Annotated in this window: 51 protein-coding genes and 2 pseudogenes (2 of these 53 only partly in view); 30 read left to right on the forward strand and 23 right to left on the reverse strand. The window is 66.2% G+C overall.

Features of this window, described 5'->3' with window-relative positions; translation table 11 throughout:
• The 3 genes from HALKA_RS0112065 to aglG form a co-directional block, all read right to left on the reverse strand.
• Positions 1-1,042: the 5' portion of a sulfatase-like hydrolase/transferase gene (locus tag HALKA_RS0112065; RefSeq protein WP_018258235.1), read on the reverse strand. Its footprint begins 380 nt before the window's first position; 1,042 of the gene's 1,422 nt are visible here — the first part of the coding sequence; it begins with the start codon at positions 1,040-1,042; its stop codon lies off the left edge, out of view.
• Between the two features lie 80 nt (positions 1,043-1,122).
• Positions 1,123-2,289: a glycosyltransferase family 4 protein gene (locus HALKA_RS0112070; RefSeq protein WP_018258236.1), complete on the reverse strand. Its 1,167-nt coding sequence runs from the start codon at positions 2,287-2,289 to the stop codon at positions 1,123-1,125.
• A 2-nt stretch (positions 2,290-2,291) separates the two neighbouring features.
• Positions 2,292-3,224: a glucosyl-dolichyl phosphate glucuronosyltransferase gene (aglG, locus tag HALKA_RS0112075; protein WP_018258237.1), complete on the reverse strand. Its 933-nt coding sequence runs from the start codon at positions 3,222-3,224 to the stop codon at positions 2,292-2,294.
• 208 nt (positions 3,225-3,432) lie between these two features.
• Here aglG and HALKA_RS0112080 point away from each other — a divergent pair, with 208 nt between their 5' ends.
• Positions 3,433-6,504, forward strand: coding sequence for an oligosaccharyl transferase, archaeosortase A system-associated (locus HALKA_RS0112080; RefSeq protein ID WP_018258238.1), 3,072 nt, complete (start codon positions 3,433-3,435; stop codon positions 6,502-6,504).
• Between the two features lie 58 nt (positions 6,505-6,562).
• The gene (locus HALKA_RS0112085; protein ID WP_018258239.1) at positions 6,563-6,742 is read left to right on the forward strand and encodes an HEWD family protein; all 180 of its coding nucleotides are present in this window, start codon (positions 6,563-6,565) and stop codon (positions 6,740-6,742) included.
• Positions 6,743-6,754: 12 nt separating this feature from the next.
• On the opposite strand, the gene HALKA_RS0112090 is transcribed toward HALKA_RS0112085, so the two are convergent.
• Complete coding sequence (locus HALKA_RS0112090) at positions 6,755-7,219, reverse strand: DUF7992 family protein (RefSeq protein WP_018258240.1); 465 nt, start codon at positions 7,217-7,219, stop codon at positions 6,755-6,757.
• Between the two features lie 128 nt (positions 7,220-7,347).
• Complete coding sequence (locus HALKA_RS0112095; protein WP_018258241.1) at positions 7,348-7,623, reverse strand: PadR family transcriptional regulator; 276 nt, start codon at positions 7,621-7,623, stop codon at positions 7,348-7,350.
• A 258-nt stretch (positions 7,624-7,881) separates the two neighbouring features.
• Between HALKA_RS0112095 and HALKA_RS0112100 the strand changes: the two genes are divergently transcribed.
• Genes HALKA_RS0112100 through purM form a run of 3 tightly spaced genes read left to right on the forward strand, consistent with a single transcriptional unit; the run spans position 7,882 to position 11,134 of the window.
• Entirely contained in the window at positions 7,882-9,453 is a 1,572-nt protein-coding gene (locus HALKA_RS0112100) for a TraB/GumN family protein (protein WP_018258242.1), read from the forward strand.
• On the forward strand, positions 9,450-10,091 hold the full coding sequence (locus HALKA_RS0112105) for a zinc metalloprotease (RefSeq protein WP_018258243.1): 642 nt from the start codon (positions 9,450-9,452) through the stop codon (positions 10,089-10,091). Before HALKA_RS0112100 ends, HALKA_RS0112105 begins: the two co-directional genes overlap by 4 nt.
• Positions 10,092-10,144: 53 nt before the next feature.
• Positions 10,145-11,134, forward strand: coding sequence for a phosphoribosylformylglycinamidine cyclo-ligase (gene purM, locus HALKA_RS0112110; protein WP_018258244.1), 990 nt, complete (start codon positions 10,145-10,147; stop codon positions 11,132-11,134).
• Positions 11,135-11,144: 10 nt separating this feature from the next.
• Here the strand turns inward: purM and HALKA_RS21440 are convergent, their stop codons facing one another.
• The 3 genes from HALKA_RS21440 to HALKA_RS0112125 form a co-directional block, all read right to left on the reverse strand.
• Complete coding sequence (locus HALKA_RS21440; protein ID WP_018258245.1) at positions 11,145-11,297, reverse strand: hypothetical protein; 153 nt, start codon at positions 11,295-11,297, stop codon at positions 11,145-11,147.
• Positions 11,298-11,378: 81 nt separating this feature from the next.
• Positions 11,379-11,921: a type II toxin-antitoxin system RelB family anti-toxin gene (locus HALKA_RS0112120; protein ID WP_018258246.1), complete on the reverse strand. Its 543-nt coding sequence runs from the start codon at positions 11,919-11,921 to the stop codon at positions 11,379-11,381.
• Between the two features lie 224 nt (positions 11,922-12,145).
• Complete coding sequence (locus tag HALKA_RS0112125; RefSeq protein WP_015763690.1) at positions 12,146-12,517, reverse strand: DUF555 domain-containing protein; 372 nt, start codon at positions 12,515-12,517, stop codon at positions 12,146-12,148.
• Positions 12,518-12,769: 252 nt separating this feature from the next.
• Between HALKA_RS0112125 and HALKA_RS21445 the strand changes: the two genes are divergently transcribed.
• From HALKA_RS21445 to HALKA_RS0112150, 5 genes are all read left to right on the forward strand, one after another.
• Positions 12,770-12,943, forward strand: a complete 174-nt coding sequence (locus tag HALKA_RS21445; RefSeq protein WP_018258248.1) for a hypothetical protein — start codon at positions 12,770-12,772, stop codon at positions 12,941-12,943.
• An 88-nt stretch (positions 12,944-13,031) separates the two neighbouring features.
• Positions 13,032-14,369, forward strand: a complete 1,338-nt coding sequence (locus tag HALKA_RS0112135) for a phosphopentomutase/phosphoglucosamine mutase (RefSeq protein WP_018258249.1) — start codon at positions 13,032-13,034, stop codon at positions 14,367-14,369.
• Positions 14,370-14,428: 59 nt separating this feature from the next.
• Entirely contained in the window at positions 14,429-14,821 is a 393-nt protein-coding gene (cdd, locus tag HALKA_RS0112140) for a cytidine deaminase (protein WP_018258250.1), read from the forward strand.
• Positions 14,818-15,636: a nucleoside phosphorylase gene (locus HALKA_RS0112145; RefSeq protein ID WP_018258251.1), complete on the forward strand. Its 819-nt coding sequence runs from the start codon at positions 14,818-14,820 to the stop codon at positions 15,634-15,636. Before cdd ends, HALKA_RS0112145 begins: the two co-directional genes overlap by 4 nt.
• Before the next feature lie 405 nt (positions 15,637-16,041).
• Positions 16,042-16,419 (forward strand): hypothetical protein, encoded by a 378-nt coding sequence (locus tag HALKA_RS0112150; protein ID WP_018258252.1) that lies wholly within the window; start codon positions 16,042-16,044, stop codon positions 16,417-16,419.
• 35 nt (positions 16,420-16,454) lie between these two features.
• On the opposite strand, the gene HALKA_RS0112155 is transcribed toward HALKA_RS0112150, so the two are convergent.
• From HALKA_RS0112155 to HALKA_RS0112165, 3 genes are all read right to left on the reverse strand, one after another.
• A complete protein-coding gene (locus tag HALKA_RS0112155; RefSeq protein WP_018258253.1) occupies positions 16,455-17,630 on the reverse strand; it encodes an NAD(P)/FAD-dependent oxidoreductase in 1,176 nt (391 codons plus the stop codon).
• A 204-nt stretch (positions 17,631-17,834) separates the two neighbouring features.
• On the reverse strand, positions 17,835-19,880 hold the full coding sequence (locus tag HALKA_RS22155) for a S8 family peptidase (protein ID WP_026190294.1): 2,046 nt from the start codon (positions 19,878-19,880) through the stop codon (positions 17,835-17,837).
• 110 nt (positions 19,881-19,990) lie between these two features.
• Positions 19,991-20,524: an HTH domain-containing protein gene (locus tag HALKA_RS0112165; protein ID WP_018258255.1), complete on the reverse strand. Its 534-nt coding sequence runs from the start codon at positions 20,522-20,524 to the stop codon at positions 19,991-19,993.
• 331 nt (positions 20,525-20,855) lie between these two features.
• Between HALKA_RS0112165 and rocF the strand changes: the two genes are divergently transcribed.
• The gene (gene rocF / locus HALKA_RS0112170) at positions 20,856-21,764 is read left to right on the forward strand and encodes an arginase (RefSeq protein WP_018258256.1); all 909 of its coding nucleotides are present in this window, start codon (positions 20,856-20,858) and stop codon (positions 21,762-21,764) included.
• 100 nt (positions 21,765-21,864) lie between these two features.
• Entirely contained in the window at positions 21,865-23,076 is a 1,212-nt protein-coding gene (locus tag HALKA_RS0112175) for an AGE family epimerase/isomerase (RefSeq protein ID WP_018258257.1), read from the forward strand.
• 3 nt (positions 23,077-23,079) lie between these two features.
• On the opposite strand, the gene HALKA_RS0112180 is transcribed toward HALKA_RS0112175, so the two are convergent.
• The 4 genes from HALKA_RS0112180 to HALKA_RS0112195 all read right to left on the reverse strand — a co-directional run bounded on the left by HALKA_RS0112180 (position 23,080) and on the right by HALKA_RS0112195 (position 31,135).
• The gene (locus HALKA_RS0112180) at positions 23,080-24,126 is read right to left on the reverse strand and encodes an FAD-binding oxidoreductase (protein WP_018258258.1); all 1,047 of its coding nucleotides are present in this window, start codon (positions 24,124-24,126) and stop codon (positions 23,080-23,082) included.
• A 91-nt stretch (positions 24,127-24,217) separates the two neighbouring features.
• Positions 24,218-26,677, reverse strand: a complete 2,460-nt coding sequence (gene gyrA / locus HALKA_RS0112185; protein ID WP_018258259.1) for a DNA gyrase subunit A — start codon at positions 26,675-26,677, stop codon at positions 24,218-24,220.
• A gap of 1 nt (position 26,678) precedes the next feature.
• Positions 26,679-28,604, reverse strand: coding sequence for a DNA topoisomerase (ATP-hydrolyzing) subunit B (gyrB, locus tag HALKA_RS0112190; protein ID WP_018258260.1), 1,926 nt, complete (start codon positions 28,602-28,604; stop codon positions 26,679-26,681).
• 107 nt (positions 28,605-28,711) lie between these two features.
• Entirely contained in the window at positions 28,712-31,135 is a 2,424-nt protein-coding gene (locus HALKA_RS0112195; RefSeq protein WP_018258261.1) for a methyl-accepting chemotaxis protein, read from the reverse strand.
• A gap of 202 nt (positions 31,136-31,337) precedes the next feature.
• Between HALKA_RS0112195 and HALKA_RS0112200 the strand changes: the two genes are divergently transcribed.
• The 3 genes from HALKA_RS0112200 (at position 31,338) to HALKA_RS0112210 (ending at position 35,163) form a co-directional block, all read left to right on the forward strand.
• Positions 31,338-33,764 (forward strand): DNA topoisomerase VI subunit B, encoded by a 2,427-nt coding sequence (locus HALKA_RS0112200; protein ID WP_018258262.1) that lies wholly within the window; start codon positions 31,338-31,340, stop codon positions 33,762-33,764.
• Between the two features lie 3 nt (positions 33,765-33,767).
• The gene (locus tag HALKA_RS0112205; RefSeq protein WP_018258263.1) at positions 33,768-34,868 is read left to right on the forward strand and encodes a DNA topoisomerase IV subunit A; all 1,101 of its coding nucleotides are present in this window, start codon (positions 33,768-33,770) and stop codon (positions 34,866-34,868) included.
• Between the two features lie 76 nt (positions 34,869-34,944).
• The gene (locus HALKA_RS0112210; protein ID WP_018258264.1) at positions 34,945-35,163 is read left to right on the forward strand and encodes a hypothetical protein; all 219 of its coding nucleotides are present in this window, start codon (positions 34,945-34,947) and stop codon (positions 35,161-35,163) included.
• A 41-nt stretch (positions 35,164-35,204) separates the two neighbouring features.
• Here HALKA_RS0112210 and HALKA_RS0112215 read toward each other — a convergent pair whose 3' ends face one another.
• The 6 genes from HALKA_RS0112215 to HALKA_RS0112240 form a co-directional block, all read right to left on the reverse strand.
• The gene (locus HALKA_RS0112215) at positions 35,205-35,891 is read right to left on the reverse strand and encodes a type 1 glutamine amidotransferase domain-containing protein (RefSeq protein WP_018258265.1); all 687 of its coding nucleotides are present in this window, start codon (positions 35,889-35,891) and stop codon (positions 35,205-35,207) included.
• 72 nt (positions 35,892-35,963) lie between these two features.
• Positions 35,964-36,707, reverse strand: a complete 744-nt coding sequence (locus tag HALKA_RS0112220) for an MBL fold metallo-hydrolase (protein ID WP_018258266.1) — start codon at positions 36,705-36,707, stop codon at positions 35,964-35,966.
• A gap of 80 nt (positions 36,708-36,787) precedes the next feature.
• Positions 36,788-38,449 (reverse strand): ATP-dependent DNA ligase LigA, encoded by a 1,662-nt coding sequence (ligA, locus tag HALKA_RS0112225; RefSeq protein WP_018258267.1) that lies wholly within the window; start codon positions 38,447-38,449, stop codon positions 36,788-36,790.
• 50 nt (positions 38,450-38,499) lie between these two features.
• On the reverse strand, positions 38,500-40,923 hold the full coding sequence (locus HALKA_RS0112230; protein WP_018258268.1) for a type II secretion system F family protein: 2,424 nt from the start codon (positions 40,921-40,923) through the stop codon (positions 38,500-38,502).
• Position 40,924: 1 nt separating this feature from the next.
• Positions 40,925-42,553 (reverse strand): type II/IV secretion system ATPase subunit, encoded by a 1,629-nt coding sequence (locus HALKA_RS0112235; protein WP_018258269.1) that lies wholly within the window; start codon positions 42,551-42,553, stop codon positions 40,925-40,927.
• A gap of 98 nt (positions 42,554-42,651) precedes the next feature.
• The gene (locus tag HALKA_RS0112240; protein WP_018258270.1) at positions 42,652-43,182 is read right to left on the reverse strand and encodes a DUF7549 family protein; all 531 of its coding nucleotides are present in this window, start codon (positions 43,180-43,182) and stop codon (positions 42,652-42,654) included.
• Between the two features lie 115 nt (positions 43,183-43,297).
• Between HALKA_RS0112240 and HALKA_RS0112245 the strand changes: the two genes are divergently transcribed.
• The 9 genes and pseudogenes from HALKA_RS0112245 to HALKA_RS0112285 all read left to right on the forward strand — a co-directional run bounded on the left by HALKA_RS0112245 (position 43,298) and on the right by HALKA_RS0112285 (position 48,447).
• Entirely contained in the window at positions 43,298-43,732 is a 435-nt protein-coding gene (locus tag HALKA_RS0112245) for a DUF5793 family protein (protein WP_018258271.1), read from the forward strand.
• A gap of 104 nt (positions 43,733-43,836) precedes the next feature.
• Positions 43,837-44,115: a hypothetical protein gene (locus HALKA_RS0112250; RefSeq protein ID WP_018258272.1), complete on the forward strand. Its 279-nt coding sequence runs from the start codon at positions 43,837-43,839 to the stop codon at positions 44,113-44,115.
• Between the two features lie 189 nt (positions 44,116-44,304).
• Positions 44,305-44,571 carry an AbrB/MazE/SpoVT family DNA-binding domain-containing protein gene (locus HALKA_RS0112255; protein ID WP_015763664.1) on the forward strand — a complete coding sequence of 89 codons (267 nt, stop codon included), beginning with the start codon at positions 44,305-44,307 and terminating at the stop codon, positions 44,569-44,571.
• Between the two features lie 3 nt (positions 44,572-44,574).
• Complete coding sequence (locus HALKA_RS0112260; protein ID WP_015763663.1) at positions 44,575-44,934, forward strand: type II toxin-antitoxin system PemK/MazF family toxin; 360 nt, start codon at positions 44,575-44,577, stop codon at positions 44,932-44,934.
• A 101-nt stretch (positions 44,935-45,035) separates the two neighbouring features.
• Positions 45,036-45,245, forward strand: coding sequence for a hypothetical protein (locus HALKA_RS0112265; RefSeq protein ID WP_018258273.1), 210 nt, complete (start codon positions 45,036-45,038; stop codon positions 45,243-45,245).
• A 426-nt stretch (positions 45,246-45,671) separates the two neighbouring features.
• A complete protein-coding gene (gene sucC / locus HALKA_RS0112270) occupies positions 45,672-46,820 on the forward strand; it encodes an ADP-forming succinate--CoA ligase subunit beta (RefSeq protein WP_018258274.1) in 1,149 nt (382 codons plus the stop codon).
• Between the two features lie 82 nt (positions 46,821-46,902).
• Positions 46,903-47,772, forward strand: a complete 870-nt coding sequence (gene sucD, locus HALKA_RS0112275) for a succinate--CoA ligase subunit alpha (protein WP_018258275.1) — start codon at positions 46,903-46,905, stop codon at positions 47,770-47,772.
• A 150-nt stretch (positions 47,773-47,922) separates the two neighbouring features.
• A pseudogene (locus tag HALKA_RS22160) lies at positions 47,923-48,021 on the forward strand (succinate--CoA ligase subunit alpha); the annotation flags it as partial.
• A gap of 189 nt (positions 48,022-48,210) precedes the next feature.
• A complete protein-coding gene (locus HALKA_RS0112285) occupies positions 48,211-48,447 on the forward strand; it encodes a hypothetical protein (RefSeq protein WP_018258277.1) in 237 nt (78 codons plus the stop codon).
• 43 nt (positions 48,448-48,490) lie between these two features.
• Here the strand turns inward: HALKA_RS0112285 and HALKA_RS0112290 are convergent, their stop codons facing one another.
• Positions 48,491-48,892: an SRPBCC family protein gene (locus tag HALKA_RS0112290; RefSeq protein WP_018258278.1), complete on the reverse strand. Its 402-nt coding sequence runs from the start codon at positions 48,890-48,892 to the stop codon at positions 48,491-48,493.
• A 72-nt stretch (positions 48,893-48,964) separates the two neighbouring features.
• On the opposite strand from HALKA_RS0112290, the gene HALKA_RS0112295 reads away from it, so the two are divergent.
• The 4 genes and pseudogenes from HALKA_RS0112295 to HALKA_RS19530 all read left to right on the forward strand — a co-directional run bounded on the left by HALKA_RS0112295 (position 48,965) and on the right by HALKA_RS19530 (position 53,863).
• Positions 48,965-49,861, forward strand: a complete 897-nt coding sequence (locus tag HALKA_RS0112295) for an ABC transporter ATP-binding protein (protein WP_015763657.1) — start codon at positions 48,965-48,967, stop codon at positions 49,859-49,861.
• Positions 49,862-51,688: an ABC transporter permease gene (locus HALKA_RS0112300; protein WP_018258279.1), complete on the forward strand. Its 1,827-nt coding sequence runs from the start codon at positions 49,862-49,864 to the stop codon at positions 51,686-51,688.
• A complete protein-coding gene (locus tag HALKA_RS0112305; protein ID WP_018258280.1) occupies positions 51,678-52,760 on the forward strand; it encodes an ABC transporter permease in 1,083 nt (360 codons plus the stop codon). Before HALKA_RS0112300 ends, HALKA_RS0112305 begins: the two co-directional genes overlap by 11 nt.
• A gap of 49 nt (positions 52,761-52,809) precedes the next feature.
• Positions 52,810-53,863, forward strand: a pseudogene (locus tag HALKA_RS19530) (aldo/keto reductase).
• 166 nt (positions 53,864-54,029) lie between these two features.
• On the opposite strand, the gene HALKA_RS0112315 reads toward HALKA_RS19530, so the two are convergent.
• Positions 54,030-54,278, reverse strand: a complete 249-nt coding sequence (locus tag HALKA_RS0112315; protein ID WP_018258282.1) for a DUF8145 family protein — start codon at positions 54,276-54,278, stop codon at positions 54,030-54,032.
• Positions 54,279-54,396: 118 nt separating this feature from the next.
• On the opposite strand from HALKA_RS0112315, the gene HALKA_RS0112320 reads away from it, so the two are divergent.
• Complete coding sequence (locus HALKA_RS0112320; RefSeq protein ID WP_018258283.1) at positions 54,397-55,083, forward strand: YqjF family protein; 687 nt, start codon at positions 54,397-54,399, stop codon at positions 55,081-55,083.
• 439 nt (positions 55,084-55,522) lie between these two features.
• Positions 55,523-56,007, forward strand: the 5' portion of a protein-coding gene (locus tag HALKA_RS0112325) for a YqjF family protein (RefSeq protein WP_018258284.1). Its footprint extends 205 nt past the window's final position; 485 of the gene's 690 nt are visible here — the first part of the coding sequence; its start codon is at positions 55,523-55,525; the stop codon falls past the right edge of the window.

The raw sequence follows: 56,007 nt of genomic DNA on the forward strand, positions 1-56,007 counted from the left end.
CCGGGAAGCGGGTGAGACTGGCGAGCGAGTCGTTCGCTCCGCCGTGCCCTCCGCCCGGACGGCGCACGAGGAGCGGCACGTGGGTCAGCACCTCGTGGACGCTCCAGCTGTGGTAGGCGGCACGGACCCGCGGGTCGACGCGGCTCCACTCGCCGAAGCCGTCGCCGTGGTCGCTGGTGACGACCAGGAGCGTGTCGTCGAGAACACCGCGCTCTCGCAGCGCGTCGACCAGCGTCGCCACGGCGTCGTCGACCTGCCGGATACAGTCGTCGTAGAGGGCTTCGATCGCACGGAGCTTCCACCACTCCCCGGACGCGGCCACGTCTTTCGAGATCGGCGACGACAGCGAGTCGTGTACGTCCAGCAGTTCCTCCGTCCCCGCCGACCGGAATTCCCGAACGGGTTCGTACGGGAAGTGGGCGTCCATGAAGTTCAGGCAGGCAGCCCACGGGCCGTCTCGCTCGTCGGACCACTGCAGGAAGCGCTCGACGTATTCGGTGCCCGCCTCCCGCTCTGGGTCGTACGCGTCCTTGTTGCTGGAGAGGAAGTACAGGCCGTTGAACGCCGACCGAAGCGGCTTGCCGCTGGCGACACACCGCCGCAGGTACTCGACGTTCGTCTGGTGGCCCTCCACGTCCGTCGGCGAGAGGGCGTCCTCGAAGTAGCGGTGTTTCGGATCCCGCCGCGGGCCGTCGACGGTGTCGAACGGCTCGGCGAGGTTCGACGACTCCGTGACGACGACGTTGGGCGTGAACAGACCGGTCTCGTAGCCCCGTTCGGACAAGTCCGACCAGACGGTGGCGTCGGGATCCAGCCGCGACTCGTGTTTCGTGACGCCGTGCTGGTCCACGTGGAGCCCGGTAAAGAGGCTGGCGTGGCTGGCGACGCTGTGGATGCTCGGAGCCCGTACCTGCCGGTACCACTCGGCCTCTTCGGCGAACGAGTCGAGGAACGGCGTCGTCCGGTCCCCGTACCCGTGCAGACTGGTGTTTCTGGCTCTGACGCTGTCCAGTATCACCAGGAGGACGTTGGGGGCAGTCATTGTCGGACCCACTCCGACGCGTCCAAAGTACCTTTCGGATGGGTCGATCTGTCCCGGACTGACCCCGTCTCGACGGGCGCTTACGCCCGGTCTGCTCGATCGTCGACGACCGCTCTGAGGATCCCCCGGTACCGCTCGCAGGCCGCCGCGAAGCTGTACTCGTCCTCGATCAGCGTCCGTCCGCGGGCGCTGATCTCGTCGAGGTCGTCGCGACCGAGAATCGACTCGATCCCGTCACGCAGCGTCGCCGGGTCGCGATCCGCGATGTGGAAGCCGGTCTCGCCGTCCCGAACCACGTCCGGCACGCCGGAGACCGGCGTCGCGTACACCGGCGTTCCGCAGGCGAGCGCTTCGAGGATCGTCGTCGGGAGCCCCTCGGTCGGGTCCGACGGCAACACCAGCAGTTCGAGGTCGTTCAGCTGTCGGGGCACGTCGTCGTGGTCGACCCACCCGGTCACCTCGACGCGCCCGTCGGCGATCTCCTCGGCGAGCTCCCGTTCGAGCCAGGGGCGCAGTCCGCCGTCACCGACGAACCGGAACGTGTACTCTGGCGGCAGCGACCGTGCGACGCTCGCGAGCGTTCTGATCCCCTTCTCCTCGTCGAGGCGGCCGAGAAAGCCCACCACTCGCTCGCGCTCTGCGTGGGGCGTCTCCACGTCGAACCGGTCGGTGTGGACGAACCGTGCGCCGTTGGGATAGACGCGCCGGCGCTGTGGGTCGAGCCCGAGCTGGGCCGCCATCGCTGGCGTGTACGTGACGACGCCGTCTGCGGCCGCGAAGCCCGCCCGTTCCAGCGCCCGGACCAGTCCCGCGAGCGTCCGCGCGAGGACGGCCGGCAGCGACTGTTCCCAGTGTAATCGGAGCGTCAGGGGCACGTCGCCGCGTGGCTCGACGAGGACGCGCTTGCCCAGCAGTCGTGCGAACAGGATCGGCGCGAGGTACGCGGTCGCCCCGTAGAACAGCACCACCGCCTCGTCTCTGCCGACGAGCGCCCGGCACATCCGGAGCTGGTTCAGGAGGAATCGGGCGGCCGCGACGGCGACGTTCGACTGGCCGGCCCCTCGCTCCGTGAGCTCGATCAGCTCGTGGCGGTCTCGGATCTCGGAGTCGGCCGGCAGGTCAGCAGTGACGAGCGACACCGTCGTCACCGCGGCGAGGATCTCCAGCAGGCTCCGGGTGGCGTTCTCGCCGGCCGACGCGAGCGGGTGGGTGACGACACAGACGCCGGGGAGGCCGTCCTCGGACATGGTCACCACTTCACCGCCCCGTAGAGATAGCCCAGCCCCACGACGCCCGTGAACACGAACAGCATCGCGAGCTGGACGACGGCCGCGAGCGACGGCTCGGTGCGGAGACCGCGGAGCCGTCGCGGCGTCGCGACGAACAGCAACGTGGCGAGGTAGTCCGACTCCGTGCTGTCGGTCTCCGGCACGAGCACTTCGAGTCCGCGCTTGGAGTAGCCCTGCCAGAATGCCCGATCGAGGAGCCACCCGAGCTCCGTCCGGTAGTCGAAGATCTTGTGGGCGACGATCGCGTCAGGCGTGTAGTACATCCCGCGGCCGTACTCGGCCTGGAGTCGCGCACAGAGCTCGGTCTCTTCGCCCTGGAGGTTCTTGTCGCCGGTCCGACCGCCGATCTCGGGCTCGAAGCCGCCGAGGTCTTCGAGGACCGACCGCCGGAACGACATGTTCCCGCCGTAGGTGTTGCGTACCTCGCCGCCGGCCGAGGCGTCGTCGGCCGGCCCGAACGTCGGCGGCGTCACGCCGATCAGCCAGTAGAACTCGGCGGGCAGATAGTCGGGCTCGTCGGCGACCCACTCCGGGACGAGTCGCCCCCCGACCGCCGGCACGTCGCGCTCCTCGTACACCGAGACCAGCGCTTCGAGCCACCGCTCGTCGGCGATCACGTCGTCGTCGGTGAACGCGACTACGTCCCCGCTGGCGGCGTCGAGGCCGCGGTTTCGACTGACTGCGAGCCCGCGGTTCTCCTCGTTGCAGACGATCTGTACGTCCGCTCGGTCGCCGAAGCGGTCCTCGATGGCCCCACAGACCGCGTCGCTCCCGTCCGAGACCAACACGAGTTCCACGTCGTCGTACGTCCCAGCGAACACGCTCTCGACCGCCTCAACGAAGTGATCGAAGCGGTCCATCGCGTGCAGACAGATCACGACCGAGACGCGCATGCAGAGTTCTGTCCCGCCTCGTCGCATAGGCGTTTTCATTGCTCGATCCCGGGTCGTCGGCGACGAAGCTGCCGTCGAGCGAGTCACCGAGAACGGCCGCTGGCGGACGGCAGACGACGGTTTCTGGCAGCGGCGACGGCGCGACGACAACCGCCCTGCCGCACCCATATGACAAGGCTTATGCGCGCGATGGCAATTCGTTCGGCTAATGAGTCAATGGCGGGGCCGCCTCGAAGACAGCGATGAGCTCGAGCGGGCCGTCGACTTGGTGCAGCAGTACTACCACCTCGCTTTCGGCGCCCTCCTCCTCGGGTTCACACTGTGGAATCGTGTCCGACCGTGGAACAACTACATCGTCGACGGTGAAGTGCTGTTCAACGGGAACGACGCCTGGTATCACTACCGCTCGACGGCCTACACCGTCCGCAACTGGCCACAGACCATGCCGTTCGACCCCTGGACGTACTTCCCCCAGGGGACCGACGTGGGTCAGTTCGGCACCCTGTTCGACCAGTTGCTCGCGACCGTCGCACTGGTCGTCGGGCTCGGATCGCCAAGCGACAACACGATCCGACTCGTCGTGCTGTTCGCACCCGCGGTGTTCGCGGTGCTGACGGGGATCCCCACGTACGTCATCGGCCGTCGGCTCGGCGGTCGTGCCGGCGGTGTGGTCGCACTGGCCGTGTTCGCACTCTCTGCGGGCTCGATCCTCCAGCGGAGCATGGTCGGCTTCTCGGACCACCACATCGCGGAGGTGCTCTTCCAGACGCTGGGCGTCCTCGGCGTGATGGTCGCCGTGACGGTCGCCCGCCGGGACCGGCCGGTCTACGAGCAGTTCCTCGACAGGGACTTCGAGGGGCTCCGGAGCACGCTCGTCTGGAGCGCGCTCGCGGGCGTCGCGATCACGCTGTACCTGTGGGTCTGGCCCTTCGGCGTCCTCCTGCTGGGCATCGTCGGCGTCTACCTGCTCTTCCAGCTGACGATCGAGTTCGTCCGCGGCGAGAGCCCGGAACACACGGCGATCGCCGGTGCCGTCGCGCTGGGCGTGACCGGTGTCCTGATGTTCATCCCGATCACCGCCGCCGAGTTCAGGGTCGGCGTCTTCTCGCTGCTGCACCCGACGCTCGCGTTCGGCGTCGCCGCCGGCTGCGTGTTCATGGCCTGGCTGGCACGCTTCTGGGACGACCACGACATCGACACGGTGTTCTATCCGCTGACGATCCTGAGTATCCTCGTCGTCGGTGTCGTCTTCGCACAGCTCGCGACTCCGGGCATCTACGATCTGTTCGCCCGGAACCTGGTCCGGATCTTCGGCGGCGTTCTCGGTATCGGGCCGTCCGCGACGGCCGGGACGATCGGCGAGATCACGCCGATGCGCCGGCCAGCGATCGCACTGTTCCAGATGCACGGCTTCGCGACGTTCATCGCACTCGCTGCCGGGGCTCTCGTCGTCGTTCGGAACCTGATCGGCTCGAAGGTCGAGCCCCAGCAGCTCCTCGTCGTGGTCTGGGCGGCGTTCGTCACGGCCGCCGCGATCACGCAAGCGCGGTTCGCCTACTACCTCGCAGTGCCGATCGGCGGACTGACGGCCTACGCGGTCGGTGCCGTGCTCCGATACCTCGCTGACGGCGACCGTTCGATCGTCGACGGCGACGGCATCAACGTCGAGACGTACCAGGTCCTCACCGTCGCCGCGATCGCCGTCCTCGTCGTCGCACCGATGGTCGCGGTCGCGTCGCCCACTAACATCGACCGATACGACAGTCCCGGTCCGGGTATCGAGGGCTGGAGCGACGGACTCGACTGGATGGAGGGCAACACGCCCGAGGAGGGGACGTTCGGCGGTGCCTCGAACGAACTCGACCACTACGGAACCTTCCCGAACGTCGGCGACTTCGAGTACGAAGACGGTCAGTACGGCGTCCTCTCGTGGTGGGACTACGGCCACTGGATAACCGCCCAGGGCCAGCGGATTCCGACCGCCAACCCGTTCCAGCAGGGTGCCACCGAGGCCGCGAACTTCCTGCTGGCCCCCAACGAGACCCAGGCCAACGACGCGCTCGACACGGTGAGCGAGAACGACTCGGAGGCCGAGACCCGGTACGTCGCCGTCGACTGGAAGATGGCCGAGACCAACGGCAACGTCGGCGGGAAGTTCTTCGCGCCGCCGAACTTCTACGACGTGTCGGAGGTCAGCCAGCAGGACTACTACAGCCCGGTCTACTCCAGTCGCGCACAGTCGCTCCGGGGCGCGTCGTTTGTCCACCAGCGACAGGCCTACTACAACAGCACGGTGGTGCGTCTCTACCGCTACCACGGTAGCGCCGTCGAGCCACAGCCGATCGGCGTCGACTGGGAACCGAGCACGCTACAGAACCGACAGGTCGCACAGGTCGACGGCCAGCGGGCGATCTTCCAGACCCAGACGATGGAAGAAGCACGCGCGTACACGGCCAACGACTCCACGTCGAGCGTCGGCGGGATCGGTGCGCTCCCGTCCGAACGCGTCCCCGCGATGGAACACTACCGACTCGTCGGCACCAGCGAGCAGTCCGCGACGGCGAGCGGTCAGTACAACCGCGGTCTGCTACAGTCCGCCGCAGCCTCGGGACTGGGCTATCAGCGCGTCAACAGTACCGCGGAGTGTACGTCTGACGTGACACTTCGGGTCGCAGAGTCCGGCCCGGGACAGATCGCGTGTCTGCCGGAAGGCATCGAACAGCAGGTCTTCCACGACACGGCCCCGCAGTGGCTGAAGGTCTTCGAGCGCGTTCCCGGTGCGACCGTCGAGGGAACCGGCCCCGAGAACGCGACCGTGCAGGCGACCGTCGAGATGTACAACCCCGCCTCCGACGAGACGTTCACCTACACCCAACAGACGCGAACGAACGACGACGGGACGTTCACGATGACCGTCCCGTACTCGACGACCGGATACGACGAGTTCGGACCGGACAACGGCTACACGAACGTCTCGGTCAGAGCCAACAGCAGCTACCAGTTCCGTGCCGGTAGCGTCGACAACGGCACGCTCACCCAGTGGAGCGGAACGACCGACGTCTCGGAGGGACAGGTGCTTGGCGTCGACGAGGAGCCGGCCGAAGTCGAGATGAACAGCTCGGAGGTCGATCTCTCGCCGTCCGAGAACGAGACCGACGGAACGAACACGACCAGCGACACCGGAAACTCCGAGACGACCGACGGCTCAGAGACGACCGACGAGACGACGACGGCGACGCCCGAGCAGGAGACGGACACCGCGACCGAGAGCGGCAACTGACGCGGAGCCGCCGGACGGGACCGGCACGCTCATTATTCTCTGGCACCACCGTGACGGTATGACGAAACTCGTCCCGCCCTCGGAGCGGACGTGCGAACGCTGCGGTCGTCACGACGTCTGGGACGACGAGACCGACTCGTGGCAGATCGTGGTCGACGGCGAGCAAAAGGAGGCCGGCAACCCCTTCTGTCTCCACGAGTGGGACATCAACGGCAGTTACAGTCCGCTGGCCGAGTGAACGGCCGCGGCGTCACTCGTCGCCGAACTCCGGCAGGTCGTCCGGCAGGTCCGGGTCGGTCTGCCAGTCGACGTAATCGGCCTTGAGCGTCTCGCTGACCGTCCGTCCCAGCTCGGCCATGCCGGCGTTGATCCCCGAGACGGTGTCCCAGGAGTCCAGATCCGGGTGCAGCGATCGTTCTCGCCAGTCCTCGGGCAGTCCCGGGGCGTGGTACCCCACCCGCTGTGCGAAGTCGTCCCAGAAGAAGTCGAACTGCTCGACGAGATCCAGTTCGCTGACGATCTCGAACGCCGTCTCGTCGAGGTCGCTCGTCTCGGCCCACTCCGTGAACGCCTGCTCCCAGGCACCGTCCTGCAAGAACGTCTCCAGTTCTTCGCGCCGGTACTCGCTCGTGTCCACGTCGACGTCGTCGTAGTCGCTGGCGTCGACGGCGGTGTCGAGCTCGGGCGGTGCCGGCGGGTCTACGTCCAGTGGCATGACTGGGCGTTCGTCTGGTTGTCGTATAAGCGTGTGCCGTCGAGGACTGCGACGCTGGGACGGGCGGTGGCGAGTATTCGGACGGCTGTCGGTGACTTCGACACGCCGACGCGGGTCCGTGCGTCGAGCTACGCGGTGACGTACTGAGACTCCCAGTCCTGGCGGGCGTTGAGCTCGCGCTTGCCGCGACTGGTCAGGGCGTAGAAGTTCGTTCGCCGGTCGCGCTGTCCCTTTTCGACCATCCCCTTCTCGACGAGCGTGTCGAGGTTCGGATACAGGCGTCCGTGGTTCACATCGCTCTCGTAGTACTTTTCGAGCTCGTCTTTGATCGCGAGCCCGTGTGGTTCGTCCAGTCCTGCGATGACGTACAGCAAGTCACGCTGAAATCCAGTCAGATCGTACATCGAACTCGAACGTATATTGAAAACCCCGATATATCACGTTTTCTGGGATGTTCGAAAGTCACTAACCACAATGTAATCGCAAGCCGTCTGGTAATTTTGCGAACTACCGTGCGGAAAGCAATAGTGTTAGATGAGAACGAGGTTCTCCGTGATAGTTCGATCCAGTGAATAGTCCTCGTTCCGACAGGTGACCTGACGGCCGACCGACAGTCGTGACCGACAGAAACGCATAACAGTGGCCGCCGTGTAGCCGGCGTGATGACCGACCGCGCCGAGACCACGCGTAATCTGCCACAGGGGGGTGGTGGCGAGGGGCGTGTGACGGTAGTAGGGACGGCACACGTCTCACAGGATAGTGTCGAGGAAGTCGAACGGACGATCGAGGACGAACAGCCCGACGTGGTCGCCGTCGAGCTGGACGAGGGTCGCTACAGGCAGATGAAAGGCGAGACGCCGGAGGACCTCGACGCCGGTGATCTGCTTCGGGGGAACACGGTCTTTCAGTTTCTGGCCTACTGGATGCTGTCGTACGTCCAGACGCGACTGGGCGATCGCTTCGACGTGAGTCCCGGTGCAGACATGATGGCCGCAGTCGAGACGGCCGAACGCAACGGTCTGGGGGTCGCACTCGTCGACCGCGACATCCAGATGACGGTCCAGCGGTTCTGGGCGCGCCTCTCTTTCTGGGAGAAGCTCTCGCTCGTCGGCGCTCTCTTCGCTGGCATGGGCGACTCTCGCACCGTCGGCCTCTCGATCGGCCTCACGATCGGGGTGCTGGTGAGCGTCGTCGTCGAGTCGACGATCGGTCCGCTCGTGGTTCCGGCCGGGAACTGGCTCGGCAGTTCGCTCCCGCTCGTCGGTGGGCTCGGCGGCCTGGGCGTCGCCGTCGCAGACGGGCTCGTCGTCGCGCTCGGCGTCGCACTGGTGGTCGGGATCCCGGTGCTCGCACTGTTGACCCGTGCCAGCGGCGGCGAAGAGTACGAGGAGTTCGACCCCGCCGAACTCACCGACGTGGACGTCGTGACGGCGATGATGGAGGAGTTTCGCCAGTTCTCGCCGGGCGGTGCGGAGGCCCTGATCGACGAGCGCGACGCCTACATCGCACACAACCTCGTGGACCTCCGTGACGCCGGCTACCACGTCGTCGCTATTGTCGGTGCCGGCCACCGCGCGGGGATCGAACGCTACCTCGATCACCCCGAGGAACTGCCGCCGGAGTCCTCGCTGGTCGGTCGGGAAACCGGCGGCTGGTTCTCGCCGTACAAGCTCTTTGGTTACCTCTTTACGCTTGGCTTCCTGGTCTTTTTCCTCCTGCTGGCGATGGCAGTCTACACCGGCGTGCCGGGGGCCTCCAGCGAGTTCCTGTTCACGCTGTTCGGGACGTGGTTCCTCGTCAACGGAATCGTCGCCGCGGCCCTGGCCCGACTCGCCGGCGCTCACTGGTCGAGCTCCGCCGTCGGCGGCGCGGTCGCGTGGCTCACGAGCGTCAATCCGCTGCTCGCGCCCGGGTGGTTCGCGGGCTACATCGAGTTGCGATACGTCAACGTCAACGTCGGCGACATCAGCACGCTCAACGAGATCCTCGACGACGAGCAGGCCCCGCTGTCCGACATCTTCCAGCGGCTCCGGGCGGTGCCCCTGTTCAGACTCATCCTCATCGTCGCGATGACCAACGTCGGGAGCATGATCGCGAGCGCGCTGTTCGCGACGACGCTGCTGCCGATCATCGCGGCCGGCGCACCGAACATCAACGGCGTCGACGGCGTCGTTCGGCTCATGATCCAGGGCGCACGGAACAGCGCCGACCTGCTGTGGGGGCTGGTGCGATGAACGTCCGCTTCAGCGAGCGCGAACTCAAGGACCTCCTGATCGCGTGGCTCGCGCTGGGTCTCGCCTTCGCGATCTTCATCAACTACGACATGGTCCAGGGCTTGCTCGCCGGCCGGCCGCCGAACCCGGCTGCGATCGTCGGGGCGCTGGCGGTGAGTCTGTTCACCGCAGGGATCGGCTTCCTGTTGCACGAACTCGCACACAAGGTCGTCGCGGTCCGGTTCGGCCAGATCGCGGAGTTTCGCGCCGACTACAACATGCTGTTCCTGGCCGTCGTCAGCGCGCTGGCCGGCTTCCTCTTTGCTGCGCCGGGCGCGGTCCACCACCGCGGTCGGATCTCCGAGCGAGAGAACGGGCTGATCGCACTCGCCGGCCCCGTGACCAACGTCGCCCTCGCGCTGGTGTTCGTCGTCCCGCTGGTCGTCGCCTGGTTCGGGCTCTTCGGGGGCCTCCTGTTCGAGTTGGCGGCGCTCGGCGTCTCGATCAACCTGTTGCTCGCGGGCTTCAACATGATCCCGTTCGGTCCCCTCGACGGCAAGAAGGTCCTGGCCTGGAGCAAGCCGGTCTACGCCGTCGTCGCCGCGCCGATGCTCCTGCTGGGGGTCTTCGTGCTCCTCGCCGGCGTTCCCGGACTGTAGTCCGGTCCCACGGAAACGGTGGTCTTTTGCTCTCGGCCCGCCCGCTCTCGCATATGACCGACGACAGCGACGACGAGGAGGGGCTGACATACGCGGACAGCGGCGTCGACATCGACGCCAGCGAAGCCGCGACGGCGGCGCTCATCGGAGCGGCCGGCGAGTTCGAGGGCGACTACGCGGGCCTGGTCGACATCGGCGACCAGTACCTCGCGCTGGCGACCGACGGCGTCGGCACCAAGCTCCTCGTCGCCGAAGCGATCGACGACTACTCGACGATCGGTATCGACTGCATCGCGATGAACGTCAACGATCTCGTAGCGACGGGGGTCGAACCGGTCGCGTTCGTCGACTACCTCGCAGTCGAGGAGCCGGACGACGAGGAGTCCGAGCAGATCGGGGCCGGACTGCGCGAGGGTGCCAAGCGGGGCGACGTGGCACTGGTCGGCGGCGAGACCGCCGTGATGCCGGACGTGATCAAGGGGCTAGACATCGCCGGCACCTGTGCCGGACTCGCGCCCAAGGACGCGGTCTTCCCCGGCGAAGCCGAGCCCGGCGACGCGATCGTCGGCTGGCCCTCGGCCGGGATCCACTCCAACGGTCTCACCCTCGCTCGCGAGGCCGTCACCGCGAACCACGAGTACACCGACGACTACCCCCACGATCCCGAGCAGACGATCGCCGAGGCACTGTTGACGCCGACCCGAATCTACACCGACCTGCTGGGTCCGCTCCGGGACGCCGAGACCCACGCCGCGGCCCACGTGACCGGGGGTGGCTGGACGAACCTCACCCGGATGGGCGAGCACCGCTACGAGATCACCGACCTGTTCGACGCTCAGCCGATCTTCGAGTTCGTCCAGTCGGAGGGCTCGGTCTCCGACGAGGAGATGCACCGGACCTTCAACATGGGGACCGGGTTCGTGGCCGCGATGCCGGAAAGCGCCGCCGAGACCGTCGTCGAGGCGACCGACGGGCGCATCATCGGCGAGGTCACGGACGGAGAGGGCTGTGTCGCCGTCCGCGGGCTAGAGCTGACCGGCTGAGCGGGGCCAACTACCGCTCGATCTCCTGCTCTCGCGGTTCGTTCGCGACGAGTCGCAACTGGAGGGCCTCGCGGAGGTGATATCTGATGCGATCGTCGTCGGCAATTTCGAGCGCCGTTTCGAGCTGCCGGTGCAGTCTGTCGTCGTCGGGACGAACCGTCATTGCTACTCTGGACGCGACGGGGCTACAAAAGGGACTCCGACCGTTCAGCCGAGTATACGGCGACTAACGCCCCAAGACCCGCTAGCTCACGTGGGCCGCGATGTCGGCTTCGGTGATGATGCCGACCGTCTCGCCGGCGTCGACGACGAGGACGGCGTCGTTGTGCGTCAGGTAGGCGTCGATCTCGTCGATCGTCGCGTCGGTCTCGACGGTCGCGATCGACTCGTGCATCACGTCGGCGACCGGGAGGTCGCCCACGTTCTCGCGGTCGTGCTGGATGATGTCGGAGTGGCCGATCAGGCCGACGGGGGTGCCGTCACGGACGACCGGCACCTGCGAGTACTTGCCCTCGTCGAGGATGTCCTGGGTCTCGCGGACGGAGTCGTCCGGTGCGACGCTGTGGACCGGGGCGTTCATCAGCTCGTCGGCTCGGAGAATGCCGCCTTCGGCCTCTTCGAGGGCGTTGACGATCCGTCGAAGCGTCGAGAGCCGCGGGTCCACGTCGCCGCCCTCGATCCGTGCGATCAGCGGCTGTGATACGTCTGCCCGGTCCGCGAGTTTGCTCTGGGTCAGGCCAAGCTCGGTCCGCCGTTCCCGCAGATCGTCGGGCGTCGGAAGCTCCATATCTCCAATTACTTACGGTAATATATAAAAACACCGACGGCGCTGTCGACGTTCGAGCGCCACGAGAGGACGGGCCGCCTGTACCGTCGATCGTCCGTGTCACAGCCACTACAGAGTGTGCGTGACAGCGACCGCCGGCAGTCTCGTACGGACGGTTGTAGCGATGTACCGGTGAGCGCTGGGACGGGGAGCAGCTCACCGGTACGCAACGACAACGTTCCGTATCAGGCCTGTGTGTCGGCGTCGGCTTCCTCGCCCTCGAACTCGATCGTGTCGATGACCTTCAGCGGCACGTCGCGCAGCGACCCGCCGATCTCGCTTTTGGCGATCCGCTGGGCGTGTTCGATCGACTCCGCGTTGAACACCTTCATTTCGAGGACGAGGCCGACCAGCGCGGTGTCGGCGGCGATGAACGCGGAGTCGAAGGGCTCGCCACAGGCGGGACAGCCCGTCGCACCGACCTCGACCTCGACGTAGTCCATTTCGGACTCGTTGAGGCGTTTCCCCGCTTCGCTGACTGCGACACCGATCGCGTCGTCGATGTCTTCGACGTCTCTGACCAACCAGGCTGCTTCCATCGCCACGAGGTAATTCATACACGTTTCTCTGCGTCCCCACTACACGTGTGTTTTGATTCGTGCCTGCGCACGAGACGGCGAATGTCGTCATAAGTTATGCGAACGTCCCGTAGCGCCAACGGCTCCATTACCCGAACATCGGCGGATCTTCGAGGCGGGAAGCGTCGACGGGTCGAACCGACGAAACCGCACGACTGCGGTCGATTCGACGCCGGTGGCCCGATACTAACTTTTATATACTGCTACTCGCCCATAGCAGAGCGAGGGACGATGGAATCCCAACTCTACCGCGGCTTCGTGTTCGCACTGTACCAGTTCAGCCTGCTGCTGGGCATCGTGTTGCTCCCAATCGCACTCCTGTTCGGGCGGATGGGGCTGTCGCTGCCGATCCACAGAGTCGTGCTTCGACTGGAAGGCGCGTACGCGGGCGCGACGCCGAGCTGAGTCTCCGTACCGACGATCCGTTCGAGATCGACTGCCACCACGAGAACGTACCGCTACCCCCAAGTGCGGCCCGCACGACCGGTGACGTATGGAACTGTTCGGGACGGCGGGAATCCGTGGTACGGTCGCCGAGACAGTGACGCCCGAACGCGGGCTTCGGGTCGGCCAGGCGGTCGGCCGCGACGGCGCGGAGTTCGTCGTCGGCTTCGACGGTCGCGTCACCAGCCCGGCCCTCGCCGCGGCAGTCGAAGCGGGCATCGAAAGCGCGGGCGGTTCGGTCGTCCGCATCGGTCAGTGTCCGACGCCAGCGCTCGCGTACGCCTCGCGGGGCCGGCGGGGCGTCATGCTCACGGCGAGTCACAACCCGCCCGAGGACAACGGCATCAAGCTGTTCGTCGACGGCAGCGAGTACGACCGCGAGGCCGAGGCGCGAATCGAGGAGCGAGTCGCTGACGGCGACAACGCCGCCGAGTGGTCCGCGTGGGGGGATACGGAGCGAGCCACGGTGCTCGACGAGTACCGTGACGCGGTCGCGGCCTACGCGGCGGATCACGGGAACGACCCACTGGATGTCACGGTCGCGGTCGACTGTGGCAACGGGGTGGGGGCGCTCGCGACGCCACAGGTCCTCCGCGCACTCGGTGCGGACGTGCGCGCGCTCGAAGCGTCGGTCGACGGCCACTTCCCCGCCCGTCAGAGCAAGCCCACGCCGGAGTCACTGGCCCCGCTCCGCTCGTTCGTCGCCGACACGGACGCGGCTTTCGGCATCGGCCACGACGGCGACGCGGACCGCATCGTGATCGTCGACGCCGACGGTGACGTGGTCCACGAGGACACCGTCCTCGCGATACTGGCCGAACACTACGTTCGCCGCTCGTCCGCTCGGGACCCGGTCGTCGTGACGACGCCCAACGCCTCCGGCCGGATCGACGAGCGGGTCGACGAGGCGGGCGGGCGCGTCGAACGGATCCGCCTCGGTGCGCTCCACGAGGGCATCGCGGCCGCGGAAGGGAGCGTCGTCTTCGCCGCCGAACCCTGGAAACACGTCCACACCGGCTTCGGCGGGTGGATCGACGGCGTCGTCAGCGCCGCCGTCCTGACAGCGCTGATCGCCGACGAGGGACTCGACGCGCTCCGGGAGCCCGTCACCGAGCGGCCCTACCGCAAACACAGCGTGGACTGTCCGGACGAGCGCAAGACGGCGACGATGGAGCGGCTGGCGACGACGCTCCCCGAGACGTTTCCCGAGGCCGCCGTCGAGACGGAGTACGGCGTCCGCCTGACGTTCCCCGACGACTCGTGGACCCTCGTGCGCCCCTCCGGCACCGAGCCCTACGTCCGAGTGTACGCCGAGAGCGACGACGTGGACGACCTCGTCGAACGGGTCGCCCAGACCGTCGAGCAGGCGGTTGCCACGGCGGCCTGAGCCGGTTGCCCGCCCTTCTGGGCGATGGCTATTTGACGGGGCCAGCCGTGGCCCTGTACATGGATTCGCTGGTCGAAGCAGCCAGAACGGCGGTCGAGGAGTCGTTCGCGCCGTACTCCGAGTACGGCGTCGGTGCGGCGATCGAGACCGCCGACGGCGCGGTGTACACCGGCTGCAACATCGAGAACGCCAACTACAGCAACAGCCTCCACGCCGAGGAGGTTGCGGTCGGGAGCGCGGTCGCGGACGGCCACCGGGAGTTCGAGCGGATCGCCGTCTCGTCAGACGCTCGCGACGGCGTCACTCCCTGCGGGATGTGCCGCCAGACGCTGATCGAGTTCTGTGACGACGACCTGCCGGTGGTCTGTGACGAGGGCGACGGCGAGACGACGACGACGTACCGGCTGGGCGAACTGATTCCGGCGACGATCACACGGGAGCACCTGGAATGACCGACGACAGCGAAGATCCCAACGACGGCGAGCAGTACCACCTCGAAGTCGCGCCGGGCGACGTGGCACCCAGCGTCCTCCTGCCGGGCAACCCCGAGCGCGTCGCCAAGGTCGTCGAGTCCTGGGACGACCACGAGGTCGTCGCAGACCACCGAGAGTACCGCACGGCGACCGGCGCGTACGACGGAACGCCGATTTCGGTCACGTCGACCGGGATCGGGTCGCCCTCGGCAGCCATCGCCGTCGAGGAACTGGCTCGCGTCGACGCCGAGACGCTGCTCCGCGTCGGTTCCTGTGGCGCGATCCAGGAGCAGGCCAGCATCGGCGATCTGATCATCACCACGGGCGCGGTCCGACAGGAGGGGACCAGCGAGGAGTACGTCCGCGAGGACTACCCCGCGACCGCCGATCACCGCGTCGTCTCGGCGCTCGTCGCCGCCGCAGAGGAGTTAGGATACGACTACCACCTCGGACTGACTTGCTCGACGGACAGCTTCTATGCCGGCCAGTCACGGCCCGGCTTCGAGGGGTTCGAGGCCAGCGGGAGCGACGAGCGCATCGACGCACTCCGTGAGGCCGGCGTCCTCAACTTCGAGATGGAAGCCAGCGCCATCCTGACGCTGGCGAACCTCTACGGCCTGCGCGCGGGGGCGGTCTGTACGGTCTACGCCAACCGCGTCACCGGAGAGTTCCGCACGGAAGGAGAACGCAGGGCCGCAAAGACCGCGAGTCTCGCGATCGACTACCTCGCGCGGATGGACGCGGCCGTCGAAGCCAGCGACGCCGACCACTGGCACGCCGGCCTGTCGCTGTGAGTCGAGACGGAGTATCGTAGGACTCTGGGATCTCCGTGGTAGTGTTCAGATAAGAGATCAGTGCAGGCAGTCTGAAGCACCGAAAGCCCTCGGCCCGCTCCGGGGTTCTGTGGCGGATATCCTCACTCCGTTCGGATAGTGCCGCCGCAGAACCCCGGACCGCGCCTCGCCCTTTCATCCGCCAGGATTCGGCTGCCTCACAGTCTGAACCCTGGCGGATGAAAGGGCGAGTGCAGTTGCGGGAACCCCGACGATGCAAGCACGCGAAGCGCGCGCAGCGAGTCGCGGGACTGCAACTGCACGAGGGCTTTCGGTGTCTCCAACTCACAAAATGCAGCGGCTTATCTGAACACTACCCTCCCTGTCGGGCGAACATTCATATATGTCTGAGAATATATGAAAACAATGCGATCGTACGAACGACCACAGCTTCGTCCGGCCAGACGCTGGTACCTCGCCGCGTACGCTCGTACGGTAAAACGACTCGTCGGCGTCGTCACGGTGTCGTACCTGTTGTACCGACTCGGCATCGAGGCGCTGTACGAGCGGATCGTGTATCTCTCGCCCCTGGGGCTCAATGGACACGGCTTCTTCGCCGGGTACGTTCACGGTTCCGCTCAGCCCACACCACTGGTGACGCCGTTCCCACTCGACGAACTGATCGTTGTCGGCCTGGTGTCGTACGCGAGAGCCGTCTTCGAGGGGCCACTCGGCGTCGGGGTCGTGTTGTCCGCGCTGGTCGTCCTGACGGTACACGCGGCCGTCGTCGTTCGCGAGCGGTAAATCTGGTGTATAGCTGCCCGACAGAAACGCCCGACTTACATGTCGGCCCAGGCCTTGGCGGCCCGGCCGGTCGTCGAGACTCGGCGGATCCACTTGGCCGCGATGGCCTTCTTGAGGTTCTCTGCGAGGAAGCCACCGAACGTGTCGACGGGGACGCTGATGCCCATGTACTTCACGTCGTGGGCGACAGCCTTGTCGCCGACGGAGACGACCGTCCCCATGTCGTCGTAGGTCCACGTGTCCAGTGGCTGGCCCCGGACGGCGCGCGCGAGGTTCCGACCGGCGACCTCGGCGGCCTGCCAGGCAGCCTGGGCGGTCGGTGGTGCGGGGTCGTCGCCGGGCTGGTCGATCATCGCGCAGTCGCCGATAGCGAAGACGCGGTCGTCGGAGGTCTGGAAGTCACGCTCGGAGTCGATGCGATGGGAGCGTTCGTCTTTGTCCAGTTCCACGTCGCGGACGGCGTCGCGGCCGGTGATGCCGCCGGTCCAGATGAGTTCGTCGTAGTCGAGTTCCGTCTCTTCGCCGACGTAGACCGTGTCCTCGTCGACCTCGCCGATGAACTCGCCACACATGATGTTGATGTCCGCCGCTTCGAGGCGCTTGCGGATCGCGCCCTGTAGCTCGGGATCGCCGTTGGGCATCACTTCGTCGAGTCCCTCGACGAGGTGGATCTCCAGGGGCGCGCGGCGCTCGTCGCGGTACTCGGCGATCTCTCCAGCCGTCTGGATGCCCGAGAGGCCGGCACCGCCGACGACGATCTGAGCGGGATCGTTCTGCGTCGCGTCTCTGGCGGCGCTGGCGATGGCGTCGTGGATGTTCAGGGCGTCGTCCAGCGACTTGAGCGTGTGTGCGTACTCCGCCAGTCCCTCGATACCGAAGAAGGCGGTCTGGGAACCGATGGCGACGAGGAGGTAGTCGTACTCGACCGTCGAGTCGTCGTCGAGTTCGACGACGCGCTCCTCGGTGTCGATGTCGGCGACCGACGCCTGCACGAAGTCGGTCTGTCGAGACTTGATGTCGCCGACGGGGATGGTCACCTTCTCCTGGACGGTCGGGTCACGGATACAGCGGTGGGACTCGTGGAGTACCAGGTGGTAGTCGGTGTCCGAGATCCAAGTGATGTCGGCCTCGCCGTTCAGTTCGTCTTCGAGGCTCTTTATCGCACCCGCGCCGGCGTAGCCAGCTCCGAGAACGACAACGTTGTCGGTCATGTGTGAAAGAGTCAGGCAGCGGGCGATACAAAGGCTTTGAAATCGCTCTCCTGTGGCAACTGAGTTGCAGTTTCGCCACCTCGCCCCGATTCGACGGGAACGGCGGCGCTGGGGGCACGCTATCGGCCGCTCACTGCATGGCGCTATCCGCGACCCGGCGTCGCGAACGCCGTCACGGATCGACGGCCGACGGTGCGACAGCGATCAGGAGACGCGTTCCCAGACCGCTTTCCCTTCGGCGGGCTCGTCGCCCCGAGTCCACCACTGGGCCTCCCAGACGGAGCCGTCGTAGACGACGCGGTCGCCGCCGGTGTAGGCGGTGTCCGCGTCCCACTGTGGGTACTCGCCGTCGCCGCCGTCACCGCCGTCACCGCCGTCGCCGCCGTCACCGCCGTCACCGCCGTCGCCGCCGTCACCGCCGTCACCGCCGTCGCCGCCGTCACCGCCGTCACCGCCGTCACCGCCGTCGCCGCCGTCGGCCGGACCGACTTCTTCCCACGGACCCCACTGGCTCGAACCGGGCTCGTCGCCCTGAGTCCACCACTGGGCCTCGTAGATCGTTCCTTCGTAGACGACGCGGTCGCCGCTCGTGTAGACCTCGTCGGCGGACCACTGCGGGTAGTCGCTGCCGCCGCCCCCGCCGTCGTCGCCGTCCGACACGACCGCGGTGTCGGAATCGAGCGCGCTACCGGCCACCGGCGTCGCGTCGTCGCCGATCGCGACGCCCTCGACGTCTCCGTCGCCGAACACCCAGGCCGTGTGCTCGCCGGGGAATCCGCCGTCGTCCTGGACCGATACCGGCACGTCCGTGCTGCTGGCGTCGTCTGCGGACGAGACGCCCGCGACCACGTTCTGGTCGCCGTCGGGATAGGTCACCACGACCGTCGCGTCGCCGTTCGTCGTCACGTCGCTGACCGTGACGTTCCCGCCCTCGCCCAGCACCTGATCGCCGAAGGTGAGCGAGCCGCTCGTCGCGTCTTCGTCGCCGCCGCCACCGCCGTCGTCGTCGCTCACGGCGTCGACGAGCGCACCGGCGTCGACGAGACCGCTGCCCTGCTGGTCCGACGGGAGACCGATGTCGCGAGCGCTCTCGGTGAGCACGTCTTTGAGCTCCTGTGGCGACAGGCTCGGATCGATCGCGAGGGCCAGCGACGCGACGCCCGCAGCCGCCGGGCAGGCCATCGACGTTCCCGACAGCGAGTTGTAGCCGTCGGTCGGATACGTCGAGAGCACGTTCAGTCCCGGCGCGGCAACGTCGACGCCAGGGCCGTACTGCGAGAAGTCGGTCAGTGACTCGTTGGGACCGACCGCGGAGACAGCGACGACGGAGTCGTAGCCCGCCGGATACGAAATCCCTCGCTGGCCGCTGTTGCCCGCCGCTGCGATCGGTAGTGTGCCGTTGTCGAACGCGTAGTCACACGCGTTCCGCATCGTCCGGTTGGCACCGCCGCCACCGAGGGACATGTTGATGATGTCTGCACCGTTGTCCGTACACCAGATGATCGCGTCCGCGATCGCGCTCAGTGTCCCACCGCCGCCCTGACCGCCCAGCGCGCGTGCGGCCAGCAGCGAGGAGTTCGAGATGCCCGCGATCCCCGTGGCGTTGTTCGTCGTTCCGGCCGCGATACCCGAGACGTGAGTGCCGTGTCCGTTCCTACCTCGCGGACTCGGGTCGTCGTCGTCAGAGACGAAGTCCCGTCCTTTGACCTCTCCGAACTGCGCTTGGAGGTCGGGGTGTGTGTACTGGGTCCCCTGGTCGACGACGCCGATCGTCACGTCGGTCGATCCCAGCGTCGTCTCCCACGCCCCACCGGCGTTCACCAGCTCCGGGGCGTACTGCTCTCCCACCCGCGGGTCGTCGACGTCGATGACCATCGGATAGTAGGTCGCGTTTGGTTCGACGTACGCGACGCCGGGCTGGTTCTCCAGGTCTTTCTTGGCCGCCGACTGCGCCTGTGGACCCGTCTGCTGGGGCAGCTGCACTTCCATGAACCCCAGCGTGTCGTTCTCGCTGACGACCGAGGCCCCTTCGGGAAGCCCCGACTGGATCGTCGCCTTCGTCTCGGCGGCGTTTGCCGTCGGCTCCATTCCGACGATGAGTTCACCCGCCTCGCGGTGCTCCCCGCCGTTTCCGTCTGGATCGCGTCCTTCGACCGCGGCTGCAGTGCCGACTGCTGTTGATCCGACAATACCGCTTACTGTCCCGAGGAAGGTTCGTCTGGTACTCCCCCCAATGTCTTTGTCCGTCATGGACGATCAAACATTCAGAGGGGATGCATTTATTATTTATGTCACGAAATGAAGGCTTGAATAATGGTTAGAAACGCTAAACTTCCACTATTCGGAAACGAACGGCAGAATTAATGTTCCGGTTCGCCGGCCGGTGCCCGCATGTCGTCGATGGTCAGGATCAGCTTGTTGCTGGTGTCGTCTTTTCCCGCGAGGGTACCGATGATCTGGAGCTTCGAGAGCGGCGTCGGACCGACGGTGACCGAGTCGTCCTCGTGAAAATCCGAAATCGAACCCTGCAACTGGAGTTCGGCGCGACACTTCTCGGGATGGTGAACGCTCGTGAGGTCGATCTCTTCGACGTTGGCGTCTTCGAGGAGTTCACCGTTGTGCCGGAGCGGGACCCGTGCGGCGTCGTCCATGTCCTGGATCTGGAGCGCGTCGTACGCGTTCGCCGTCGGCTTGTACCCGCCTTTCGGACCGGGCACGCCCTCGACGAGCTGGAGCGCCTTCAGGCTCTGCATCTGGTTACGGATCGTTCCGGGGTTGCGGTCGACCTTCTCGGCGATGTCTTCTCCCTTGACCGCGCTCTCGCTCTCTTTGTACAGGTTGACCAGTTCCTGCAAGATGTTTTTCTGACTGGGCGTGAGTTCGATTGATGACATAACCGAAGATTGGATGTACCTGTCCTTAAAGCCGACGGTGACCCCATCCCGACTGTCACTGTGTGTCGTGGTAAAAAGACGCATCCATAAATCGAACGGAAACAGCACTGTCACCGGGAGTTCCTCGACAGGGCCGGTGTTTCTTGACACTCGTCGCGACCCGACTGGAAGTTCTGCCCGTCGTCACAGTCACACCCACGAGTACCGTCGTCAGCCCGGTTCTTCACAGAACGATTAGATACTGCTGACAGGAAGCACGCACCCGGCCGGCACGGCTCGCTGATCGCGTCGTCCATCTGTCTTTTAGTGCCGGCTCGCGTAGCCCCCCGACATGGACCGACAGGTACGTCTCATCGGTGCACCGATGGACCTCGGAGCGGATCGTCGCGGCGTCGACATGGGTCCCTCGGCGATCAGGTACGCCGGCCTCGCCAACCAGCTCGAATCGGCCGGCATCGAGTGTGTCGACTACGGTGACGTGACGGTTCCACGCCCGGAGGAACTGGAGCCGGTCGCTGACGAATCGGTCGACGGGCGAGCAAAGTATCTCGCCGAGACGGAGGTGGTCTGTGAACGCGTCGCGTCGGCCGTCGACTCGACGGCGAGCGCGGGCGAGTTCCCGCTCGTTCTGGGCGGCGACCACTCCATCGCGATCGGAACGGTCGCGGGCACCACGGCCGACGACATCGGTATCGTCTGGTTCGACGCTCACGGGGACTGCAACACCCCCGAAACGACGCCGAGTGGCAACGTCCACGGCATGCCGCTGGCCGCGATTCTCGGGTTCGGTTCCTTCGCGGACACCGACTGGGCACACGCCCCGAACGTCGACCCCGAGAACGTCGCACTCGTGGGGCTGCGGAGCCTCGACGAGGGCGAGCGTCGACACATCAAGAAGTCGCCGGTGACGGCCTACACGATGAGCGACATCGACGACCGCGGCGTGACGGACGTTGTCGAGTCGGCCCTGACCGTCGCCGCAGACGGCACCGACGGCCTGCACGTCAGTCTCGATATGGACTGGCTCGATCCCAACGAAGCGCCGGGCGTCGGAACGCCGGTCCGGGGCGGCGTCTCGTATCGGGAAGCCCACGTCGCAATGGAGTACGTCGCCAACTGCACGACGGAGCTGTGCTCGATGGAAGTCGTCGAGGCCAACCCCATCCTCGACACGCACAACCAGACCGCGGAGCTGGCCTGCGAACTCACCGCCAGCGCGATGGGTAAACGGATCCTGTGAACCGGACCGCCGTCGGTCCGCTCTGGCCGACGGCACTCGCTGTGACACACGACCTGCGAGTTCGGGCACGCTTATTACTCGTCACGTCGACGGGCCGGCAATGCTCGCCCGCAGCGACACGACAGTCAGAGATCCCCGGTACCTCCGGCGACACGCGCTCTCCGTGCTCGAGTTCTACCACCAGCGGTCCGTCGACACGACCCACGGCGGGTTCGTCCCACAGATCAGCGACCGCGACGGCACCGTCTACGACGCTCGCGCCAAGCTCCTGCCGGCCACCGCCCGCTTCGTGTTCAACTACAGCGTCGGCGCGCTCCTCGATGGCCCCCACTACTGCGAGGAGATGGCTGCACACGGCATTCGTCACCTCGAACGACACCACCGCGACGACCGCCACGGCGGATACGTCTGGCAGCTGGACGGACAGGACGTGGCCGACGGCGGCAAGCGGTGTTACGGCCACGCGTTCGTCCTCCTCGCGTACGCGACGGCTGCACGTGCCGGCGTCCCGGGTGCCCGCGAACGGATCGAACCCGCGTACGCGCTGCTCGACGAGCACTTCTGGGAGGACGAGCACGGCCGCTGTCGCGTCGAACTCGACCGCGACTGGTCCGGCACGAGCGACTACCGCGGCCAGAACGCCAACATGCACACCTGCGAGGCGCTGTTGGCCGCCTACGAGGCCACCGGGACCGAGGAGTACCTCGACCGCGCCGCTCGCATCGCCGAGGGGCTGGCTCGCGACCTCGCCGACGAGGGCGACGGCCTGCTGTGGGAGCACTACACGAGCGAGTGGGACCACGACTGGGCGTACAACCGCGACAAGCCGGGCGACCTCTTCCGACCGTGGGGGTACCAGCCGGGGCACCTGCTGGAGTGGAGCAAGCTCCTCCTGATACTGGCTCGCCACCGCGACGCTCCGTGGTTCGCCGACCGCGCCGTTCGCTTCTTCGATGCCGCCGTCGAGAACGGCTGGGACGACGACCGCGGCGGCTTCGTCTACAACTTCGACCGGGACGGCGACCCGCTCGTCGAGAACAAGTACTACTGGCCGCTGTGTGAGGGTATCGGCGCGACCGCACTGCTGGCCGACCGCTTCGACGACGACCGGTATCGAGCGTGGTACGACCAGATCTGGAACTACGCGCTGGACCACGCGGTCAACGACCGCTACGGGAACTGGTACTTCCAGTTGACGCCCGACAACGAGGTCGCGACCGACGCAATCGACGACACGCCAGAGGTCAAAGTCGGCTACCACCAGCTCAACGCCATCTACGAGACGCTGCGAGCCGACGGCTTCGCCGAGTGAACCCTACCCGAACCCTTCGTAGTCCATGTGTGTCTCGGGGACGCCGACCGACCGTGCCGTCCGGACGAGCGTCTCGACCATGGCGCTGATCCCACAGGCGTACAGGTCGAGGTCGTCGGGGTCGAGCCGAGCCTGCGTCTCCACGGGCTCTGCCTCGACGTACCGCTGCATCGACCGCGGAACCGACGTGCGATCGACCGCCTCCCCGTCGAGGTACTTCGCGAACACCCGCTGGACGTAGTCGACTTCGCCGGTCCAGTCGCTCAGGAGCGGCTCCCGCGTCAGCGTCGGAACGAAGTGAAACCGCTCGTGGTCCTCGGCCAGCGACTCGAACCACTCGCGATACGGTAGGTCGTCGCGCCACGCACAGCCGAGAAACAGCCACACGTCCCGCTCCGTGCCTCGATAGGTGTCTTGCCCGGTCGCGAAGAGGTGTTCGATCATACTGCGAAACGGAGCGACGCCGGTGCCGGTCGCGAGAAAGACCACGTCCCGGCTGGAGGGGTTCGAGAGGGCCATCTCGCCGTAGGGACCGCGGACGACCACCTCGTCGCCTTCCTCGACGTGGACGAACAGTTCGCTGGTGAGCCGTCCGCCGGGCACACGCCGGATACAGAACTCCAGTTCGTGCTCCGCTGGCGTGTTCGCGAGCGAGTACGCCCGCGGCGTGTCGCCGCTGCGCAGCGTGACGTACTGCCCCGGCTCGAAGTCCAGTTCCGTGTCGGGATCGACGCGCAGTCGCAGCAGCGACGGATACGGACGTTCGAACCGATCGGCGAGGTCTCGCACGGCTCCGATCCGTCGGCGCGACGCGCCCTCGGCACGCAACGCCTTGTACAGTCCCGGCCAGTCGACATCGGAGCCGCTGCGAAAGTCAGCGAACTGGCAGTCGACGCCCGCGGCCGCTACCTCCCGCCGCACGGCGCTACGGACTTCGCCGTTCCGGCTCCGGTCCAGTGGCTCGACGAGCGTCACGTGCCCCTCGTCGGTGACGAGCGGGTGAGCGGCCAGCCGTTCGTGTTTGCTCTTGTGGCGCGGAACCTCTGGCATTCGTTTCCCCCTCGTAGCGCAGCGACTTCATACCACGCTTTTTTGTACCAGAATATTCGACAAAAGATGGCGTTGCCTAGCGGCCCGCGTGCTACTCGTCGTTTTCGACCTCGGCGGGCACTACCGTCACGCTCGCCACGTTGTCCGCCCCGTCGAGTGCCATGATCTTGACGCCCTTCGTGTTGCGGCCGACCTGTGACACGTCGCCCGCGGGGATGCGCATGATCTGGCCGCTCTCGCTCATGATGACGAGGTGGTCGTCCTCGCGGACCGCCTTCGCCGTCGCGACGCGGCCGTTGCGGTCGTCGGTCTTGATGTCGATCAGGCCCTTGCCGTAGCGGGACTGTTTGCTGTACTCGGCGAGCAGCGTGCGCTTCCCGTACCCGTTCTCGGTGACGGTCAGGAGTGCGCGGTCGTCGTGGTCGTCCGTCGCGACCATCGCGGCCACCCTGTCGCCGTCTTGCAGGTCGATCCCGCGGACACCGCGGGCCGAGCGTCCCATCTCGCGGACCTCCGACTCGTCGAAGCGGATCGTCATCCCGCCCTCGGTGGCGACGACCAGATCGCCGCTGTCGTCGGTGACCTCCACGTCGACCAGTGCGTCGCCGTCTTCGAGCTTCGCGGCGATGATCCCCGTCGAGAGGATGTTCTCGAACTCGTCGACGCAGGTGCGCTTGACGTAGCCGTTGCGAGTGACCATCGTCAGGCACTCGTCTTCCTCGAAGTCGTCCGTCGAGACCACGGCGGTGATCTCCTCGTCGTCGCCGAGGTCGATGATGTTGACCGCCGACTTGCCCCTGGCGGTGCGGGACATCTCCGGAATCTCGTAGGTCTTCAGGCGATAGACCTGTCCCTGATTGGTGAAACAGAGCAGGTAGTCGTGGCTGTTCGCCCGGAAGACCTTCGAGACGCGGTCGCCGTCCTTGGGGTCCGAGCCGATGATCCCCTTGCCGCCCCGGTTCTGGGCGTCGAAGGCGTCGACGGGCATCCGCTTGATGTAGTCGTCTTCCGTGATGACGACGACGCAGTCTTCCTCGGGGATGAGATCCTCGTGAGTGACCTCGCCCTCGGCTTCGAGGATCGAGGTCTTGCGGTCGTCGTCGTACTCCGCTTTGATCTCGCGGAGCTCGTCTTTGATGACCGTCAGCAGTTCGTCCTCGGAGTCGAGGATCGTCTGGAGCCGTTCGATCCGGGCCTGTACGTCCTCGTACTCCGACTCGATCTCCGCGGTCTCCATCGACGTGAGCGAGCCAAGCTGCATCCGGACGATGTGGGCCGCCTGTTCCTCGGAGAAGTCGAACTGGCTCCGTAGCTCGGTGCGCGCCTCGTCGCGGTCCTCCGAGTCCTGGATCAGCTCGACCACGTCGTCGACGTTTTGCAGCGCCTTCAGGCGACCTTCGAGGATGTGTGCGCGGTCCTGGGCCTCGTCGAGTTCGAACTGCGAGCGCCGACGCACGACCTCCTTTCGATGCGCGACGTAGTGTTCGAGCGTCTCCTTGAGCGTGAGCACGCGGGGCTCGTCGTCGACTAAGGCGAGGTTGATGACGCCGAAGGTCGATTCGAGGTGGCTCTCCAAGAGCTGGTTCTCGACCACGTCGACGTTCGCGCCGCGCTTGAGCTCGACGACGATGCGGACGCCGTTGCGGTCCGACTCGTCGCGGAGGTCCGCGATCCCCTCGATGACGCCCTCGTTGACGTCTTCGGCGATCCGCTCGACCATCCGGGCCTTGTTCTCCTGGTACGGGATCTCGGTGACGACGATCCGGTTCTCCTCGGGATCGACCTCGTAGTCCGCCCGGACGCGGAGGCGACCGCGCCCCGTCGCGTACGCCGAGTAGATGGCGTCCTTGCCGACGATGTTGCCGCCGGTCGGGAAGTCCGGCCCCTTGACGTGGTCCATCAGGTCCTCGACCTCGCAGTCGGGGTTGTCGATGAGGTGGACCGTCGCGTCGATCACCTCGCCGAGGTTGTGGGGCGGGATGTTCGTCGACATCCCGACGGCGATTCCCGAGGAACCGTTGACCAGCAGGTTCGGCATCGCCGACGGCAGGACCTCCGGCTCCCGGAGTCGGTCGTCGTAGTTCGACTGGAAGTCGACGGTGTCTTTCTCGATGTCGTCGAGCAACTCCTCGGAGATCGGCGACATCCGGGCCTCGGTGTAGCGCATCGCGGCCGCGGGGTCGCCGTCCATTGAACCGAAGTTCCCCTGTCCGTCCACGAGCGGGTACCGCATCGAGAACGGCTGGGCCATCCGGACGAGTGTGTCGTAGATCGCGCTGTCCCCGTGGGGGTGGTAATCACCCATCGTCTCCCCGACGATCGAGGAGGACTTGCGGTGAGCCGAGCGCGACGAGACGCCCATCTCGTGCATCGCGTAGAGGATCCGGCGATGGACGGGCTTGAGCCCGTCGCGAACGTCCGGGAGCGCGCGACCGGCGATGACGCTCATCGCGTAGTCGATGTAGCTCTGTTCCATCTCGTCCTCGATGCGGACGCGGTCGACGCGCGATGCCGCCTGCGGATCGTCGGGGTCAGGTGCTTCAGAACTCATGTTAGATGTCTACCCAGTCGGCTTCCGGCGAGTGCTCCTTGATGAACTCCTTGCGGGGTTCGACCGCGTCGCCCATCAGCACCGAGAACATCTTGTCTGCGGCCGCGGCGTCCTCGATGGTGATCTGCTTGAGGATCCGCTGATCGGGATCCATCGTCGTGTCCCACAGCTGCTGGGGGTTCATCTCTCCGAGGCCCTTGAACCGCTGGACCTGATCGGGGTCGCCGCCACACTTCTCCTCGACGAGTCGGTCCCGCTCTGCCTCCGTCATCGCGTCGTAGGTCTCGCCGTTGTACCGGACCCGATACAGCGGGGGCTGGGCGGCGTAGACGTAGCCAGCTTCCAGCAGCGGCTTCATGTGCCGGTAGAACAGGGTCAACAGGAGCGTCCGAATGTGGGCTCCGTCCACGTCGGCGTCGGTCATCATGATGATCCGCTTGTAGCGGATGTCTTCGACGTCGAACTCGTCGCCGATGCCGGTCCCGAGCGCCGTGATGACGTTGCGGATCGAGTCGTTCTCCAGGATGCGGTCGAGGCGGTGTCGCTCGACGTTGAGGATCTTCCCGCGGATCGGGAGGATCGCCTGGAACTCCGGATTGCGTCCCTGCTTGGCCGATCCGCCGGCGGAGTCGCCCTCGACGACGAACAGCTCCGCGTCGTCGGGATCACGCGTCTGGCAGTCGGAGAGCTTGCCGGGCAGCGCCGTCGATTCCAGCGCCGACTTACGGCGGGTCAGCTCCTCGGCTTTCTTCGCGGCCTTGCGGGCCTTCGCGGCCTCGACGGCCTTGCCGACGATGGCTTCCGCCGTGTCGGGGTTCTCCTCGAAGAAGGTCCCGAGCCCGTCGTGCATCGCCGACTCGACGATTCCACGGACCTCGCTGTTGCCCAGCTTCGTTTTCGTCTGGCCCTCGAACTGCGGATCGGGGTGTTTGATCGAGATGACGGCCGTGAGCCCCTCGCGGATGTCTTCGCCCGAGAGGGTGTCGTCGAGGTCGTTCAGCAGGCCGTTGCTCGTGGCGTAGTCGTTGACCGTCCGGGTCAGGGCCGTCTTGAACCCGGTCATGTGGCTCCCGCCCTCTCGCGTGTTGATGTTGTTGGCGAACGCGTGGATCGACCCCTGTAGCTCGGCCGTGCCCTGCATGGCGATCTCGACCTGGACCGGCCCGTCCTCGATCTGCTCTTCGTCTTCGAAGTAGATCACGTCGCGGTGGAGGGGCTCTTTGGTCTCGTTGAGATACTGGACGAACTCCTTGATGCCGCCCTCGTAGACGAACGTCTCGGAGTCGCCGTCGCGTTCGTCGACCAGCGAGATCTCGACGCCGGAGTTGAGGAAGGCAAGCTCTCTGAGCCGAGAGGCCAGCGTCGAGTAGACGAAGTCAGTGCCCTCGAAGATCTCGTCGTCGGGCCAGAAGCGGATCTCCGTGCCCGTGTCCTCGTCGGGCTCCATGTCGCGAACCCGGTCGAGTTCGCCCTCCGGTTCGCCGTGGTCGAACCGCTGTTTCCAGACGGCTCCGTCGCGTTTGACCTCGACTTCGAGCCACTTCGAGAGCGCGTTGACGACGGAGACGCCCACGCCGTGGAGCCCGCCGGAGACCTGGTAGGACTTGCTGTCGAACTTCCCACCCGCGTGGAGCACGGTCATGATGACTTCGAGCGCGGGCCGGTCGTGCTTCTCGTGGGTGTCGACCGGGATGCCGCGGCCATCGTCGGAGACGGAGACGGAGTCGTCCTCGTGGATCGTGACGGTGATTTCGTCGCAGTGCCCGGCGAGTGCCTCGTCGATGGAGTTGTCTACGACCTCGTAGACGAGATGATGGAGGCCTCTGGAGTCGGTCGACCCGATGTACATCGCCGGCCGCTTTTGAACGGCCTGTAACCCCTCCAGAACCTGAATCTGTTCCGCACCGTAATCACGGTCCTGTGACATAGAATCTACTGCGTCTAGTCGTGCGGGGGTCTTAAACTTCCCGCACGCGCACGCGAAGCGATCGCTCCGTCCGGCAGCTCAGTTCCCGTCCGGTCGTTCGAGCGAGATCACGCCCCGTCGCTCGACCGGCCGGTCGCCGCTTCGCTCGGCTGTCCGCTGTCGCTGTGGCCGCCGGCGGCGTCCGCCTCCGTCTCGAAGGACTCGACCAGTTCCTTGAGGTCGCTGGCCCGACCTGAGAGCGTTCTGATGTTCTCTGTGACCTCCGTGATCGAGGCGGTCTGTTCCTCCGCGGAGGCCGCGACGTTCTCGGTCTGTGCGCTCGTCTGTTCGCTGATCGAACCGACTTCGTCGACCATCGCGACGACCTCCTCCGTCGACGCCGCCTGCTCCGTCGTCGCGTCGCTGATCGACTGGATGCCGGCGTTGGTCTCCTCGACCTGTTCGACGATCTCGTCGAGGGCCTCGGTGGCCTCCCTGATCGTCTCCTGTCCGGTGTCGACCCGTGCGCCCATCTCGCGCATGTCCACGACGGTCTCGTCGGTCACCGACTGGATCTCGGTGATCATCGAGTCGATGTCGTCGGTCGCCTCCTGGGTCTGGGCCGCCAGCTCTTTGATCTCGTCGGCGACGACGCCGAACCCTTCGCCGGCCTCGCCGGCTCGGCTGGCCTCGATGGAGGCGTTCAGTGCCAGCATGTTCGTCTGGTCGGCGATCTCGTCGATGAGCGTCACCACCTCGCCGATCCGTTCGACCTCGGTGGCGAGGGTCTCGACTTGCTCGATCGTCTCGGTCGCCTTCTCCTCGATGGCCTCGATCTCTGCGGTCGCTTCCTGGCCGTACTCGCGTCCCTGTGCCCCGGTCTCGGAGGCCTGTTCGGCCTTGGTCGCGATCTCGTCGGTCGAGGACGTGATCTCCTCGATCGTCGCAGAGAGGTCCGTCATCTCGTCTGTCACCTGCTGGATGTTCTCGTTTTGCTGTTCGGCTCCGCTGGAGATCTCCTGAATCGTCTCGGCGACCTGTTCGCTCGCGGTCCGTACTTCGTTCGCGCTCGCGGAGATCTGTTCGCTCGAACCGTCGACGTCGCGTGCGAAGCGCTCGATCTCGACGACGGTCTGCTCCAGTTCCGCGATCATCTCGTTGGACGCCTCTGCGATGTCTTGCATCGCGTCGTTGTCGATGTCCGTGTCGAGTCGCTGGGTCAGGTCCCCGTCTGCGGCCCGAGCCATCACCGTTCCGAACGCCGCCGCTTGCTGTTCGAGGCTGTCTGCCAGGGCCTCGGCGTCCTGTTTGGCGACTTCCGCCTCGCTGCGGGCCGTCTCGAGGTCGTCGATGAACGTCTCCAGATCCGTCTGCATCGCGTCGAGGGAGTCGCCGAGCCGGCCGGGCACCGGCTCGTCGAGGACGGCAGCGTCGAAGTCCTGGCGCGACAGCGCGTCGGCCTGGTCGGCGACTGTCTGGAGGTACGACCTGATGTCCCGAAACGCTGCCCGGACCTGTCCGACCTCGTCGACCCGTCCGCCGTCGGCGATCTCGATGTCCAGGTCCCCGTTTGCGAGCGCGGTCGCCTGTGTCGAGAGCTCCTGCATCGAGCGCATCGGCCCCTGTCGCACCATCACGCCCAGCACGACCAGCCCGACCAGCGCCGACCCGATCAGGAGGAAGACGTTCTGCTCGACCTGCTGGCGGACCACGAGTGCCGACGACTTGGGCGCTTTCTTTATCACGACCCAGTTCGAGTCGCCGCCGACGGCCGTGTACGCGACCACCGACTCCGAGGTCAGGAGCGTCCCGTTGGGGTTGTTGTCGACGGCGGTCCTGATCTCGTCCGCGTTCGAGCCGCCGTACTGCGCGAGGATGGCGTCCTCGTCGCGATCCAGTAGCACGTCGCCAGTTCCCCGGCCGATGATCGTCGTCCGCGTTCCGTCGACGGAGCTGCGGAACCGTTCGGCCCGCTCGCTCATTCTGATCTTCATGATCAGCGCGTACTCCGTCTCCGGCACCGGCGAGATCAGCGCCATCGAGGGGGAGCCGGCGCGGTCGGCGTACACCCACGACTGGATGACCGTCTCCGGTCCGTCGAAGGACAGTTCGTCGTAGCTCGTTTCCTGTGGCCAGACGATCGCCGTCTCGGTCACGCTGGCCCCTTCGAGATCGTCGTTCGTACTCGCCTCGATCGTTCGATCCTCGCGGTTGAGGTAGTGCAGTGCCACGACCTCGCTGGGGAGCTGTTCGAGTTCGCCGCTGAGCGCACGCCGCGCCTCGTCGCTGTCGGTCGTCGCGAGCGCCCGTTGCTTCGAGAGGGTTCTGACGGTGTTTTGCTGGGTGTCGACCCACTGCTTGACGGCGTCGCCCTCCAGCTCTGCGTTCGCCAGGAGGTTCTGGCGTTGCTGATCGCTCACGTCTTCTGAAACCTGTGTTGCGGTGTAGAATCCGATGCTCGCGACGAGCAGCAGAATCACCAGTGCGACGAGCCCGAACTTGCGCGTGTAACTCCGCCGGACGGACTGTGGAAGCCAGTTCTCAATACTCATAATAAATTTCCTTTGGGTTTCTCTTCGTTGCTGCGATACTGCTTCTCTGTAATGCACAGATAAAAAGACAACTGGCGAGTTATCAGGACAAATATCCGGGAAAGACAGCACCGATCAATACCGGTGGCGTCGCGCCGCCGTGACCACTTTCACTCCGGTGGCGAACACCTTATAACGCGCCCGCTGATACGTATCGCCACGAATGACCTCGTATCAGTCTCGCCTCGGGGAAGGAGAGGGGATCGCCGACGAGCTGGCCGAGAGCCAGCGATCCATCTCCATCGCCGAGTTCTTCGAAAAGAACAGGCAGATGCTCGGGTTCGACTCGGGGGCCAAGGCGCTCGTCACGGCCGTCAAGGAGGCGGTCGACAACGCGCTCGACGCCTGTGAGGAGGCCGGGATCACCCCCGACATCTACGTCGAGATTCAGGAAGCCGGAGACTACTACCGGCTCATCGTCGAAGACAACGGCCCCGGTATCACCCGAGAACAGATCCCCAACATCTTCGGGAAGCTGCTCTACGGTTCGCGCTTTCACAAGCGCGAGCAGAACCGGGGCCAGCAGGGGATCGGTATCTCGGCGGCCGTCCTCCACTCCCAGAAGACCAGCGGCAAGCCGGCGAAGATCACCAGCCGGACCGAGCAGCACGCAGACGCCCAGTACTTCGAGCTGATCGTCGACACGGACGCCAACGAACCCGAGATCAGCGTCGAGGACACGACGACCTGGGAACGGCCCCACGGCACCCGCATCGAACTGGAGATGGAGGCGAACATGCGGGCCCGCCAGCAGCTCCACGACTACATCAAGCACACGGCGGTGGTCAACCCTCACGCCCGCATCGAACTCGTCGAGCCCAAGGAACACCTCAAGTACGAACGGACGACCGACCAGCTCCCCGACGAGACCGAGGAGATCCGTCCCCACCCCCACGGCGTCGAAATCGGGACGCTGCTGACGATGCTGGAGTCGACCGACTCGTACTCCGTCTCCGGGTTCATGCAGGGCGAGTTCACCCGCGTGGGCCAGAAGACCAGCGACGACGTCATCGCGAACTTCAACGACCGACACTACGGCCGCGAGATGACGTGGTACGGGCCCCAGAGCTACGAGGACAGCGTTGTCTCGACGGGACAACGAGATGGAGACGGCGAAGCCGTCGAAATGGACGTCGCGAGAGCGGTCCAGCAGGCCGTCTCGAACAAGGGCAAAGACGCCACCGCGGAGTTCGCCGACGCGGTCGCCAGCGCCGTCTCGGAGACCGGCCGGGTCGCTCACGGTCGCCTCGAAGCGATCGTCGACGACCACGCCGACCGGATCGAGGACGACTACGAGAAGACCTTCGGCACGACCGTCCGCGAGGCCGCCATCGAGGCGGCGTGGGGCGAGATCACCGCCGATCGAACGCCCGATGTGTACGAACTCGTCGACGACGTGACGACGACACGCAAGGACGACGCCGCCGTGCAGGGCATCGCCGAGCGCATCGCCGACAAGTTCGACGATGACGGACCCAACCGCGTCACGTACGCAGCGCTCGAAGACTACGTCGACCGCGCGGCGGAGATGACCGAGGACATGGACGACGCGACCTTCGGCGAGACCGCCCGCAAGAAGATCGTCGACGCCCTCTGGGAGGTCGCCGCGCCGGTCTCCGACGATCCGCCCAACGTCGGCGAGATCGCCGACGATCGGGACACCACCAGCGACCTGCTGGAGGCGATGCGCGAGACCGACATCATCGCGCCGCCGACGGACTGTCTCGCGCCGATCACCGCCGAACTCGTCGAGGCCGGGCTGAAAAAGGAGTTCGACGCCGATTTCTTCGCCGCCTCCACCCGAGACGCCTCGGTCCACGGCGGCGACCCGTTCATCGTCGAGGCCGGCATCGCCTACGGCGGCGACATCGAACACGATCAGGCGCAGGTGATGCGCTTTGCCAACCGCGTCCCGCTCGTGTACCAGCGCGGTGCGTGCGCGACGACCGACGTGGTCAAGTCCATCAACTGGCGCAACTACGGCCTCGACCAGCCGGGGGGTAGCGGCATCCCCAACGACGCCGCGGTCGTCATGGTCCACATCGCCTCGACGAACGTCCCCTTCACCAGCGAGTCCAAGGACGCCGTCGCCAACATCCCGGAGATCGAGTCCGAGATCGAGCTGGCGATCCGCGAGGCCGCACGGGAGCTAAAGAGCTACCTCAACAAGCGCCGGTCGATGCAAAAGCGCCGGAAGAAAGAGAACAAGCTCGCGACGATCCTCCCCGAGATGGCCGAGAAGCTCGCGACGGTGACGGGCAACGAGCGACTGGACATCGACGACTCGATGGCCCGCATCATGAACAACGTCCTCGTCGAGCGCGAGGTCGAGGGCGACACGGTCCGGGTCGTCGTCGAGAACAACGACGACACCAACGCCGACATCGACCTGACGGACATCGTCACGGCCGAACCGCGGGCCACGAACGGCGCGAACGTCGTCGAGATGGACGGCGAGTGGTTCGTCAAGTGGCAGACCACCGTCACTGCCGGCGACGACGCAGTCCTGGAGTATCGGATCGACGGCGACGCCGAGTTCGACATCGCGGTCGACGGCGTCGAAGACGAGAAACTGACGGTGAACGCGTAATCTATGAGTACTGATAGCAACCTCAACGAGGCAGAAGCCCGCGAACAGCTGCTCGACCTCGCGGCGGACTTTTACGACCAGTTCGCCGACGGCGACGTGCCGACGATGCAGATCCCCACCCGGACGAAGTCCAACATCGAGTACGACGAGGACAAGGACGTGTGGGTGTACGGAGACCGCTCCTCGACGCGGTCGGCAAAGACCGTCTCCGGGGCTCAGAAGCTCCTGAAGGCGACCTACACCATCGACTTCCTCGCACAGCAACTCGAAGAGGACCGCTCGTCGACCCTGCGTGAACTGTACTACCTCTCGGAGTCGTGGGACCTCGACGAGGCCCAGTTCAACACCCAGGACGAGTCGAACAACCTCATCGAGGACTTGGAGATCGTCTCGGAGGTCAAACGCGAGGACTTCCACATGCGCCCAGAGGAGTCGGGCGCGAAGGTGATGGGACCGCTGCTGCTGCGCGAGCAGACCAGGCGGGGCGACCGCGAGATCCACTGCCAGGACGACGTGGGCCAGGGCGGCTACCAGATCCCCAACAACCCGGACACCATCGAGTTCCTCGACAACGACGCCGACTTCGTCCTCTGTGTCGAGACCGGCGGGATGCGGGACCGACTCGTCGAGAACGGCTTCGACGACGAGTACGACTCGATCGTCGTCCACCTGGGCGGCCAGCCCGCCCGCGCGACCCGGCGACTGACCAAGCGACTCCACGACGAACTCGACCTGCCAGTCGTGGTCTTCACTGACGGCGACCCGTGGTCGTACCGCATCTACGGCTCGGTCGCCTACGGCTCGATCAAGTCGGCCCACCTCTCGGAGTACCTCGCGACGCCGGAAGCCCAGTTCATCGGCATCCGACCGGCGGACATCGTCGAGTACGACCTGCCGACCGATCCGCTCTCGGACTCCGACATCAACGCCCTCGAATCGGAGCTGTCGGACCCGCGCTTCCAGACGGAGTTCTGGGAGGAACAGATCGAACTGCAACTCGACATCGGCAAGAAGTCCGAACAGCAGTCACTGGCCTCGCGGGGCCTCGACTTCGTGACCGACACGTACCTCCCCGAGCGCCTCGACGAGATGGGCGTGCTGTAGGTCCGACACACCGACTATCCATTCTCGACCTGACGCTCGAAAGGCTGATGCAAGCGGGCGCGCTGTGACCTCGTAGATGCCCTCTGACCGGTCGCTCTCCGGCCGCGTGAACGGGTGGATCGAGAACCGATCGCGCGGTGGCTACGCAGTGCTGACGGGTGTACTCACCGGAGGCGGTGTCTTCGTCGCCGGCCTGGTGATCGGCGGGGACCGTCTCTTCGTCGATGCGGTACTGATGGCGCTCACGATGACTGTCGGCTACTACGCGCTCGATCCGCGGAACTGGGCGAGATGATCTCGCCGCGTGAATCGACCGCGGTGGCCGTCTGGCCGCGATTACGCTTCGATCCCGAGCTCGTCCAGTAGCGTCACCGCCGCGGCGTGTGAGGAGGGCGGCCCTCGTGCGGTCACGAGATCGCCGTCGACGGTCACCGACGTGTCGGCGTCGAGTTCGGCGTCCCAGACGCCGCCAGCGGCCACTACTTCGTCCTCGACCCAGTACGGAAGCTTGCGGCCGTCGGGCAGCAGGTCCCGCTCGTCGACGATCCCCTCCTCCCAGGCGTTGGGGAAGCCGGTGACCGATCGGCCCTCGACGAGGAACTCGCCGTCGGCGTCGCGGGTGAACGCGAGGATGCCGACGGCGTGACAGACGACCAGCGCCGTCCCCTCCTCGCCCTCGACGGCGGTACGGAGCGCGTCACGGGCGTGTCCGTCCTGAGTCACGTCCCACTCGGCACCGTGGCCGCCGGGGAAGACGACGGCGTCGTACTCTTCGGCGTCGGCGTCGGCCAGCGCGATCGGGTCGTTGAGGCGGTCGTCGCTCTCCGCCACGCTCGTGACGCGTTCGGCGGTCTCCTCGCCGACCTCCTCGGGGTCGATCGATCGCTCGTCGATCACGGGTGGGTTCCCCGTCGGCGTCGCGACCGTGACCTCGACGCCCGCCTCGGTGAGCGTCGTGAGCGGCTCGATACACTCCTCGCCCCAGTAACCCTCTTCGCTGACGATGAACAGTGCGGTAGTCATGCACCCTCCGTAGGGGTGTGTCGTGTAACCTCTTTTCGGGCGCGGCAGGGAAGCGGGCGACCGAAACGAGGTTCAATGGTCCAGTGCGACCGGCACGCCACGGCCCGCAACGTCGACTGCGAAGGCCTCGTCGTCGCCCTCCAGGGACTCGAAGGTGTTGTAGTGGATCGGAAGCACGCAGTCCGGTCGCATCTCCGCCGCGAGGTCGGCGGCCGTGTGGCGATCCATCGTGTAGTGCTTCGCGATCGACGGGACGAACACGTCCACGTCGAGTTCCTCGTGGCCGGGCAACACGTCGGAGTCGCCGGGCCAGAAGACCCGCTCACCGCCGATCTCGACCAGGAAGCCACAGCCGATCCCCCTGGGGTGGATCGGCGTGCCGTCGTCCTCGACGTTCGGGCCGTCTTCCTCGTTGTAGGCCGGCACGGTCCAGATCGGGCAGTCGGCAGCGACGAGTTCGTCTTCCATGCCCACCTCGACGACCTCGAAGTCGAGATCGGCCGGCCGGTCGAGGTCGCGGTCGGTCGCGTGGACGTCGATCCCCTCGAAGAGGACGACGGTGGCGTCGTCGCTCGCCACCCGGCGGATGCCGTCGGGGTCGTAGTGGTGGATGTGAGTGACCAGCACGACGTCGCCGTCCCGCGCGTCGTAGTCCCGCGTCGGCGGGTGGTCGATCCCCTCGACGTGAGGTTCCCACTCGCCCGTGAGGACGCCGTACCGTCCCGGGTCGAAGTAGATCGTCGTGTCGTCGCTCTCGACTCGCAGGGTCGCGTAGCCGAGCCAGTCCAGCGTGATGTCCTCGAAGTGGACGGTCATGGATCACGGTTCGGCCGAGCGGCGTATAAATGGCCCGTGACGCCGACGGTCGGAGTCATCGCGGAGAGCTGTCCGGCTCCTCACCCCTGCCGGGCGGCCAGCCGCTCGACCCGTTCGAGCGTGTCGCCGTCCGCGACGGCTTTGTCCGAGCGGACCTCGACGAACCGCGGGAACCGGAGCGCGTACCCAGAGTCGTAGGTCGAGGAGGTCTGGATCTCCTCGTAGCCGACCTCGAAGACGACGGCCGGTTCGATCTCGACGCGCTGGCCGGTCTCCCGGGTGACGTGTGGCTCCAGCAGTTCCGTCAGCGTCGCCAGCTGTTCGTCGGTGATTCCGGTCGCGACGTTGCCGACGGGCGCGTAGCCGTCGTCGGTCCGGGCCGACAGCTCGAAGGTCCCCAGGTAGGTCGCTCGCCGTCCCTCGCCCCACTGGGCACCGGTGACGACGAGGTCGAGGGTCTCCACGTCGGGCTTGCGCTTGCGCCAGTGTTTGCCCCGCTTGCCCGGCGAGTACGTCGAGTCGGGATCTTTCAGCATGATCCCCTCGTGACCGGCGGCCAGCGCCTCGTCTGCGATGTCCTCGATCCGCTCGGTGTCGTCTGCGAGCCAGAACGTCGACCGGACGGCGTCGGCGTCGCCAAGCACCGCGTCGAGCGCGTCCTGTCGGTCGACGAGGGGGGCGTCCAGCAGGTCTCGACCGTCGGCGTGGAGACAGTCGAAGGCGTGCAGGCGAACGCCGACGGTCTCGCTGGCACGGGCCACGTCGTGTTTGCGCCGGAAGCGTCGCAGGACCTCCTGGAAGGGGAGCGGATCGCCGTCACCGTCGACCGCGACGACCTCGCCGTCGAGGATGGCCGGCCCGTCGACGGCGTCCTCGACGGCCGACACCACCTCCGGCAGCGGCTCGGTCACGTCCTCCATGTTCCGAGAGAACAGCCGGACCGTCTCGCCGTCGTCGTGGACCTGGACCCGCGCGCCGTCGTACTTCCACTCGACCGCTGCGGTCTCCCAGTCTTCGAGGGCCTCGGTCACGGTGCCGGCCTGTGCGAGCATCGCCTTGACCGGCCGGCCGATCGTCAGTTCGAGGTCGGCCAGCCCGTCGGCCCCCTCGTCTCGGGCCACCCGGGCGACGTTCCCGTAGTCGTTGGTGACCTGTAGCGCGCGCTCGACGGCGTCGACCGGCGCGTCGAAGGCCGCCGCGATGGCGTCGCGCACCGTCCCCTCGCCGACGCCGATCCGCATCTCCGAGAGGACGATCCGGGCGAGGTAGCGGGCCTCCGCGTCGCTGGCGCGGTTGAACAGGCCGAACAGCGTCTCGACTTTCGTGCCGCGGCTCCCCGAACCGCTGGCCGACGCGATGGCCGCGAGTTCGTCCGCCACTTCGGCGACGGTCAGGGGCGACTGCGAGCCAGCGCCGAAGGCGGCAAGTCCCTGCTGGCCGCCCAGGTCGAGCTCGGTCGCGACGGCACCGATCTCGCCCACGTCCGCGACGCGGGCCTCGATGTCGTCGACGGCGACGTTTCGGCCCGCCGCCCGCGCCAGGGCCTCGTAACACAGCTTCGGGCCGATGTCGAGCTTCGTCGCCTCGTAGGCCGGGAACACCCGTCCCTGCACGAGCCGCGTGCAGATCGGGAGGTCGTCACCGGCGTCTGCGAGCAGCCCGGCCACCAGCTCGATCGTCGCGATGTCGGCGCTCTCGCCCTCGATCTCGGCCGCCGTCGCGGCGAACTCGGCGAACTCCATTACCGGAGGCTACCGATCCGGTGTCGCAAACACCCTTCGATGCGCGTCGGCTACTCGACTGTGACCGGTACGGCGACGAACTCGCCTCGCCCCGGCGCGGGGTAGGGCCGGTCTCGCTCGAAGCCGCCGTAGTTCAGCACCCGATCGCCGTCGGTGTCGAGATGCGCCACGACGACCAGCGAGTCCCGCCGCTCGACCGGGCTGTCGAGTTCGATCGCCACGTCCTCGTGGGTGCCGGCGACGAGGTACGCCGACTGGCCGACGACCTCGCCGCCGGCTTCGCCCTCGTAGACGACGACGTAGCCGCCGTCGGACAGCGAGGCGGAATCGACCGTGATGCGCTCCTGTCCGGCGGCGGGACTGTCGACGGTCAGCGAGGCCACCGGCGAGGACAGCAAGAGGAAGGCGACGTAGGCCACGCCCAGCATGATCGCGGCGTGTTTTGCGCCGTCTCTGAGCGACCCCTCGCCGAGTTGCCCGCCGACGAAGCCGGTACACAGCGCCTGGATCAGCGCCGTGTGGAAGAACACGAGCGTGTACGCCGCCTTGTCGACCTGGCCCAGTCGCGCGAACTGATCGACGTTGACGCCCAATCGCCCCGTGTTCTCGGGGGTCGGGACGCTGGAGGGCAACGCCGGCACGAGCACCTCCTGGACCGACGCGATGATGACCAGGAAGACGAGAAAGGAGATGTAGATGACGACGAGGTAGGTGAGCATCTCCTGGCGGCGCTGGCGGCGCAGCCGGTAGTCGGAGCGGGCCTGATCGGCGGCGATCCGCAGGATCGGCCCCATCTTGCCGCTCGATCGCATGGCGTTGATCAACAGCGTGACCACCCGCGACATCGAGGTCGTCCTGATCCGACGGCCGAACCTCGTCAGGGCGTCCTCGACGTTGGCACCCATCGTCACGTCCGCCCAGATCCGATCGACCTCCTCGCTGAGTGCGCCCACGTCCGTCCCGCGGACCCGCTCCAGGCTCTCGACGACCGTCATGCCGGCCTCGTTGAGGCTGGCCAGGCGTTCGAGCAGCTCCGGCGTGGCAGCCTCGATCCGGCGGATCCGCCGGGTGTACAGCTCCCGCGCGATCGCGAACGTCGCCAGCACGAACAGGAGCGACTGGATCAGAACGTCGTCGAGGACCCGGAGGTTGACCGTCCCCGTCTCGAAGGCCGCCGGTGCCCGGAGCGCGACCGCGAGGACGGCGATCGGCACCGTGACGTAGAGCACCCGAGACGGGTTCCAGAGGAACGTCTGGACCGGCGAGGTGACGAGGCGCTTGACCGTCGCGATCCGGTCGTAGACGGCCAGCTGGCGTCGCTCGATGGAGTCCGCGTAGCCGCCGTCGGTCGCCGTCGACCCGCCCGAGTCGGTCGGCTTGGCGAACGTCGTCGTCGCTCGCCGATCCAGCAGCGAGGTCGTCTTGTTGTTCCCGATGCCGAGGATCGCCAGCCGCTGGCTCAGGTACAGCACGAACCCGGCGTTGGCCAGCGGGATCATCAGGTAGCCGACCATCTGGATGAACACGAGCGTGTCGGTCAAGGTCAGGCCGAACACGAGCAGGATCGTGATGAAAAAGAGCACGGCGGCGACCAGCACCGTCACGTACGCCTCCGCGACCGTCGCGAGGTGTTCGAGGATCTCTTCCTGGCGGCGCTCGCTCTCGTCTTTCGTCCGCTCGTACTGCTCTCTGAGGAACGTCGAGAGGCTGCGCCCGCTCTGAAGCACGCTCGCGAGGTTCTCGGCGAACGTCTGGAAGTCCTCGCTCGGCGTCCGACCGGCCATCCCTCTGACGGCGGTGATCATGTCCTGGCCGAAGAGGTCCATCTGCCTGACCGCGACCGAGACCTCCTCCGCGCTGGCCCCGTAGATCTCGCGGTTGTCCGAGAGCGTCCGCAACGCCGCGGGAAACGAGACGCCGCCCCGCGAGAGCGCATAGAGGAACGCGAGGGTCCGCCCCTGTCCCTCGTCGATCGCTCGCTGGCGGACCGCGGCTCTGCTTCGGGGCATCTCCCAGCGCAGCCAGTACGTCAGCCCCGCGGCCGTCACGCCGGTAATCACGCCCCCGCCGATCAGGATCAGCAGGATCTCACGCTGGGTCAACACGAGTTCGAACCCGCGGATCCCCAGCGCGTTGACCATCGTCCGGGGCAACCCCATCATTAGGTCGACGATACCCGGAATCGCCAGCAACAGTCCGCCGAACAGGTAGACGCCGGTGATCGCACCGCCCAGGGCCGCCAGCGCCGTGTACAGCAGCGTCCGGGCGGCGTAGGTCCGGTAGGTGTACACCACGAACGCCGACTTCAGGAGGCGCTTTCGCTCCTCCGACGCCGGGATGTACCGGCCGAACAGCCGTCGGCCGAACCGCGTCAGCGACGTGTCGAACGTCTCGTCGAGCATCGCGAGCGCGACCACGCACAGGATCGCGATGACCGCGAAGACGGGGAGCGTCCCCAGTGGATTGAGTTGCATGTCAGGGTGTCGCGTCGATGTCGGCCCGATCGATCCGCTCCATCACCGTCTCGCTGTCCGCGTAGTACTTGTTGACCATCGCGGTAAAGCGCCGGTAGTCCGTGATCGACTCCGCCTGGAGGTATCGCAGGAACCGCTTTCTGTCGTCCATCTCCCGGAGCAACTCCGACTGGCTCCACCCCCGTTCGCGCCTGATCTCGTCCAGCAGATCGCTGTTGGAGTCCTCGAAGTAGTCCTCGTCGGCCTGCCAGGCGTAGGCGTTGGAGTAGTCGAGTTCCCCGGTCCGCTGGTCGATCCCCTCGATCTCGGCGAGGGTCTTGGCTCGCCGGACGCGTTCCCCGCCCGAGCGGCCAAGCACCTGCACACAGAGGATGTCGAGGCTCTGAACCATCGGTCGCGGCACGTTGATCGGCTCGTTTTCCAGCCGGTTGATCACCGTCTGGACCGAGTCGGCGTGCATCGTCGAGAACGTCGTGTGCCCCGTGTTCATCGCCTGGAAGAGCGTAATCGCCTCTTCGCCGCGGACCTCGCCGACGATGATGTACTCCGGCCGATGACGCAGCGCCGACCGCAACAGGTCGTACATCGTGATGTCCGACTCGTCGAGTCGCTCCCTGGTCACCGACGAGAGCCAGTTGTCGTGGTACAGCGACAGCTCGCGGGTGTCCTCGATGGTCAACACCTTCGATCGGGGCGGAATGAACATCGAGACGGCGTTCATCGAGGTCGTCTTGCCCGCCGCCGTCCCCCCGGCGAAGATCAGGGACTTGTTGGACTCGATGGCCAGCCAGAGGTAGGCCAGCATCTCGACGGAGAAGGTCCCGTAGTTCAGCAGATCGATCGGCGTGAACGGCTCGTCGGCGTACTTCCGGATGGTGAACGCGGAGCCGCGGGGCGTGACCTCCTCGCCGAGTGCCAGCTCGATCCGCGAGCCGTCCGGCAGCGTCGTCGAGACGACGGGATCGGAGACGGAGACGTGCCGGCCCGACCGCTGTGCGAGCTGGATCACGAAGTCGTTCAGCTCGCTCTCCTCGTAGACGACGCTGGTCTCGATGTCGGTGTACGCGTCGTGATACGCGAATATCGGTAGCCCGGCCCCGTCACAGGAGATGTCCTCGATGCCGGGGTCGTGCATCAGCGGGTCGATCCGGCCGTAGCCCAGGAAGGACCGATAGAGGTAGTACAGCAGCCGGTAGAACGTCTCGGGCTCGACGACGACGCCGTACTCCTCGATCCGGTCCCGCAGCGCCGCGGCCAGCGCCGCCTCGGGGTCGTCGCTCACGTCCTCGCGGTAGATGAGCGGACCGCGGATGTCCTCGAAGAGCCGATCGAGCAGATCCCGTTCGAACCCGTCGAGCGAGGGTTCGACGACCTGGTAGAACTGTTCGTCGGCCTCGGGATCGTGGTTGATCGAGGCGAAGGCAAAGGGTGCGTTGAGCCAGTAGCGGTCGATCTCGTCGTACTGCTCGGGCACCGTGTACTCGACCAGCTTGCCGTGGCGCTGTGGATCGTAGTTCGTCGACGGGACGGCCGCGCCGCTGAGCATGCGAGCCGTCCGCGAGAGCCAGTCGCGCACGCCCGACAGCGGCGTCGAACTCGATCCGTCGTGCTCTGTCTCGTCGCCTGCCATCGCTCGATACCGTGTGTAATCGTCTCACGATACTCCGTCGACGTACTTAAATGAGCCCCTCCCAGTATTGCGAATTGAAATCCCGTGGGCGGGCGGTATCACTCCTCGCCGTCGCCCTCGTCGTCGGTCCGGTCGACCGTCAGCAGGAGGGAGCCGAACACGAGCGTCAGCGCGGTGCCGACCGGGATCGTGACCGGCTGGCGATCCCAGAACAGGAGCGTCGCGGCGGCCAGTCCCACGCCCAACAGTGCCAGCAGCGCGCCCTGGAGTCGGACCGGGTCGACCGGCATCGCGGCCTCGTGGGCGTCCTCGTCGACGTAGTAGGCGACACTCAACGCCAGCGGAACGAGCGAGAGGACCGCGGCTCCGACCCACACCCAGCTCGCAGTCGTCAGGGTCTGGTTGAACGCCGGTGCCTCGACCACCCAGAGGAACGGCCGCTCTTGCTCGCCGAAGGAGATGCCGAAGATGTACTGTAGTCGAAAGTACAGAAACCGGATGACGACGACGGTCACCTGGCGACCGCCGACCTCGATCGGCAGGACCGCCCCCGACCACGGCAACAGCGCCACGAGCCACGTCGACAGGACCGCGAGCTCCGGCGCGTACTCGGACTTGACCCAGGCCATGCCCGTCACCGCGTCCCACTGTGGATTATAGCTGTCGGCTCTGCCCGAGTCCGTGTGTCGTGGTACCAATCGCCGTTACGTTCTTTGCCCAGCGTCCCCTACTGTCGGGTACGAGATGCGGCGTGACTACTTCGACATCGACGTGAGCGGGATCGAGGAGTCGTCGACCGACGATCCGGTGATCGCGATCGCGTTCGACGGTCCCGACGACCTCCTGTCGGATCGACTCACCGGCGACGGTGGCACACTCGACGCGGGCGAACTGGACGTGACCTATCGCACCCGAGCCGACGGCGGGGAGGCGACTGGCGTCCTCTCGATCGCGAACCGTCACAACGGCGAGTACGTCCTCGAAGCGAACGTCGCCCCGAGCGTCATCGAGTCGGTCGTCGCCGCCGCCAGCGACGGCGAGGACACCAGATACCGCCTCCGGCTCACGGACGGCGACGGGAAATCGACAGTCTACACGAAGGAGATCCTGCTCGTCTACGACGAGAGCGGCAGCCTCAGTCGCGGACGGAGCCTCATTCCCGGCGGCGTCGAACTCTAGCGCGCCGTTCGATCGCCGGCAGTATCGTCGTCCCCTCCGCTCTGACGACGACCGCGGCCGAATCGCACGGTCGAGTTAACTGTCTCCAGTCCTCAATCGTTGGCATGTGCTTCGCAGCGCTCCTGAACGGCGACGCGACGGATCGATCGGTCGTGGAGATCGTTCGGGGGGAACTCCCCCGCTCGCTCGGGAACGGCACCGTCGCCGCCGTGCTGGTCGTCGCCGTGTCGGTGCTCGAAGGGGCGTCGCTCGCGTTGACGGCGGGGCTGGCGTTCGGTGCCGTCGCGCTCGGGACGGTGCTCCATCAGGGGGTGCTGCTTGGCGGCGTGGCGCTCCTCCGTGGACGCGAACGGCTTCGCGGTCGGTCATCGACCCGCGCGTGAGCGTGCCCGGCTGTCCCAGTGGGTCTTCGAAGCAGCCCCACAGCTTCGAGCCGGGCAAAATCAACGCACACCCGATCGCACGACTGCAGTGCGATCGGTGTAGACATCGGTGCAATTGTTACTATAGAAGAGCCGTATCGATAGCCGTCCGTGAAAGGGTTTATTAGTACGAATATGATATGAATACGTATGAGTGAGGGCGAACACCGGAAGGTCGGGAAGCGAGGGCAAGTGACGATCCCCAAAGAGCTTCGCGAACGGTTCGGGATCGAGGGCGGCGACGACGTCCTGATCCACGAAGAGGCTGGCAAGCTCGTTATCGAACAGCCACTCACTCGTGAAGAGTTGGCTGAGGGGTACCGCAAGCGTTCCCAACGGATCCGCGAACTCGCCGACGAACTGGCGGACGTTTCGACGGAGGCTAACGAACAGCTGGGCGATGCCCCAGAGTGGTAGCGGATGGCTACGTCTGTCCGTCGAGGAGATGTCGTTATTGTCGACCTCGATCCGACCCAGGGGTCCGAACAACGGGGAACACGCCCGTGTCTCGTCGTACAGAACGATGTCGGGAATGCCAACGCACCGACGACGATCGTCGTTCCGTTCACCACCTCGTTCGGCGAGGAGCTCTATCCGTTCGAAGTGCTCGTCCCAGCCCAAGAGTGTGCGCTTCGGGAAGACTCGGTCGCGCTCTGTAGCCAGATTCGAACCATCTCTCTCCAGCACCGTATCGACGAGAATCTCGGCTCGATTCCGCCCGAACGGATGGAGGAGGTCGACACCGCACTCGAATACAGCCTCGGCCTCGCCGAACTCTGAGAGGGAGCGTTCCGTGCGTTCTTAGACCACGGATTGTCTCCCAGTTGAAGACGATGTATCCAAGGGAACCGTTATCAGACAGTGAGACGGAGTCTCACGTCATGTCACCGACTGATCCCAGTACGGGAGGGTTCGGCTCTCCGCTCCGCACTGTGATTTTGGCTGCCCTTCTGCTGTTCATTTTTTACCTCGGAAAGGGATGGGCACGGGGACTCGTGGAGGGAAACTATCTGATAGGCGTATTCGGCTTGATAGTCGCTCTTGCCCCGATAGTCTGGCTATTGCTTGTGATCAAAAACGCAGATTTCTGAAGATCCACCGGATGCGAGCACTCCTTCATACGGAAAGTTGTAGGTCTTTACCAGATCGACCGCACGCCGTCGTGCGGTCGACTTGGTAAACGCCTACAACCGTCCGTATCAGAACCACACTTTACCGGCCACACAATTGTGTCTGGCACTCACTGGACGATCGATTCCGAGACTTTCGGTACTGACTGCGAACGGAGTACCACCCGGTTGACCGAGCCGTCGCCGGATCCGGAAGGACCTGGCCCACTCGCTTTGTTCCCGGTCGCATCGTGGTTCCCGTACGACCACCTGTGACTTCGTTCCGCATCACACACCGTTCGACTCCCGAGTGATTCGCTCCCGAGGTTCGCGCAGAACGCCAGGTTCCTCCGCGAGCCACGGAAAAAGATGGGATTTAAGCGGGCGCGTGACGGCGTTCCGTATGACATGAAATTGCACGAGTACCAGGCGAAGCAGGTCTTCGCCGACGCGGGGGTTCCGACGCCCGCATCGACGCTGGCGACGACCGTCGACGAAGCGGTCGACGCCGCCGAGGAGATCGGCTATCCGATCGCGATCAAGGCACAGGTGCAGGTCGGCGGCCGCGGGAAGGCCGGCGGGATCAAGCTCGCCGAGAACGCCGACGAGGCCCGTGAGTACGCCGACGATATTCTCGGGATGGACCTCAAGGGGCTCCACGTCGACCGCGTCCTCGTCGAAGAGGCCGTCGACTTCGTCAACGAGCTGTACGTCGGCGTGACGATGGACCGCGGCGAGGGCGAGCCCGTCGCGATGGTCTCGACGCGCGGCGGCGTCAACATCGAGGAAGTCGCCGAAGAGGAGCCAGAGGCGATCGCCCGCGAGCACATCGATCCGGCCTTCGGCATGCACCACTACCAGGCCCGGAAGGTCGTCTACGACGCCGGTGTCGACCGCGAGGTCGCCAACGACGTTGCCGGCGTCCTCAAGACGCTGTACGACCTCTGGGAGGACAAAGACGGCTCCGACGCCGAGATCAACCCGCTGATGGTCACGGCCGACGACGAGGTCATCGCGGCCGACGCCGTGATGAACGTCGACGACGACGCCCTGTTCCGTCACCCCGATCTGGAGGCGATGGAAGACGAGGCCGACGGCGGCGACGAACTCGAACAGAAGGCCGACGAGTACGGCTTCGACTACGTCCGCCTGTCGGGCAACGTCGGCATCATCGGCAACGGTGCCGGGCTGGTGATGACGACGCTCGACCTCGTCGACCACTTCGGCGGCGAGCCGGCGAACTTCCTCGACGTGGGCGGCGGTGCGAAGGCCCAGCGGATCGCCAACGCGCTCGATATGGTGTTCTCCGACGACAACGTCGACTCCGTCGTGTTCAACATCTTCGGCGGGATCACGCGGGGCGACGAGGTCGCCAAGGGGATCAACCAGGCGCTCGAACAGTTCGACGAGATTCCCAAGCCCGTCGTCGTCCGACTCGCGGGCACCAACGCTACTGAAGGGATGGAGATTCTCAACGAAGACCTCGTGACGGTCGAACAGACGCTCGAAGACGCCGTCGAACGTGCCGTCGGCTACGCCGAGGAGGTGGAAGCATGAGTTCTGTTGATCGCTTCCTCGCTCGCTTCGCTCCCGAGACTGCGCTCAACAACCTCATGCTCACCACCGGGGGGTGGTTCGCATGAGTGTGCTCGTCGACGAGGACACTCGCGTCGTCGTCCAGGGGATCACGGGCGGCGAGGGGAAGTTCCACACCGAGCAGATGATCGAGTACGGCACCAACGTCGTCGCCGGTGCCGTGCCCGGCCGCGGCGGCCAGGAAGTCGCCGGGGTGCCGGTCTACGACACCGTCGACCGCGCCGCGCGCGAAGAGAACGCGAACACCGCCGTCGTGTTCGTCCCGCCGGCCTTCGCTGGCGACGCGCTGTTCGAGGCGCTGGACGCACCGGTCGACCTCGTCGTCGCCATCACCGAGGGCATTCCGACCCAGGACATGTCCCGCGTCAAGCGCAAACAGGACGAGACCGACACCCACCTCGTCGGTCCGAACTGTCCGGGCGTCATCACGCCGGGAGTCGCGAAGCTCGGCATCCTGCCGGGCAACATCTTCTCCTCGGGCGACGTGGGTCTTGTCTCTCGATCGGGAACGCTGACCTACCAGGTCGTCGACAACCTCACCAACCGCGACATCGGTCAGTCGACCGCCATCGGTATCGGCGGCGACCCGATCATCGGGACGAGCTTCATCGACGCGCTGGAACTGTTCGAGGCCGACCCCGACACGAAGGCCGTCGTGATGTGCGGCGAGATCGGCGGCGAGGACGAAGAGCAGGCCGCCCGCTACATCGGCGAGCACATGGACACGCCCGTGGCCGGCTTCATCGCCGGCCGCACCGCCCCACCGGGCAAGCGCATGGGCCACGCCGGTGCCATCGTCTCCGGCAGCGGGACCGGCACCGCCGAGTCCAAGATCGACGCGCTGGAGAGCAACGGCGTGCCGGTCGGTGACACGCCCGAGGAAGTCGTCGACCACGTCGAAGACATCCTGTAGCGTCGGCGGATCGCCGTACGCTCGTCTTTTTTGGTCTGCCGAGTCCAAGATCGACGCGCTGGAGAGCAACGGCGTCCTCGCGAGCGAAGTGAGCGAGGGCTCGATAGACGAGCGGTGCGTGGTTCGGAGCGAAGCGAGAACCACGGTTCGAGCGGGAGCGGAGCGACACGCGAGCAAAGCGAGTCTATCGGCGTGCCGGTCGGTGACACGCCCGAAGAAGTCGTCGACCACGTCGAAGACATCCTGTAGCGGGTCAGACGACGGCCCGCGAACCGTCCATCGCAGAGCGGTTCGCGATCTGTTACGTTCGACGGCTCTATCGACACTCGCTGGATAGCCGTCCAGCGGTTTTGTCGATAATACTCTGTTTCCGGGTCGGAGAACCCCTGACGTGAACGTTCCGATGTAGTTATAGTGGATGAGTGGGAACGCTCAACTATGCCACATATCTGCCGGGAGTGCAAACGCACCTTCGACACCGAACTGGAACTGGAACTCCACCGAGACACCTGCAGTGCGGGCGAGCTGTTCTGCGACGAGTGCGGGAAGCGGTTCTCCGAGCGAGCGGGGACAGAAGACGGCTGGCACTATCGGTGCCCGAACGACGACTGCGACGGCGAAGGGATCGACGACGCGATCCACCGGGTATCGAAGGCCCGCGTCCAGACGCCCTGACGCGTCGCCCGGGTGCCGTCGGGCGGACGGCAGTCCGTGCGATTCAGTCGCACAGTAGACTCTCGATCTGACCCAGTGCCCGCTGGCACACGGGCGCGTAGCCCGCCGCGAGCAGTGGGATCTCGAAGACGACCCGGCAGTGGTCCGCGCGGACGTCCTCGACGCGGTGGCCGGTCGCAGGGATCTTCGCGACCCGCCACGTCCATCGGTAGTTCCGACAGCTCGTGATCTCGAACGGCACCGTCCCGATCGGCGTTGTCACCCGGCCGGCCGTTCCCCGTTCGACGATCCGCTCGCTCGACTCGACCGCCCGCACCGACGGTCCCCAGTCGGGCCACTGGTTCGTGTCTGTGAGAACGCGCCAGGCGGCGTCGCGGGTCGCCGGAATCGCCCGGCTCACACAGAGGCGACGCCCGTCTGGAGTCCGCTCAGCGTTCAGAGCCACGGCCGCAGTTCGTTCTCACTGTTAATAAACGGGGGGCAACTATAGGGGAGTTCGGTCACAAGCGTCGGGCAGATGATCGAAGCTCGGGACCTTCGCAAGGAGTACGGGGACTTCGTCGCCGTCGAGGGGAGCACGTTCTCAGTCGACCGGGGCGAGGTGTTCGGCGTCATCGGCCCGAACGGTGCGGGCAAGACGACGACGCTGAAGATGCTCTCCGGACTGCTCGAACCGACCAGCGGCGACGTGTCCGTCGCCGGCTACGACGTGACCGACACCGAGATGCGCCAGCAGCTCGGTTTCCTCCCCGAGGAATCGCCCCTCTACGAGGAGATGACGCCGCTGTCGTACCTGCGATTCTTCGCGGACCTGTACGACGTGCCGACGGACGTAGCGACCGAACGGATGCACGACACGCTGGACGAGCTCGAACTCGAACACCGCGAGCGCAAGCTGGGCGACATGTCCAAGGGGATGAAGCGGAAGGTCGCCATCGCCAGATCGCTGATCAACGACCCGGACGTGCTGGTCTACGACGAACCCGCCAGCGGACTGGACCCGCTGACGACGAACTACGTCATCCAGTTCACCGAGCAGCTGGCCCGAGAGGGCAAGACCATCGTCTTCTCGGCGCACAACCTCTATCACGTCGAGACGATCTGCGACCGCGTGGCGATCATGAACGAGGGCCAGATCGTCGCTCGCGGCGATCTGGAAGCTCTCCAGGACGAGTACGGCGATCGGGAGTACCACGTCTACACGACCGTCGAGGTGCCCGGCGCGGTCGCGGAGAACGGCAACTGGCGGCGCGTCGTCGAGACGATGGACGGCGTCGAAGACGTTCGGGCGGCCGCCGCCGAACGCGGCGGCGAGGTCATCGACATCAGGACCGAGGAGTCGAGTCTCGAAGAAGTGTTCCTCAACGTCGCCGAGAGCGAGACGCCGGGGACCCGCTACGTCGAGGAGGCCTAGATGAACCCGCGGAAGCTACTGCGGATCGCCAAGTGGGAGGTGACCAAGAACGCCGGGGGCGTCGACAAACGGACCGTGGCCATCATGGCCGTCTCGGTCGTGGCGATGGTGCTGGTCGCCGGGCTCGCAGCCAGCAGCGGGGCCAGCGGACTCGACAGCGGGCTCTACCGGATCGGCGTCGACGAGTCCAGTTCCTACTACGCGCCGGCCAGCGACGACGCGGCCTTCGTCGTCCAGGAGCCCGACCCTGCGGCGGTCGAACGCGGCGACCAGGAACTGCTCTTCGTCGGGACACAGCTGGCGAGCAGTCCGGAAGACCCCAAAGAGCGGGCGGCGCTCGGTGAGTTCCGCACGAGCGTCGACCGGTACAACAGCCGCCAGATGGCCCGCGAGGACAACCGGACCGCCGCAGAGCCCGTCTCGGTGACGCTGGTCTATCTCGAACAGTCCGGCGTCTCTGAGACGATCGCGTCCGACAGCGGTTCGGACGGTGACGGCGACGGCGGCAGTGCCGGCGGATCGAGCGCCGGGAGCGGCGGCGACGGCGGCGACGGCGGCAGTGCCGGCGGCTCGACCGACAGCGATACCGGTGGGCTGGCCGGGCTCGGCGCGGGACTGACGGGTGGATCGACCACCGGCTCTCCCTCGGACATCCAGCCGCCCTTCCCCTTCGAGTCGCTCGTGCTCGCCTTCCTCTTTATCGTCCCGATGAACTTCGTCATCCAGGCCTACGGCTCGACGATGCTCTCCGAGCGGCTCAACCGCCGAGGGGAGCTGCTGTTGGTCTCTCCGGTCAGCCGGTTCGACATCGTCGCCGGCAAGACGATGCCGTACTTCCTCGGTGCCATGGGCGTCGTGACGGCGATTACGCTCGGTCTGCGATTCGGCGGGCTGACCGCCGGGGGCGGGCCGATCGCGGTCCTGGCGATGCTCCCGATCGCGCTGCTCTTCCTCTCGGCGACGTTCTGTGGCGCGATGTTCGCGCGGTCGTTCAAGGAGCTGACCTTCGTCACGGTGACCGTGACGGTCTCGCTGACCAGCTACGCCTTCGTGCCGGCGATCTTCACCGACGTGACCCCGATCGCGCTGATCTCGCCGCTGACGGTGGTGGTCCGCGATCTCCAGGCCCAGACCGTGACAGCGAGTAACTTCGCGTTCTCGACGATCCCGCCCACGCTGACGGCCGTCGTCCTGTTCGGACTGGGGGCCGGGCTCTACCGGGAAGAGGACATGTTCACCCAGCGAGCGATTCCCCTGAAAGTGCTCGACGCGCTCTCGGGTCGGATCAAGTCGAACTGGAGCGCGCTGAAACTCTCCGTGTTGCTGATCCCGCTCGTACTAGTCGCCGAGCTGGTGGCGATCGCACTGATCTTCCCGCTACAAGGACTGTCGACGGCACTGACGATTCCCCTGATCCTCGGTGCGGTCGTCCTCATCGAAGAAGTCGCGAAGAGTCTGCACCTCTATGCCGGCTACACCAGCGGTCGGTACGACCGGTCGCTCCGGACCGGAGTGGTCGTCGGCACACTCAGTGGCGTCGGATTCTTCCTGGCAGAGAAGGTGACGCTCGTGGCGCAACTGGTCAATCCGGGACTCCGAGAGATACAGACCAGCCAGGTCGGGCTGGAGCTGCTGCCGTCCGGCGTGCCGATCTGGCTCACCGTCGCCGTCCTCCTGCTCCTGCCGCTCCTCTTGCACGTCGTCACCGCGACGGTCTCCTCGCTCGGGGCGAGGCGCTCTCGGCGGTCGTACCTGCTGGCCCTGGGGACCGCGATGGCGATTCACTTCGCCTACAACTACACGGTGGTGATCGCCCTTGGCCAGTGATCGCTCGCTGGACCCGCGACTCGTGATCGCCCGCCGGGACCTGGCGTCGCTCGGACGCGAGAAGACGATCGTGCTCGCGATTCTGATCCAGCTGTTCGTGGCGGCGTTCTCGTCGTTCCTCGTGGTCGGGCTCACGTCGCTGTACGATCCCGGTTCGGTCGAGTCGGGCGGCATCGAGATGGCCGTCACCGGCGACGCCCAACAGGAGCTGTTCGAGGCCGTCGCGGAGACCGAGGGCGTCCAGCCGGTCGCGTTCGACGCGACCGACGACGCCCAGCAGGCGTTCAACGTCGGGCGCGTCGACGCGGTGGTGACGGGAACCTACGATTCTCCGCCCGACAGTGACGGCCGGGTAATCGAGGTGACGGCGATCGCGCCGGACGGCAGCATCCGGACGACGTTGATCGTCGTCCAACTGCGCGAGGTGCTGAAGACCCTGGAGCGCAACGAACGGTTCGAGCGCGCCGACTCGCTCGATGCGCCGCCCCTCGAACTCCCGCCGGAGGCGAACGCCAGCCCGTACTTCAGCTTCACTTACACCGTCTTGATCCCGCTCTTGCTGTTCCTGCCGCCGTTCATCAGCGGCTCGGTCGCCGTCGACACCATCACCGAGGAGATCGAACGCGGCACGCTCGAACTGCTGCGGGTCGCGCCGGTCAGCCTGGTCGACGTGGTCGACGGGAAGTCGCTGGCGATGATCGCGCTGGCACCGGCACAGGCGGCGCTGTGGATCGGCCTGCTGGCGGTCAACGGCATCGCGGTGTCGAATCCGCTGGCGCTGTTGGTGTTCGTCGCCGCGACGGCGACGATCGTCGTCGTCTTCGGCGTCGTGCTGGGACTGCAACTCGGTCGCCGACGGCCAGCACAGCTCCTGTACTCGGTTCTGACGCTGGTGGTGTTCGGCGCGGCGATCCTCCTGCCGGAACACCCATCGACGACGGCGGCCAAGCTCGCGGTCGACAGCCCGTCGCTCGTGACCTACGGTCACGTCGCCGGCTACGTCGTCGCCGCCGTGGTGCTGTCCGTGGTCGCGCGCCGGTACGTCGCCCGCGTCGAGCCCGAGTCGCTGTAGTCGGCCGTCGCCGACGTACATTTTTGTGGCACCGTCCGCTGGCTCCGGTATGGAGTACACGACGCCGGGTTCGACCGGGATCGAGGTCTCGAAGCTCTGTCTGGGGTGTATGAGCTTCGGCACCGCCGAGTGGCGCGACTGGGTCCTCGACGAGTCCGAGTCCCGCGAGATCATCGATCGCGCGATCGACCTGGGGATCAACTTCTTGGCAAACATGTACTCGGCGGGCGAGTCCGAGCGCGTCCTGGGTGATACGGTTTATTGTAGTTGCTTACCGGTGATCGTCGCCACGGAGTAGACGATCACCGGTAAATCGCTACAATAATCCGTATGAGGCGCTGTCGGCGTACGACCGCGACGAGCAGGTCGTCGCCACGAAGGGATTCTTCCAGATGGACGAGGACGACCCCAACTCCGGTGGTCTCTCGCGGAAGGCCATCGAGCAGGAGCTGTCGGCCTCGCTGGAGCGGCTGGGCATGGACACCGTCGACCTCTACCAGATCCACCGCTGGGACGACGACACGCCCATCGAGACGACGCTACGGACGCTGGACGACGCCGTCCGGCGCGGCCAGATCCGCCACGCCGGTGGCTCCTCGATGTGGACCTACCAGTTCGCCGAGGCCCTGCGGACCAGCGAGCGCGAGGACCTGACCCGCTTCGAGACGATGCAGAACCACTACAACCTCCTCTATCGCGAGGAGGAACGCGAGATGCTCCCGTTCTGCCAGCGGGAGGACGTCGCCGTCATCCCGTGGAGCCCGCTCGCCCGCGGCTACCTCACGCGCCCCCACGAGGAGTTCGACGCCACGACGCGGGGCCAGACCGACGACTACGCGCGGGAACACCCCCACTTCGAGGGCGGCGGCCGCGAGATCAACGAGCGCGTCCAGGAACTGGCCGACAAGAGGGACGCGACGATAGCCCAGATCGTGCTCTCGTAGCTCCTGCACAAAGACGCCGTGGACGCCCCGATCGTCGGCACCACGAGCATCGAGCACCTCGAACAGGCCGTCGCGGCGCTCGACATCTCGCTGTCCGACAGCGACGTCGAGTGGCTGGAAGCGCCCTACGAGCCGGTGCCGGTTTCGGGCCACGAGTAGCGCGGCGCGCTGGGAGCGAAGCGAGCAGCGGGTCGCGAAAGGGCGAGCGGGGAGGAACGATCCGTGAGTAGCGCGGCGCGCTGGGAGCGAAGCGAGCAGCGGGCCGCGAAAGGGCGAGCGGGAGCCGAAACGACACGTATTACGTATACTTACATCGCAAACGGGCTCAGGGAAGCCGTCCACCGGGGGTCCCGCGTTCGCTCGACGGGGTCGTCCCGGCTTGCTCGTGGGTGTGGTGGTAGAACCGCAACCGCGGGCCGCCGTCGTCGATCGGTTCGAAGCAGACCCGTCGGAAGCGCTCGTTCTCGACCAGATTCACCGCGACGCCTTCCTCGTGGACCGAGACGGAGGCGTACGGCGTCTCGCAGATGGGGCAGCGTTCCGGTGGTGCGCCGTCCGAGTCGTCGTCACTCATCGCTGTCTCCGGGCCGCGCCGCCTTGCCTGACTGCACACTCCATGTCCGCCACTGGAGTGGGAAGCCACAAAGTTCCCCGGGCGACACCCCTTATTGTCACCGGCCCTAACGTCGACTATGCGCCGTCTGCTCTCGATGGAGTGGCGAAACGTCCTGTTCGCCCACTGGCCGGTCCCGGTCGAGACGGTCGCCCAGTCCCTGCCCGAGGAGCTCTCCGTCGACACCTTCGACGGGTCCGCGTGGCTCGGCGTCGTCCCCTTCCGAATGGCGGACATCCGGCCGCGGGGCTCCCCGATCGGCCGCTCGTTCTACGAGCTGAACCTCCGGACGTACGTCACGCTCGACGGCCAGCCCGGCGTGTACTTCTACAACCTCGACGCCGACGACCGGCTCGGCGTCGCGGTGGCTCGCCGGTTGTTCCGGCTGCCCTACTACCGCGCGCGGATGACCGCTCATCGCCACGGCTCGCGGACGCGCCTCCAGAGCGTGCGCACCCACCCCGACGCCCCGGACGTTCGATTCCGAGCCAGCTTCGAGCCCACCGGCCTGCCCGAGCCCGCACGCGACGACTCGCTGGCCGCGTTCCTCACGGAGCGGTATCGGTTCTACGTGGCCGACGACCGCGGCCGGATCTACTTCGCCGACATCGACCACCCGCCGTGGGACCTCCAGCCGGCGACGGTCACGTTCGACCGCAACGACCTCTTGGCCGCCAGCGGCTTCGACGCGCCCGACTCCGAGCGGGTCGTCCACTTCAGCCCCGGCCTCGACGTGACCGCGGGCCGACTCCGCCGACACCGCTGATCGGCGGCGCTTCTCGACCGCCGGGTCACTAAAGCGACTCGCGCTCCTACGGTGGTAGTGTTCAGATAAGAGATCGGTGCAGGCAGTCTGAAGCACCGAAAACCCTCGGCACGCTCCGGGGTTCTGTGGCAGATATCCTCTCTCCGTTCGGATAGTGCCGCCGCAGAACCCCGGACCGCGCCTCGCCCTTTCATCCGCCAGGATTCGGCTGCCTCACAGTCTGAACCCTGGCGGATGAAAGGGCGAGTACAGTTGCGGGAACCCCGACGATGCAAGCACGCGAAGCGCGCGCAGCGAGTTCTTCGCGAACGAAGTGAGCGAAGGCCAGCGAGAGCCTGTGGCTCTCGCGAGGCGCGGGACCGCAACTGTACGAGGGCTTTCGGTGTCTCCAACTCAGAAAATGCAGCGGCTTATCTGAACACGATCCCTACGGTGGGACATGTCTGGGCCGCTGCGTCCCCTCTCGATCGCGCTCTCGGACGTGTGTTTCTGCCACTGGCCGGTCGCGCCCGCCGCGGTTCGTGCCGCGCTCCCCGCCTGGGCGCGACCGGACACGATGGACGCCACGGCGTGGGTGTCCGCGCTGTCGCTGTCGATCGACCGCTTCGACGCCTTCGGCGTCCCCCTTCGCGAGCACGTCGAGACCGTCGCCGTCCGAACGTACGTGCAGACGCCGTCCGGCGACCGTGCGGTCGCGTTTCTCTCGCTGGACGTGACCGACCGTCTCGTCGCGGACGCCCTCCGAACGCTCTTTCACCTGCCGGCGTCCCACGCCGACGTACGACGACGACGCCAGGGCGGCCGCACGGAGGTGGTCTCGCGGCGGCGAGACGGCGAGAACGCGCGACTGGGCGTCACGTTCGAGCCGACCGGGACGCCGATGACGACGGCTCCAGACACCCTCGCCGCTTTTCTACTCGACCG

This window comes from Halomicrobium katesii DSM 19301 (assembly GCF_000379085.1).
GTDB lineage: Archaea > Halobacteriota > Halobacteria > Halobacteriales > Haloarculaceae > Halomicrobium > Halomicrobium katesii.

What these genes read in the sequence shown, in the direction of transcription:
- HALKA_RS0112070 (WP_018258236.1), bottom strand. Translation starts at nt 2,289, where the DNA reads ATGTCCGAGGACGGCCTCCCCGGCGTCTGTGTCGTCACCCACCCGCTC.
- aglG (WP_018258237.1), bottom strand. Translation starts at nt 3,224, where the DNA reads ATGCGCGTCTCGGTCGTGATCTGTCTGCACGCGATGGACCGCTTCGAT.
- HALKA_RS0112080 (WP_018258238.1), top strand. Translation starts at nt 3,433, where the DNA reads ATGAGTCAATGGCGGGGCCGCCTCGAAGACAGCGATGAGCTCGAGCGG.
- HALKA_RS0112085 (WP_018258239.1), top strand. Translation starts at nt 6,563, where the DNA reads ATGACGAAACTCGTCCCGCCCTCGGAGCGGACGTGCGAACGCTGCGGT.
- HALKA_RS0112090 (WP_018258240.1), bottom strand. Translation starts at nt 7,219, where the DNA reads ATGCCACTGGACGTAGACCCGCCGGCACCGCCCGAGCTCGACACCGCC.
- HALKA_RS0112095 (WP_018258241.1), bottom strand. Translation starts at nt 7,623, where the DNA reads ATGTACGATCTGACTGGATTTCAGCGTGACTTGCTGTACGTCATCGCA.
- HALKA_RS0112100 (WP_018258242.1), top strand. Translation starts at nt 7,882, where the DNA reads ATGACCGACCGCGCCGAGACCACGCGTAATCTGCCACAGGGGGGTGGT.
- HALKA_RS0112105 (WP_018258243.1), top strand. Translation starts at nt 9,450, where the DNA reads ATGAACGTCCGCTTCAGCGAGCGCGAACTCAAGGACCTCCTGATCGCG.
- purM (WP_018258244.1), top strand. Translation starts at nt 10,145, where the DNA reads ATGACCGACGACAGCGACGACGAGGAGGGGCTGACATACGCGGACAGC.
- HALKA_RS21440 (WP_018258245.1), bottom strand. Translation starts at nt 11,297, where the DNA reads ATGACGGTTCGTCCCGACGACGACAGACTGCACCGGCAGCTCGAAACG.
- HALKA_RS0112120 (WP_018258246.1), bottom strand. Translation starts at nt 11,921, where the DNA reads ATGGAGCTTCCGACGCCCGACGATCTGCGGGAACGGCGGACCGAGCTT.
- HALKA_RS0112125 (WP_015763690.1), bottom strand. Translation starts at nt 12,517, where the DNA reads ATGAATTACCTCGTGGCGATGGAAGCAGCCTGGTTGGTCAGAGACGTC.
- HALKA_RS21445 (WP_018258248.1), top strand. Translation starts at nt 12,770, where the DNA reads ATGGAATCCCAACTCTACCGCGGCTTCGTGTTCGCACTGTACCAGTTC.
- HALKA_RS0112135 (WP_018258249.1), top strand. Translation starts at nt 13,032, where the DNA reads ATGGAACTGTTCGGGACGGCGGGAATCCGTGGTACGGTCGCCGAGACA.
- cdd (WP_018258250.1), top strand. Translation starts at nt 14,429, where the DNA reads ATGGATTCGCTGGTCGAAGCAGCCAGAACGGCGGTCGAGGAGTCGTTC.
- HALKA_RS0112145 (WP_018258251.1), top strand. Translation starts at nt 14,818, where the DNA reads ATGACCGACGACAGCGAAGATCCCAACGACGGCGAGCAGTACCACCTC.
- HALKA_RS0112150 (WP_018258252.1), top strand. Translation starts at nt 16,042, where the DNA reads ATGCGATCGTACGAACGACCACAGCTTCGTCCGGCCAGACGCTGGTAC.
- HALKA_RS0112155 (WP_018258253.1), bottom strand. Translation starts at nt 17,630, where the DNA reads ATGACCGACAACGTTGTCGTTCTCGGAGCTGGCTACGCCGGCGCGGGT.
- HALKA_RS22155 (WP_026190294.1), bottom strand. Translation starts at nt 19,880, where the DNA reads ATGACGGACAAAGACATTGGGGGGAGTACCAGACGAACCTTCCTCGGG.
- HALKA_RS0112165 (WP_018258255.1), bottom strand. Translation starts at nt 20,524, where the DNA reads ATGTCATCAATCGAACTCACGCCCAGTCAGAAAAACATCTTGCAGGAA.
- rocF (WP_018258256.1), top strand. Translation starts at nt 20,856, where the DNA reads ATGGACCGACAGGTACGTCTCATCGGTGCACCGATGGACCTCGGAGCG.
- HALKA_RS0112175 (WP_018258257.1), top strand. Translation starts at nt 21,865, where the DNA reads ATGCTCGCCCGCAGCGACACGACAGTCAGAGATCCCCGGTACCTCCGG.
- HALKA_RS0112180 (WP_018258258.1), bottom strand. Translation starts at nt 24,126, where the DNA reads ATGCCAGAGGTTCCGCGCCACAAGAGCAAACACGAACGGCTGGCCGCT.
- gyrA (WP_018258259.1), bottom strand. Translation starts at nt 26,677, where the DNA reads ATGAGTTCTGAAGCACCTGACCCCGACGATCCGCAGGCGGCATCGCGC.
- gyrB (WP_018258260.1), bottom strand. Translation starts at nt 28,604, where the DNA reads ATGTCACAGGACCGTGATTACGGTGCGGAACAGATTCAGGTTCTGGAG.
- HALKA_RS0112195 (WP_018258261.1), bottom strand. Translation starts at nt 31,135, where the DNA reads ATGAGTATTGAGAACTGGCTTCCACAGTCCGTCCGGCGGAGTTACACG.
- HALKA_RS0112200 (WP_018258262.1), top strand. Translation starts at nt 31,338, where the DNA reads ATGACCTCGTATCAGTCTCGCCTCGGGGAAGGAGAGGGGATCGCCGAC.
- HALKA_RS0112205 (WP_018258263.1), top strand. Translation starts at nt 33,768, where the DNA reads ATGAGTACTGATAGCAACCTCAACGAGGCAGAAGCCCGCGAACAGCTG.
- HALKA_RS0112210 (WP_018258264.1), top strand. Translation starts at nt 34,945, where the DNA reads ATGCCCTCTGACCGGTCGCTCTCCGGCCGCGTGAACGGGTGGATCGAG.
- HALKA_RS0112215 (WP_018258265.1), bottom strand. Translation starts at nt 35,891, where the DNA reads ATGACTACCGCACTGTTCATCGTCAGCGAAGAGGGTTACTGGGGCGAG.
- HALKA_RS0112220 (WP_018258266.1), bottom strand. Translation starts at nt 36,707, where the DNA reads ATGACCGTCCACTTCGAGGACATCACGCTGGACTGGCTCGGCTACGCG.
- ligA (WP_018258267.1), bottom strand. Translation starts at nt 38,449, where the DNA reads ATGGAGTTCGCCGAGTTCGCCGCGACGGCGGCCGAGATCGAGGGCGAG.
- HALKA_RS0112230 (WP_018258268.1), bottom strand. Translation starts at nt 40,923, where the DNA reads ATGCAACTCAATCCACTGGGGACGCTCCCCGTCTTCGCGGTCATCGCG.
- HALKA_RS0112235 (WP_018258269.1), bottom strand. Translation starts at nt 42,553, where the DNA reads ATGGCAGGCGACGAGACAGAGCACGACGGATCGAGTTCGACGCCGCTG.
- HALKA_RS0112240 (WP_018258270.1), bottom strand. Translation starts at nt 43,182, where the DNA reads ATGGCCTGGGTCAAGTCCGAGTACGCGCCGGAGCTCGCGGTCCTGTCG.
- HALKA_RS0112245 (WP_018258271.1), top strand. Translation starts at nt 43,298, where the DNA reads ATGCGGCGTGACTACTTCGACATCGACGTGAGCGGGATCGAGGAGTCG.
- HALKA_RS0112250 (WP_018258272.1), top strand. Translation starts at nt 43,837, where the DNA reads ATGTGCTTCGCAGCGCTCCTGAACGGCGACGCGACGGATCGATCGGTC.
- HALKA_RS0112255 (WP_015763664.1), top strand. Translation starts at nt 44,305, where the DNA reads ATGAGTGAGGGCGAACACCGGAAGGTCGGGAAGCGAGGGCAAGTGACG.
- HALKA_RS0112260 (WP_015763663.1), top strand. Translation starts at nt 44,575, where the DNA reads ATGGCTACGTCTGTCCGTCGAGGAGATGTCGTTATTGTCGACCTCGAT.
- HALKA_RS0112265 (WP_018258273.1), top strand. Translation starts at nt 45,036, where the DNA reads ATGTCACCGACTGATCCCAGTACGGGAGGGTTCGGCTCTCCGCTCCGC.
- sucC (WP_018258274.1), top strand. Translation starts at nt 45,672, where the DNA reads ATGAAATTGCACGAGTACCAGGCGAAGCAGGTCTTCGCCGACGCGGGG.
- sucD (WP_018258275.1), top strand. Translation starts at nt 46,903, where the DNA reads ATGAGTGTGCTCGTCGACGAGGACACTCGCGTCGTCGTCCAGGGGATC.
- HALKA_RS0112285 (WP_018258277.1), top strand. Translation starts at nt 48,211, where the DNA reads ATGCCACATATCTGCCGGGAGTGCAAACGCACCTTCGACACCGAACTG.
- HALKA_RS0112295 (WP_015763657.1), top strand. Translation starts at nt 48,965, where the DNA reads ATGATCGAAGCTCGGGACCTTCGCAAGGAGTACGGGGACTTCGTCGCC.
- HALKA_RS0112300 (WP_018258279.1), top strand. Translation starts at nt 49,862, where the DNA reads ATGAACCCGCGGAAGCTACTGCGGATCGCCAAGTGGGAGGTGACCAAG.
- HALKA_RS0112315 (WP_018258282.1), bottom strand. Translation starts at nt 54,278, where the DNA reads ATGAGTGACGACGACTCGGACGGCGCACCACCGGAACGCTGCCCCATC.
- HALKA_RS0112320 (WP_018258283.1), top strand. Translation starts at nt 54,397, where the DNA reads ATGCGCCGTCTGCTCTCGATGGAGTGGCGAAACGTCCTGTTCGCCCAC.